Raw genomic sequence first — 55,229 nt, forward strand, 5'->3', positions numbered from 1 at the left:
CGACGTGGCCATCGCCCAGGTGGTCGTGGGGCTGAAGGCCGAGGTGGAGAAGATGCGGGAACAGGTCCAGAATGTGGAGTGACCGATGAAGCTGATCAACATTGGATTTGGGAACCTGGTTTCCGAGGAACGGCTGGTGGCCGTCGTCAGTCCGGATTCCGCGCCTATCAAGCGCATGGTCCAGGAGAGCCGGGAACGGGGAATGCTGATCGACGCCACCTATGGCCGTAAGACCGCGTCCATTTTCATTATGGACAGCGACCATGTGATCTTATCCGCCCTGCCGCCGGAGAAGTTTGGGACGCGGGCGGAAGCAGCGGAGGAGCATATATGAAAAAGGGAAAGACATTCATTATCTCCGGACCCTCCGGCGTAGGGAAGAGCACGGTGCTGAACGCCCTGCTGGAAAAGCGGAAGAACCTGTATTTCTCCGTGTCCGCCACCACGCGGGAGCCGCGGCCGGGGGAGCTGGATGGGATCCACTACCACTTCATGGATGTGGATTCCTTCCGCAAATGGATCTCCATGGAGCAGTTTTTGGAGTATGCCGAATATGTCGGCAACTTTTATGGGACCCCCAAGCGCTACGTGGACGAGGCCATGGAACGGGGGATGGACGTGATTCTGGACATCGAGGTCCAGGGTGCCATCCAGGTGACCAGCAAGCGGCCGGAGACCGTGCGGATCTTTATCGCGCCCCCCAGCTGGGCGGAGTTGGAGCACCGGCTGACAGAGCGCGGCACCGACAGCAAGGATAAGATCCAAAAGCGGCTGCTGCGGGCCAAGGTGGAATTCCAGACGGCCCATACCTATGATTATTTCGTCATCAACGACACCGTGGAAAACGCGGTGAACGAGCTGGACGCCATCATGACGGCCGAGCACTGCAAGCCCAAGGAGCGTATGGAGATCATCAACGGAAAATAATACACGCACCGACTTGGTACGACAAAAAATTTAGCCGATTTCAGGCAGAATGGAAGTAATAACGATGTCAATGTTATATCCCGCTATGAGCAAGCTGAACGCGCATGTTCCCAACCGCTATATGCTGGTGAATGTGGTGGCCCGCCGGGCACGCCAGATCGCGGAGAACGCTGAAGAGACCGGGGAGCATCTGGATGAAAAACCGGTGACCCTTGCCATCCACGAGGTGGCGGACGGCAAGCTGGACACCGTGGGGACCACATTCGGTACAGAGGCTCTTTGAGCGGCCGAATACAGACACAGGGGAGGGGCGAGGCATGGAGACCGCTGAGATCGTAAAAGTCGCGGTCAGCGCCGCGCCCTATTCCATTGACAAGCCCTATGACTATCTGGTCCCGGGGCCGCTGCTGGAGACGGCTGTTCCCGGCGTTCGGGTCACCGTGCCGTTTGGGCGGGGGAACCGGGATTCCGAGGGGATCGTCCTTGCCCGGTCCAGCGGCGAAAAAACGCCCGGCCTGAAGCCGCTGAAAGCAGTACTGGACCGGGAGCCTGTCCTGGACCGGGCAGGCATCGAATTGGCTCTCTGGATGCGGCAGCGGTATTTCTGCACGCTGTTCGAGGCCGTGAAGGCCATTTTACCCGTAGGCCTGTGGTATCAGCTTCGGGAGGTCTGGCGGCTGGCGGAGGGTATGGACCGCGTCAATGCGGACGCTGCGTCCGCCAAGCTCAAAAAGGCCCCGGCAGTGCTGGAGGCGCTGTTTGCAAACGGCGGCAGCGCGGGACTGGATGTGCTGCGGGACACATGCGGCGAAGAGGTATCCGCAACCCTGCGGGCCTTGCAGAAGGCGGGCGTGGTGGTCTGCGAGACCTCCGCCAAGCGGAAGATCGGCGACAAAACCCGCCGGATGGCGGAGCTGGTCATCAGCGCGGAGGACGCGCTGGCCGCCGCCGAGGCCAAGCGGCGCTCCGCCCCTCTGCGATATGAGGTGGTGCGGCTGCTGGCTGCCACCGGACGGGCATCCTGTCAGGATGTGTGCTATTTCACCGGCGCTTCCATGCGGACCCTGCGGGGAATGGAGAAGGCTGGGCTGTTGCTTCTGCGTGAGGAGGAGGAGCTGCGGGTCCCTCCGCCAACGCAGATAGAGCCGGGACCGCCGATCATATTAAATCAGGAGCAGCAGACTGCCTTTGATGAGATCTTGGACCTGATGGGGACAGGCTGTGCGGAAGCGGCTCTGCTCCACGGCGTGACGGGCAGCGGCAAGACGCAGATCTATCTGCGGCTGGTGCAGGAAGTCCTGCGGCAGGGAAAAACTGCCATGGTACTGGTGCCGGAGATCGTGCTGACACCCCAGATGATGCGGAAATTTTCCTCCTATTTTGGCCAGCAGGTGGCTATGCTCCACAGCTCGCTCCATATGACGGAGCGCTATGACCAATGGAAGCGCATCCGCAGGGGCGAGGTGCAGGTGGTGCTGGGAACACGTTCCGCCATCTTCGCACCTTTGAAAAACCTGGGCCTTGTGATTTTGGATGAGGAGCAGGAGGGCAGCTACCGCTCAGAAAATCCGCCCCGGTATCACACCCAGGAAATCGGTAAATATCTCTGCGCCCGGGACAAGGCGGTGCTGGTACTGGGGTCTGCAACACCAGCAGTGGAGACCACCTGGGCAGCCCAACAGGGCGCCTATCACTATCTGCAGCTGCGGAGACGCTATAATGCACAAAGCCTGCCAGAGGTTACCGTGGCCGATCTGCGGCAGGAGATACAGGCGGGCAATCCTGGCCTTATCGGCACCGTGCTGCGACAAGAACTGGCTCAAAACCTGGAGCGGGAAGAACAGAGCATCCTGTTTCTGAACCGCAGAGGCAATAGCAGAATGTTGCTGTGCGGCGAGTGCGGCTATGTGCCGGAGTGTCCCCGATGCAGCGTTCCCATGACTTACCACTCTGCCAACGGACGGCTCATGTGCCATTACTGCGGCCACTCTGAACCAGCGAGAGAGCAGTGCCCTCAATGCGGCGGCTTCATGAAGCACATCGGCAGCGGAACCCAAAAGGTGGAGGAGGAATTGCGGGAGCTGTTTCCTGAGGTTGGTATCCTGCGTATGGACGCCGACACGGCGGCGGGAGGCCACGAAAAGATCCTGCGGCAGTTTGAGCGGGAGCGGGTCCCCATCCTGTTGGGGACACAAATGGTGGCCAAGGGCCTGGATTTTGAAAATGTGACATTGGTGGGCGTGTTGTCCGCCGATATTTCACTGTATGTGGACCATTACCTGGCCGCCGAGCGGACCTTCAACCTGCTGACCCAGGTGGTGGGCCGGGCGGGCCGGGGCTTTAAAACGGGCCGGGCGGTCATTCAGACCTATACCCCGGGCAACGATGTGATCCAGTGCGCCGCCCGTCAGGACTATGACGGTTTTTATCAGAGCGAGATCCGCATGCGGAAGCTGCGGCGGTATCCCCCTTTTGCGGATCTGTTCACCTTTACGGTCTCCGGTATGGACGAGAGCGCGGTACTGCGGGCGGCGGCAGCCCTGCGGGAGCAGCTGCGGCAGATATGCGCCGTCCCGGAGATCGCGGCCAGCCAGCCGGAAGTGCTGGGGCCGGCTCCCGCGCCGGTACTGAAGCTGAATAACCGTTACCGGTATCGCTGTCTGCTGGTGGGGAAGAATGACAAGTGGACCCGGCAGCAGATCCAGCGGCTGCTGAAATGCTTTGCAAATGACCGCGCAAACCGCGGAACGAATATTTTTGTGGACTGCAACGCCCCGGAGTGAGGCAGTCAAGGAGGTCAAACACAATGGCTTTACGAAAGATCGTGGAAGTAGGAGACGAATGTTTGAATAAGGTCTGCCGCCCTGTGACAGAATTCAACCCCCATCTCCATCAGCTGCTGGACGACATGGCGGAAACTCTGACAGAGGCCCGCGGAGCCGGTCTGGCGGCGCCGCAGGTGGGGGTCCTGCGCCGGGCCTGTCTGGTGATGGACGAGGAGACTGAGGAGTATCTGGAGCTGATCAATCCGGAGATCATCGACCAGCGGGGAGAGCAGACTGGCCTAGAGGGCTGCCTCAGTGTGCCCAACAAGTGGGGGATCGTCACGCGGCCTGCCTGGGTGCGGGTCCGTGCCCAAGACCGGGACGGCGCATGGTTCGAGGTAGAGGGTACAGGCATGAACGCCCGCTGCTTCTGCCATGAGATCGAGCACCTGGACGGCCACCTGTATACCGAGCATATCGACCACTTCCTCTCGGAGGATGAGCTGCGGGAGTATCTGGAAGCGGAAGAAGAGGAGTAAGCCCATGCGTATCCTGTTTATGGGGACCCCGGAATTCGCGGTGGCCTCTTTGAAGCAGCTGGTGGAGGACGGCCACGATGTCTGCGGCGTGTTCACCCAGCCGGATAAGCCGAAAAACCGTGGGCACAAGCTTGCTTTCTCACCTGTAAAGGAATATGCGTTGTCACAGAGATTGGCAGTCTATCAGCCCTTGAAAATGCGGGACGGCGAAGCCCTGGGCATCGTGCAGTCCTTGGAACCGGAGCTGATCGTGGTGGCCGCTTACGGCAAAATATTGCCAGAGGAGATTTTGGATGCCCCGAAGCACGGCTCCATCAACGTTCATTCATCCCTGCTGCCCCTGTACCGGGGCGCGGCCCCCATCAACTGGGCCATCCTGGATGGACAGATGGAGACCGGCGTGACTATCATGTATATGGCCAAGGAGCTGGACGCGGGAGATATCATCCTCCAGCGCTCCACCGACATCGGCCCGGAGGAAAACGCCCAGGAGCTGACGGCCCGTTTGGCGGAGCTGGGAGCGGAGGCGCTGTCCGATACCGTGACGGCGCTGGAAAACGGCACTGCCGCCCGAATCCCTCAGGACGAGAGCCGGCAGACCTATGCATCCATGCTTTCCAAGGAGATGTCGCCCGTTGACTGGACCCGTTCCGCCCATGCGATCTCCTGTCAGGTGCGGGGACTGATTCCTTGGCCTTGCGCCACCACCGGCGTCATCAGCGGCGAGACCATGAAGCTGTACGCAGTCAAGGAGACGGAGGAGGACACCTCCGCCCGGCCGGGGAGCATCGTGGCGGCGGGAAAGGCGGGCATCGATGTCGCCTGCGGCGATGGGAAGGTACTGCGGATCACCGAATTGCAGGCCCAGGGCAGCAAGCGCATGAGCGCCGCCGCCTATCTGCTGGGTCATCCCATAAAATGTTGAATCGAGGAGTTTTATGCCCTATTATTACAACTACGGCGATTTTCTGGCCAACAATATTTACTGCATCCTGCTGATCCCGGTGCTTGTGCTGTCCGCCTGGGCGCAGCTTCAGGTCAGCGGAAATTTCCGGCGGTACAGCGGCGTACAGAACCGCCGCCGTCTCACCGGCGCCCAGGCGGCGGAGGCGGTGCTGCGGGCCCACGGCGTGTTCGACGTGCCTGTCCGGCGCTGTTCCGGCAGTCTGACGGACCACTATGACCCGCGGGACAACACCATTTACCTGTCAGATCCTGTGTTTGGAGCGGCCACCATCGCGGCGGTGGGCGTGGCCTGCCATGAGGCGGGCCATGCGGTGCAGTACGCGGAAAACTACGCGCTTATTCGCCTGCGGAGCGCCATCATCCCCGTCACACAGATTGGCTCCAAGTTCTCCTTCATCCTGCTGCTGGCGGGTATGCTTCTGTACAGCCAGCCCCTGTTTCTGGTGGGTATCGTGTTGTTTTCCTTGACCACTGTGTTCCAGCTGGTGACGCTGCCGGTGGAATTCAACGCCTCCCACCGGGCCATTGAGACCATCGAGGGCCAGTATCTGCTGGATGAGGATGAGATCGCCGGCGCGAAAAAGGTGCTGCGGGCCGCAGCCATGACTTATGTGGCGGCGCTTCTGATGTCGGCACTGCAGCTTCTGCGGTTCGTACTGATCTTTATCGGACGAAACGGCGGCCGCCGGGGAGGAGGGCGCAGCCGATGAGGGAGCATCAGCCATCTGCCCGGGAGACGGCTCTGCGGGTACTGGTGAGCTGCCGGACCAACAACGCCTGGGCAGATGCAGCTCTGAAAGCACAGCTTTGCCGGGGCGGTCTGTCCGCCGCAGATGCCGCCCTTTGCAGCCGCATCGTCTATGGCGTGATACAGAACCAGCTGCTGCTGGATTTCTATATCGGCGCTTACTGCTCTCAGCGGCCTGACCATCTGCAGCCGCCTCTGCTGGAGATCCTGCGGATCGGCGCCTATCAGATCCTGTTTCTGGACAAGGTGCCGGACAGCGCGGCGGTGAACACCTCTGTGGAGCTGGCAAAGCTTTCTAAGCGGGGCCAGGCTGCCAGTCTGGTCAACGCCGTGCTCCGCAAGTTGGCCCAAAACAAAAACTGCCTGCCGCCTATCCCGGAGCGGGACGAGGCCCGGGCCTTATCCATTCGGTACAGCCATCCTAAATGGCTGACAAAGAGGCTGTTGGCGCTTTTGGGCCGGGAAGAGGCGGAAGCGTTCATGGCCGTGGGAAATGGCGTGGCGCCCATGACGATCCAAGTCAATCCCCTTAAAATCTCCGCGGAGGAGCTGGCAGAGGAGCTGACGGCCGCCGGCGTTACCGCCGTTCCCCACGCCTGGGTCCCCGGCTGCCTGGAGCTGTCCGGTACGGGGGACCTGACAGCCCTGCCGGCCTTTCAGGCTGGAAAATTTCTGGTGCAGGACCCCGCCGCACGGTTAGTTTCCCTGGCCGCCGGCATCCAGCCGGGCCAGCGGATCCTGGACGTTTGCGCCGCTCCTGGGGGAAAGTCCTTCAGCGCCGCCTTCGCCATGAGAGATGCAGGCTCCGTTCTGGCCTGCGATCTTCACGAAAACAAGCTGAAGCGCATCCAGGAGGGAGCCGCCCGCCTGGGACTGACCTGCATCCGGACCGCAGCCGCCGATGGACGGCGGCAGGTCCCGGACTGGGTTGAATCCTTTGACACGGTGCTGGTGGATGCGCCCTGCTCCGGTCTTGGCATCATTCGCAAGAAGCCCGACGCCCGGTATAAGCGGCTGGACGATCTGTTTGCGCTGCCGGTGATCCAGGCTGCCATTCTGGACAACGCCGCCGCATATGTACGGTCGGGCGGTGTCTTGGTGTACTCCACCTGTACGATCCTGCCAGAGGAGAACCAGCAGGTGACGGACGCCTTTCTGGCCGAGCATCCGGTGTTTTGCCGGGAGCCGTTCCGCCTGCCGGAGCCGGTGGGCGAGACCCAGGGGCAGCTGACCCTGTGGCCCCAGCGCCACGATACCGATGGCTTTTACATCTGCCGCATGCGACGGCGGCCGTAAGGGGATTTGTATGATCGATATCAAAACAGACGCTCCAGGAGATGACGGAGACGTTGAAGGAAATGGGGGAACCGGGATTCCGGGGCAAGCAGGTGTTTTCCTGGCTCCACAGGGGAGCCGTTTCCTTCGACGAGATGAGCGACCTGTCCAAGCCCCTGCGGGAGAAGCTGAAAACGCAGTGCGTCATTACAGTCCCCCGGGTCGCCAGAAAACAGGTGTCCCGGCTGGACGGCACGGTGAAATACCTGTGGGAGCTAGCTGACGGCAACTGCATCGAGACCGTGCTGATGCAGTATCACCATGGCAACACGGTGTGCATCTCCTCTCAGGTGGGGTGCCGGATGGGCTGCGCCTTCTGCGCGTCCACCATCGCCGGAAAGGTGCGGGATCTGACACCGGCGGAAATGCTGGACCAGGTGCTGTTTACCCAGCTGGATTCCGGGCAGGAGATCTCCAATATTGTGCTGATGGGCATTGGAGAGCCGATGGATAATCTGGACAATGTGCTGCGGTTTTTAGAGCTGGTGAACAGCCACGACGGCATGAATATCGGGATGCGGCACATCTCCCTGTCTACCTGCGGCGTGATCCCCGGCATCCGCCGGCTGGCGGAGCTGGAGCTGCAGCTGACCCTGTCGGTCTCCCTCCACGCGCCGGACAGTGAGACCCGCTCCAGGATCATGCCGGTGAACCGGGCCTTTGACGTAGATGACCTGTTCGACGCCTGCCACCGCTATTTCCAAAAGACTGGACGGCGCATCTCGTTTGAATACGCCATGATCGACGGCATCAACGACAGCGATTGGCAGGCGGACCTTATCGCCAAAAAGCTGCGAGGGATGCCCGGCCATGTGAATCTGATCCCGCTGAACGACGTGGTGGAAAGCCCTTTCAAGCCGTCCAAACGGGTAGCGGCGTTTCAGAAGAGGCTGGAATCCCACGGACTTACCGCCACTGTGCGGCGGAGCCTGGGCGGGGATATCGACGCCTCCTGCGGACAGCTCCGCCGGAAGGCCATGGAAGAAGCACGGAAAGGGGAGGATTCCCAATGATGAATGTATGGGGTATGACCGATGTGGGTCTGGTCCGCAAGGAGAATCAGGACGCCTATATGGTCAAAACGGAGACAGGCACTGGCCAGACCATCTGCGTGGTCTGCGACGGAATGGGCGGCACCGCCGGAGGTAAGCTGGCCAGCAGGATCGCTGTGGAGACCTTCACCTTGGAGCTGGAAAAGGTCCTGACGGCGGACATGGGGCCGCAGCAGCTGCGGGAGGCTTCCTCCTATGCCGTTTCCCTGGCCAATCAGGCGATCCGGGAGGCTGCCGCGCAGACGGAGGAATATCAAAATATGGGCACGACGCTGGTGTCTGCCGTCTCATATGACGGCGGCATGGTGGTGACCAACGTAGGAGACAGCCGGGCCTATCATATCACCGAGAGCGGCATCTCCCGGGTCACGAAGGATCACTCTTTGGTAGAGCGGATGGTGGACCGGGGCGACATCACTGCCGAGGAGGCCCGCCGCCACCCCAACCGCAACCTCATCACCCGGGCCTTGGGTCCGGATGCTGACGCCCAGTGCGACGGTTACATCTGCCCCATGGCGGCGGGGGATTATCTGCTGCTGTGCACTGACGGACTGGTGGACACTGTGTCGGATCAGGAGATGCTGTTTGAGGTGCTGCACGGCGGCGATCCGGCGGGATGCCTGGATCGTTTGCTGGAGATATCCAAGAGCCGCGGTGCGTCGGACAACGTTACCGCCGTGCTGCTGAAAAAACTGTAAGAAGGGGGGAGAGCTATGGATCAGTACATTGGAAAAATGCTGGATAACCGCTACGAGATCCTGGAACGTATCGGCACCGGGGGCATGGCGGTGGTCTATAAGGCGAAGTGCCACCGGCTGAACCGATTGGTGGCGATCAAAATATTAAAGAGCGACCTGGCCCAGGATGCGGATTTCCGCCGTCGCTTCAACGCGGAGTCCCAGGCTGTCGCCCAGCTGTCTCACCCCAATATCGTGTCTGTTTACGACGTGTCCAAGGGCGGCGATGTCGAGTATATCGTCATGGAGCTGATCGACGGCATCACGCTGAAGCAATACATGGAGAAGCGCGGGCAGCTCAACTGGCGGGAGTCTCTGCACTTCATAACCCAGATCATGCGGGGCCTCTCCCATGCCCACAGCCGGGGCATCGTTCACCGGGATATCAAGCCCCAGAACATCATGGTCCTGCGGGACGGCAGTGTGAAGGTGGCTGATTTCGGCATCGCCTGCCTGGAAAATTCCGCCCAGACCCTGACCCAGGAGGCCCTTGGCTCCGTCCATTATATTTCCCCGGAGCAGGCTCGGGGCGACCGGACCGACGCCCGCAGCGACATCTATTCCGCCGGCGTGGTGCTGTATGAGATGCTGGCGGGAAGGCTGCCCTTTGAGGGGGATTCCGCCGTGTCCGTGGCCATTCAGCACCTCAGCTCCATCCCCCTGCCTCCCCGGGAGATCAACCCAGATATCCCAGAGCAGCTGGAGCTGATCTGCATGAAGGCCATGGCGCCGGATCTGGAACGGCGCTACTTCTCGGCGGAGGAGATGATCGCCGACCTGGAGGCCTTCCGCAAAAATCCTGACGTGGAGCTGGAATTCCAGAAGGAGGACCTGCGGCCCACGGAGGAGGACGAGCCTACCCAGCTGCTGCACACCGCCGCTGTGACAGGCGGCACGACCTCCAGGACCTCCAGAGCCTCCCGCCCCGCTGTGGAGCGCCGCCGGGAGTATGAGGATGACGAACCGGAACAGCGGGGCGGCGGCAGGACGCGGGCGGTGCTGATCGGCATCGTGTGCGTGCTGGCAGTGGCCTTGGTGGCGGTCCTTTTCAAGACCATTTTCAGTTCCTTCGGTACGCCGGTGCCGGAGCAGTACACGGTCCCGAATATTTTAGGCTACACGCTGGAAGCTGCTAATCAACACGCGGATATCAAGGACATCTTTACCATCGAGGTCAACGAGGAGACCATCACCGACAGTGAGTATGACCCGGGAGAGATCGCTAAGCAGTCTCCTAAGGCTGGCGAGGTCCGTAAGGGTGAACAGCTGGTGATCGAGGTCTGGCTCAGCGCCGAGGCGGAGAGCGACACCATGCCGGACGTGACCGGCAAAAGCGTGGCGGAGGCCCGCAGCATCACGCTGAAAGACCTTATTGAGAAGTATGAGCTGATGCTGGAAGCCAAGGAAGAGGATAAAAAGTATGATGACGAAGTGCCGGAAGGCAGCATCATCTCCAGTATCCCTGCCGCGGGCGAGACGCTGGCAAAGGGCCAGACCATCCGTCTGATCGTCAGCAAAGGCCCCCAGCCCATCGCCTATATCCCCTTCAAGGGGCTGACGCTGCAGCAGGCGCTGGAACAGCTGAAGCGGCTGGGCCTGGAGGATGGAACCATCAATTATCAGGCCAGCCAGGAACCCGCCGAGACTGTCATCGGCCAGGACCCGGACCCGGAAACCGTGACGGAGGTGGCACCGGGCACGAAGGTGAATCTGGTGGTCAGCTCTGGCCCCAACTCCATGGCCGGCAGTGATATTCTGATGATCCCCCTGCCCACAGACCGGGAGACGGGCATCCTGAAGGTCTATCAGGATGGAGAAGTGATCGTAAACAAAGAAGAGGTGGATTGTACGCCGGGGACCTATTCCAAGGAGATCTTCGGCAGCGGCGAGGTCCACATCATCGCCTATCTGGATGACGAGCTGATCTTCGATCAGTGGATCACCATTGACCCTTACAATGGCTGAGGGGCGCATTCAAAAAGCCCTCAGCGGCTTCTATTATGTGGATACCGGCAGTGAGGTGCTGCGCTGCCGGGCCAGGGGAAAATTTCGCAGGGAGGGCATCTCTCCCCTGGTGGGGGATCGGGTGGAGGTCCGGGAACTGGGGCATGGCGAGGGCTTTGTGGAGAAGATCCTGCCCCGGAAAAACGCCTTTGCCCGGCCTGCCGTGGCTAACATCGATCAGATGGTGATCATCGCCTCCGGTGCGGTTCCCAAGACAGATCCCTATTTGATCGACCGGGTCTCTGCTATTGCGGAGCTGAAGGGCTGCCAGGTCATCGTTCTGCTGAACAAATGCGACCTGGACACGGCCGACAGCCTGTACCGCGTTTACCAGGCGTCAGGCTTCCCGACCCTGCGGGTCAGCGCCGAGACGGGGGAGGGCTTGGAGGAACTGAAGCCTCTGATATCTGATAAGTTATCAGCCTTTACAGGAAACTCCGGCGTTGGAAAATCCAGCATTTTGAACGCGCTGGATCCGGATTTTCATCTTCAGGTGGGGGAGGTCAGCGACGCCCTGGGCCGCGGCCGCCACACGACCCGGCATGTGGAGTTGTTCCGGCTGGCCTGCGGCGGCGAGATCGTGGATTCCCCCGGATTTTCCTCCTTTGAGACAGAGGAACTGAATCTGGAGCTGAAGCACCGTTTGCCAGAGACCTTTCCAGAGTTCGTACCCTATTTGCCGGACTGCCGCTTTGTGGGGTGCAGCCACACGAAAGAAAAGGGGTGTGCCGTGCTGGAGGCGCTGCGCAGGGGAGAGATCCAAAAGAGCCGCCATGACAGCTATCTGCGGCTCTACGAAGAGCTGAAGCCGCTGAAGGACTGGCAGGATCAGAAAAAATAATGTATCAAGACCGCCGGACGCTATGTCCGGCGGTTTTTCCTTTGAACACGGGACAAAGCCGGCGTATATACTGGACCAGAAGAGGAGGCGAGGCACACATGTTTGGCGGAAGCTGTCTGTTGGGGATCTGCGCTGTGGCGCTTGGCTCCGGCATTTTGATTGCGGCGATCTTTCCCGTTGGGGCGCTTCTTTTTTTGGTGGCTTTTTTGCTGATCGCCTGTGGCCTGGCCTGCTGCAAACGCTGAGGCATGGGAAAGGAGAGTATTTGGTATGAACATCGTGGTCTGGCGGTCCCCCAAGGCTCTGCGGGGCATTCTGCGGAAAATCTTCCATGTGAAGGCATAACCGTCTCCGGCGGTTCATAGAGTAGGACATGAACTGCCGGGAAAGGAAGGAACCCTTCATGGAACTGGAATTGAAAAAAGCAAGCCTGGATGCTTATGAAACAGGCGGGGAGCTGACGCTGACCCAGGAGGAGACGGCGGAGACCATCGTTCCGGATTACTGTCCCGATATCGCCCGGATCATCGAGACCGACGGAAAGATCTACATACACAGCCGGGAACTGCGGGATGGCAGAGCGGAGGTCACCGGTACTGTCCGAGTCACGGTGCTGTATACCCCTGACGGCGGAGAGGGTATCCGGACCCTGGAATTCGCCATGCCCTTTACGGCGGAGAGCGACAACCGGGGCCTGCCGGGCTGCGCGTATCTGACTGCCGAAGTGGAGCCGGAGTTTCTGGAGACCCGAATGCTGAACCCTCGCAAGGTCTTTACCCACTGCAAGCTGGTGACCCGGCTGACAGGCTACCAAAAGGCTCCGCTGCTGTTCTGTACCGACGTGGAGACCGAGGGCCTGGAAAAGCGGCAGGAACAGCAGCACGCTGTCCTTTTGACGGGAATTTCTGAAAAGGATTTTACCTTTACAGAAGAGATGAGCTTATCACCGGGACGGGACGGAGCGGCGGAGCTGCTGACCAGTCAGGTATCCAGCGCCGTGACAGAAACAAAGATGGTGGGCAGCAAGCTGATTTTCAAAGGCGTTTTCGTGGTGTCGCTGCTGTACCGCACCGTCGGCGGACAGTATTGCTCTACCGCCAGCGAGCTGCCGTTTTCTCAGATCATGGAGGTGGAGGGCACCGGGGAGGGAGCCGCTGCATCTGTGCAGCTGCAGCTGACAGGCGCGGACTTCCAGATCGACGGCGATGACGCCGAAGGCCGCCAGATCGCGGTGACGCTGTATCTCCACGCCACGGCGCTGCTGCGGGAAGAACGGGACCTGACACTGTTGAGCGACCTGTATTCCACGGCCTACGATATGACCTATGAAGCGTCGCCGCTTTCGCTGACGGCGTTTTACGAGACCATGTCCCGCCGTCAGACGGTGCGGGAAGTCCTGGAGATCGGCGTGGTGGCAGAGAGCATCCTGTCTCTTTCCGCCGTCTGCGGAGCGGTGTCCGTCAGCCGGGAAGGGGAAAACGCGGTACTGCGTGTCGGCGTGACGATACGAGCGCTGTATTTGGATGAGGGCGGCGTGCCGCTGGTGGCGGAGCGATGCGTGGACGCCAGCTGTACTTTGGAACTTCCAGCGGACTGCCGGGTCACTGCCCGGGCTGTCTGCGGCGAGGACGTCCAAGGCAGTCTGGGGGACCGGGGCATCGAGGTGCGGTTCCCGGTGGATTTCCGGATAGAAGCAGCCAGCCGGGCCAAGCGGGTCTGTATCACCGGCGCCAAGCTGGACACAGAGTCCGCCAAAGACTTGACGGGAGCGCCGTCGCTGGTGCTGCGGTGCCTTGGGAAGCAGGAGAGCGCCTGGGATCTGGCAAAGCGGTATAACACCACCATCGCTACTATCCTGGCGGCCAACCAGCTGGAGGACGAAGCAGAGCTGCCGCGGGAAAAGCTGCTGCTGATCCCGAGAAAGCGGGCGTGAGCGTCTCCATCAAAAACAAAAAAGGACCTGTCCCGGCTTTGGCCAGGATGGGTCCTGATTTTTTATGCGTGGCGGTAGGTGCCCAGAATGCTGCCCTGCTGAAGGATATGTCCCTTCATGGCTTTTACCAGCGTTTTCCGGTCAGACGCGGCATCCGCGCCCAGAAAACAGTCCAGTGCGTAAAAGCTGAAGCGATAACGGTGGGGCTTGTGGGCAAAAAAGGGCGGCTTTGGACCGCGGTAGCGGTTCCGGCCATAGGCGATCCCCTGGACTGCGCGGTCAAGGGTCCGTTTGCCGTGGGGGATGTGGGCCGGGATGTCCTCCACAGGTGTAATATCCCAGATCAGCCAATGGGGATAAGCGGAAAACAGGGGGACGTCCAGATCATCCAGGATAATGGCCAGCGAGACAGCGGCGGAGCTCAAACCGGAGATATGGAATGGGGGAGAAACGTCCTCGCCATAGCCGGTATACTGCTCAGGAATGGAGCCGCCATGGGAAAAAGCAGAGCTTGTGACCACCAAAGGCATCAGCATATCCATATCAATTCTCCGAATACCGGGCCAGGAACTGGCGGGTCCGTTCTTCCTTGGGATGATCGATGACCTCCCTGGGATCGCCCTGCTCTACGATGACGCCGCCATCCATAAAAATCACCTGGTCCGCTACGTCCCGGGCGAAGGCCATTTCGTGGGTCACGATGATCATGGTGGTTTTTTGTTCCGCAAGGCTCCGGATGACCCGCAGGACTTCGCCGGTCAGCTCCGGGTCAAGGGCGGAGGTAGGCTCGTCAAAGCAGAGAATATCCGGGTGCAGAGCCAGCGCCCGGGCAATGGCGACCCGCTGCTGCTGACCGCCGGAGAGCTGATGGGGATAGTGGTCCGCCCGGTCGGCCAGCCCCATCTGAGCCAGCAGCTCCCGTCCGGCCTTGACGATGGACTCCTTGCTCTCGCCGCCCCGCTCCTTGGCCAGCAGCTCCCGGGCCAGGGTGACGTTTTGCAGCACCGTGTACTGAGGAAAGAGGTTAAAGTTCTGAAATACCATGCCGAAGTGGAGCCGCTTGGCGCGGATCTCTTTTTCGTTCTGCGTGGCGGGATCGGCAGCGTCAAAGATCACGTTTCCCTGCACGGAAATGGTGCCGTTGTCGGGCTTTTCCAAGAAGTTCAGGCACCGCAGCAGGGTCGTCTTGCCGCTGCCGGAGGAACCGATGATGGACAGGGCCTGTCCCTGTTCCAGTGAGAAGCTGATGTCATTGAGGACCTTCGTGGCGCCGAAGTGCTTTTCGATATGGTTGACTTCCAGAATAGACATAAGGCGCCTCCTTATCTGAAGTAGCTGAGCTTGCGCTCGATGTAGTTGAAAATAATGGTCAGGATGCCGACAAAGAGCAGGTAATACACCGCTGTGTAGAACAGGGGCCAAGTGATGCCGTTGGATTTCATAAAGGCCTCACCGGCCTTGATCAGCTCCGTGATGGCGATGATGCGGGCCAGGGAAGTGTCTTTCACCAGGGTGATGATCTCATTGGACATGGGAGGGACGACCCGCTTGACCATTTGGAGCAGCGTCACCTTGAAGAAGATCTGCCGCTTTGTCATCCCCAGCACCTCTCCGGCCTCCCGCTGGCCCACGGGGACGCCTTCAATGCCTCCCCGGAAGATCACGGAGAAATAACAGGCGTAGTTGATGACAAAGGCCAGGGTACAGGCAGACATACGCCCAGCGGAGAAGGACCAGATATTGTTGTCGAACCAGAGGCCAGGGCCGTAAAAAATGATGATGAGCTGAAGCATCAGCGGCGTGCCACGGATGATCCAGACGATGATATTTGTCAGACCACTGATGGGCCGCAGCTCTGCCAGCCAGCGGGTCGCTGGGCCGGGAGTCTCCTGGCCATAGAGCAGAAAGCGGAAGGGCTGCCATTTGCTCATAGAGCCAAAGGCGACCACCAGTCCCAGGGGAAGGCCAAACAACAGCGTGAGGAAAAAGAGCTGCGTGGCGGCGCCTAGGCCTTTTATCAGGGACAGGGTTACAGTCCAAAACATATCGGGATTCTCCTTCGTTGTTGTGATCAAAAAAACTGCCCAAAGGCAGAGAGCTGTGAAAAGCTCTCTGCCTTTGGCATATCAAAGAGGGGAATTTATTTGGTAACGACCACCTGGGCGTTGTTACAGTAAGCGTTGGTGCACTCCATGGCCTCCATGACGGCATCGGTCAGGGTCATGCCGTTCCACACCACATCGATGTTGTTGGACTCCAGCTCCATGATCTTGCTGTCCCAGTCGATGACGATGAACTGAGGTTCCACACCCAGTTTCTCCGCCACCAGCTTGGCCATGTCGGCGTCGAAGCCGATCCACTCACCGGACGCGTCCTTGTAATCCATAGGCTCGAACTCGGTGATACCGATGACCAGCGTGCCCTTGTCCTGGATGTAGGCTACATCACTGTCGGTCTCAGAGGCGGTGAACGCAGAAGCAGCCTGCTCCACCAGAGCCTCCTGAACGCCGTAGGTCTCGGCAATCGTCTGCATAGTGCCGTCGGCATAAGCCTCGCCAAAGACGGAGTTGATGTAAGACGCCAGATCGCTGCCCTTGCGGCAGCCAACGCCGTACAGCTCCTCGGTCAGCTTCTGATCGGTGACTTTCAAATCGGGATAGCTGGTGCCTTCGCCCACCATGGCGCCAGCCATGAGGGAGTCGATGATAGCGGCGTCAGAGGTGCCGGCCTGGACTTCCATCAAAGCGTCGGCCTGAGAGCTGACAGAATTGACCTCAAATCCATTTTCCTGGGCGACAGCCTCGCCGGCGGAACCGGCTTCCACGGCATAGATCACAGACTCGGCAGGCTCCTGCGTGTCAGCAGGCTCTTTCGTATCGGTGGGAGCTTCCTCTTTACCGCCGCAGGCGGCCAGAGACAGGACCATCACCAGGGCCAGCAGCAAGGCCCAGATATTCTTCATATTTTTCATCTTTCGATCCTCCAAATTTCCGGGCGGTATCCCGTCCATTTAATTCATTAGCAGTTTACCATACTAAATTGCAGGTGTAAATACAGAAAACGCCGGAAGTGTGCAGAAGAAGCAAAAGCCTTTTTGTGCATATCGTCCAAAGAAAGACGGGCCGTCATACTTTTGCGGCAGCGGACATAAAGTTGGAACAAGACTATGGAGCGGAAAAAGGACGGGATGCTATGAATACGACCATCTATCAGAATATCGCAACCCGCACAGCGGGGGATATCTACATCGGTGTGGTGGGACCCGTGCGGACCGGCAAATCCACCTTCATCAAGCGGTTCATGGAGACCCAGGTGATCCCCAATATTGAAAATGTCTACCGTAAAGAGCGGGCCAGGGATGAACTGCCTCAGAGCGGCTCCGGCCGCACCATCATGACGGCGGAACCCAAATTTGTGCCGGAGGAGGCGGCTCAGATCCAACTGGAGGGCGGCGCGGCCTTTTCCGTGCGGCTCATCGACTGCGTGGGCTACATGGTGCGGGGCGCCATCGGTCAGTACGAGGACGACGCTCCCCGGATGGTCACTACGCCCTGGTATGACCATGAGATCCCCATGACGGAGGCGGCGGAGATCGGGACCAGAAAGGTCATCGCCGAGCACTCCACCATCGGTATCGTCATCACCACGGACGGCACGGTGGCCGATATTCCCCGGGAGGACTATCTGGAAGCGGAAGAACGGGTCATCCGGGAGCTGCAGGAACTGGGAAAGCCCTTCATCGTGCTGCTGAACTCCGCGGACCCCGAAGGAGACAGGGCCGCCGCCATCAGCCGGGATATCGCTTCTCGGTACGAAGTGAACTGTGTGCCGGTGAACTGCCTGGAGCTGAGCGAGGAGGACGTGGCGGATATTTTGAAGGCGGTCCTCTATGAGTTCCCCATGCAGGAGCTGGATCTGTTCCTGCCGCCCTGGTTTGACGCCCTTCCGGCGGATCACACATTGAAGGCGGGCCTTTATGACGCAGTGCGGCAGAATACGGAGCATCTCCATCACATCCGGGAGGTGGACGGCGTCATCGCCGCTCTGGGCGCCTGTGAGAATATCAGCGAGGCCAGGATCACCAACATCGACCTGGGCACCGGCGTGGCCGCCGCCAGCTTGTGCCTGCCCCGGGAGCTGTTCTATCGCACATTGTCGGAGCAGTCCGGCTTTGAGGTGTCGGATGACGGCGATCTGATGAGCCTGCTGACCAGGCTGGCGGCGGTAAAGGCGGAGTACGACAAGGTGTCTGGCGCGCTGCGGGACGTGCGGGAAACGGGCTACGGCATCGTGGTGCCGGGCATCGACGAGCTGAAGCTGGAGGAACCGGAGATCATGAAGCAGGGCGGCCGGTATGGCGTCCGGCTGAAGGCCAGCGCCCCCAGCATCCACATGATCCGGGCGGATATCGAGACCGCCGTCAGTCCCATCGTAGGCAACGAGAAGCAGTCCGAGGACATGGTGAACTACCTGCTTCAGGAGTTCGAGGGGGACACCAGCAAGATCTGGCAGTCCAACATTTTCGGCCGCAGCTTCCACGAGCTGGTGAACGACGATCTGCAGACCAAGCTGAAGCGGATGCCGGAAGACGCCCGGAAAAAGCTCCAGGAGACCCTGACCCGCATCATCAACGAGGGCAGCGGCGGATTGATCTGTATCATTCTGTAAATCCAAAAGCAGGCAGCGCTGGACTCCGGCGCCGCCTGCTTTTCATGATTTCTCTTTTCATCAGGATTTTCCATCCAGCTCTTCCAGCAGCGGTTTCCGGGCATACCGTGCCAGCCGGATATCGCAGACACCGAAGGTCTTGTAGTTTTCCCGGCCCTGTTCCAGCGTCATCCCGTGATTTTCGTCGCTGGGCTCGTCGGGGGAGGCAGTGAACACATCGTTTTCCCACATGCAGACCGGACAGATGTAAGCCACGGCGTCGGCGGCGGGTACTGGAAAAGTCTTGCAGCCGCAGCAGGGGCAGGGATAACGGCCCGGAACAGGCGTTTCCGACATCTCGCCGGAAGCCCGCACACCCGGTCCGGACAGGACCTTTGGCAGGTATGGGAATTCTTTGCGACGTTCATGCATCGGGGTGTTTTTAGGCATGAAAAGCCCCGTCATGTCCACGCCCTCCAATTTCAGCAGATACCGCTTGACGCTTACGCCCCCAGCGTAGCCCGTCAGGCTGCCACCGCTTCCCACACAGCGGTGGCAGGGGATCAGGATGGAGATGGGATTGTGGCCCACAGCGCCGCCTACCGCCTGGGGCGCGGCAGAGATGCCCTGTTCCCGCAGCTTTTTCGCCAGAGCGCCGTATGTGACAGTTTGGCCCCGAGGGGTCTCCAGCAGCAGCTTCCACACCGCCTGCCGGAAGGCACTGCCTTTGGGAGCCAGGGGCGGCAGGAAGGAGGGGATCTCCCCGGCGAAATACGCCTTCAGCCAGGCGGATGTCTGCCGAAACACCGGCAGATCAGGGGCGTCCTGGGTCTCGCCCTCCAGCGTGGCGGCAAAATACTTCTGGCCCTCCAGCCAGAGGCCCGTGATCCGCGTACCGTCCGAGGCCAGACACAGCGGGCCGACAGGGGAGGGCAGTGTCGTCAGATAGTTCATGGCGTTCGGCTCCTTTTCCAAAATTCGTTTTCCCCATTATATCGGAGCGGACTGAAAGTTTCAACCGACATTTTCCAGCCGGACAGGCAGGGAGAAAAACCGGATACTTGCAAGCGGCGCTAAGTCGTGATACCATAGAGAAAATAAACAACGGGAAAGGGGCCTTGAACATATGCTGCTGGCGATCGATGTGGGAAACTCCAATACCTCTGTGGGCCTGTTCGACAAAGACAAGCATCTGCAATTTCTGGCGTCTCTGGATACGGACAGCCGCAAGACGGCAGATCAGATCAGTGTGGACCTGATGAACCTGTTTGCGCTGTATCACTTTGATTACACCGACGTCACAGGCGCGATCCTGTGCAGTGTGGTGCCGCCGCTGAATTTTATGATGGAAAAAGCCTTGACCCGTCTGCTGGGCAAGCCTCCCATGGTGGTGGGACCCGGCGTCAAAACAGGGCTGAATATCCGGCTGACGGTCCAGACCCAGGTGGGCGCGGATATCGTGGCCGACGCGGTGGCAGCTCTGGAAAAATTCACCCCGCCGATCATTACCATTGACATGGGCACCGCCACCACCATCGGCGTGATCTCTAAGGGGCGGACCTATGAAGGAGGATTGCTGCTGCCGGGCGTCAATGTGTCCCTGGAGGCGCTGAGCCGCCGGGCGGCCCAGCTTCCGGACATCTCTCTTCAGCATCCAAAGAGCCTGATCGGCAAAAATACGGAGGACTGTATGCGCTCCGGCATCGTTTATGGCACCGCCGGGATGCTGGACGGCATTATCGACCGGATCAAAAACGAGTTTCCCGGCCAGGAGGTCAGCGTGGTGGCCACCGGCGGCAACGCTCCGGTAATCGTGAGATATACCCGTAATCCTATCATCTATGATAAGTACCTGCTGATGGAAGGGCTTTGGACCATCTACCAGAAGAACCGCTGAGCATACACACAGAAATAAAGCAGGCGGCTCTATGCAACAGGTCATCCTTTATCCGGCGGTATCGTTCCAGATGATGGCGGTCACACTGCCTCAGCAGCTGCTGGATGTGTACGATACTTGGAGCCGTATAGATGAATACTTTGAAAAGTGGTGGATTTTGTAACCCTTTTGAGATGCTTTGACGCTATTTTTCATCTATACTGAACCCATCAAGTACGAAAAGGAGACTGCCTATGAGCCATTTTTTGAAGAACCTGTTCCTCCCACTGCTGGCGGCGCTCCTGCTGTGTGCCTCTGCGGGCTGTGCCTCCGGCGGACCTGCGCCGGCACGGGAGGACCCTGCCGTGCCGGAGACGACGGCCTTTGACTGCGGCGGTCTGCAGGCCGGTATCCCAACCCAATATCTGGACTTGCTTCTGGTCGAAACAGACTTCCCCGAAGCTGCCGCAAACAGCGGCTGGGTCCCGCTGCTGCACGTCTGCGAAAAGGCCTCTGTGGATGCGGCGGAGGCTGACTGGGGAGACAGCGATGGTATCGGTTTCCTGTTCGGCATTTCCGCTCTGGACCAGGCGGCCCTTGAACGCCATCTCTGCTCTGACGGCAGCGGCGTCAATATCTTTGCAAAAGGCGCGGACCGGTATTACGCCAAGACCTATCCCACAGACGTGCAGTTCTACCGCAGCCAAGGCACCATCGACACAGAGAGCGAGGACTGGAAGCAGTGGGAGACCCTGTGTGCCCTGAGCAGTCAGGTCTGCGACGACTTCATAACCCGCAACGGTCTGATGCCCTATGGCGAGTCGGAGTTCTGGGACGGGGAATTCACCTACGACGGGAACCATGCCTATGTAAACTACTACCCCTATTTCACCTTCGACGGCGACAGGCGCATCTGGGACACGCTGGTCCTTTCCCAACCCGTCCGCCAGGGGGAGGGCGGCATCTGGTGCGTGGAGCGGTACTATGACACCAACGGCAATATCTATCCCTGGTTCCCAGACAGTGGCATGGCCGCGGCGGACTACTATGCGGAGATACAGGCCGCCTGCGACGCGGGCCAGCAGCCGGAACTGCTGACGCCCCAGGGCGCATCCAAGCACTTTGTGGAACAGGAATATGGCCACCGCGAGACCCAGCCGGGGAGTTTCTCCCTGACGGACGGCGTGGACTTCGCCTATATCGAAACCAACCTTCACGCCAGCGACCTGGTCATGGCCCTGTACTTTGACCGGGAGGTGGACGATCTGGAGCTTTTGGACTGCATGGGCGGCTTCACGCCGGACAACTGGGGTGTGCTGGGACGGTTCCACTATGGTTCCGACTGGTGGACGCCCCTCCGGACTGCCCTGGAGCAGGCCGCCGTCGGCCAGGAGCAGGAGACCCGGGACCGGGACATGATGCGGCTGTACCTGTCCTCCCATGGGCAGTTCCAGGAGGCCATCGCCGGATTCCTCCAGGCCCAGCGAAACGACGCCCCGGAGGGCTTTGACACGGTCCTCTCCGAATTTCCCGAGGCGGATCGGGCGCTTCTGGAAGCAGCCCTCTCCCGAAACCCATGACTGCGAAACAAACGGCTCCCCAACATGGGAGCCGTTTGTTTTTTTGCGGCGGGTTTGAAAAAATTTGAAGCTATCGGGAACCTTTCGACAGTTTTTCTGACTAGATCAGTGAAAAGAACAGAAAGGAGCTGGTTCCATGGAGGACAGCCGCATCGTGGACCTGTACTGGCAGCGCAGCGGCGACGCCATCACAGAGACCCACGCTAAATACGGCAATTACTGCTATGCCATCGCACACAACATCCTGGCCAACGGCCAGGATGCGGAGGAGTGCGTCAACGACACCTGGCTGGGGGCGTGGAACGCCATGCCCATTCACCGGCCGGAGAAACTGAAGTTGTTCCTGGGCAAGATCGCCCGGCGGACAGCCCTCGGCCGTTTTCAGGCGGCCCGGGCGGAAAAGCGGGGCGGGGGAGAGCTGCCCCTGGTGCTGGAAGAGCTGGGAGACTGCGTCCCATCCGTTCCCAGCGCCGCCCAGGCGGCGGAGGACCGGGAGCTGGAGCGGGCCCTGAATCGCTTCCTGCACACCCTGCCGGAGCAGGCCTGCGATCTTTTCCTGCGCCGGTACTGGTTCGCGGAGCCGCTGGCGGACATTGCGGCCCGGTATCGCCTGAATCCGAACACCGTCAAAACCAGCCTGTTCCGCAGCCGGGAAAAGCTGAGGAGATACTTGGAAAAGGAGGGGATCACCCTATGAAACAGGAAGAGCGTCTGTTTGCCGCCCTGAACAATGTGGATGACCAGCTGTTGGAGCGCAGCGAGCGGCCCTGGAAGCGCCGGAGCTGGCCTGCTGTCATTGGCGTTCTGGCTGCCTGCGCGGCGGTCTTGGCAGCGGTCTGTCTGCCTCAGCCGGGACGGCAGGATGGCAATAAACCCATTCAAACGCTGTCCTTCACCGGCGGGGAAGTGGGAGACCTGCACCTGTGCAGCATCCAGTACGGTCCCAAGCCCAACGCGAGCTTTGCCATCTATGTGAATGAGAACATTTACACGACCACAGAGAAAGACGGTATTTACACCATCCGTCCCATCGAAGCACTGCCAGAGGGATTTCCCCCCATCGACCTGACCATCTCTCACATGGAGGGCCGCTGGAACAAAGCCGCGGCTATGGAGCAGGTCACGCGGGAGCTGTCAGAGATCTACGCTCAGGTATCGGAGGTAGAGGAAACAGAGTCCACCATCTCCCGCTCTGCCTCTGACGGCACGGATTGGAACGATGCCCAAGTGGACGTTCTCTGTGTGGATGACGGCTACGGCGGCAGCTTTGTCCTCATTGCCCGATATTTCACCGAGGCCGCCGAGGGCCATGGCGTTCGCTTCCGGGACATGATGAACACCTTCACTGTGGTCTATGAGGGCTTCACTACCTCGCCGGCCTGGGTGGGCGAGCTGCAGGCTGCCGTGGAGCGGCTGACAGAGGCCATCTTCTCTGACCGGATGGACAGCGTCTCCGACCTGCTGGCGGAGGACGCGGAGGTGGACGGTTACGGCAGAGACGTCTCAGGAGACATCAGCGTCACCGCTATTGATTACACGCCGGACGATAGCCAGGCTCCTGCTTCCGCTATCGTCTCCGTCAAGCACACCATCAACCTGGAGGACTCCTGCAACTATCTGACCATGGAGCTGACCTACGATGGCAGCCGGTGGCTGCTGGCCTGGGCGGGATTGGAGAAATAAAGGAAAGCGCGCCCGGCACCACCGGGCGCGTTCCTTTTTCTTTCAGCCTCGATATCCATATCGCCGCAGGACCTTGAGCACGCTTCCATTCAAAAAGTCCATGCCGATGCGGTCCATCAGGTGGAGGGACGACGGGTCCCCCTGGCGGACTTCCGCCACGCCATCCTTGGTGGTCACGGTGACCTTGCAGTCCAGGCTGGAAACCATAGCCTCTGCCAGTTGGTTCCATTTGCCCATGGGATAGGTATAGGCAATGGGACGGGTCCCCGTTTTAGTCTCCAGCATGTCCAGCGCTTTGACAGTATCCGCCCCCAAAGCCTCTGTATACGCCTGCCAGCTCTCATTTTTGGCTTTCAGAACGCCGAGACGGCCACCCTCGGCGGTATAGTTGCCATGCATAAAGAAGGTGTGACACTGGAAGGAGACCAGGCCGCTGGCGGCCATCTCCTGGATCTCGTCCCACTTCAGGCCCCAGGAGGAATATTGGATCGCTGCGCCGATAAGGGAGATCTCCGCCTTCATGTCCAGCTTTTTCAGGATCGGAAAGGCGTATGTGTAGTTGGTCCGATAGCCGTCGTCAATGGAGATGACGATGGGCTTTCCCGGAAGGGCCGTGCCCCGCTCCACGTAGTCTACCAGCTGGCTGTAAGACACGGTGTGGAAGCCCGCATCCTTCAACTCCTGCATCTGCCGCTCAAAGATCTCCGGGGTCTTGGAATAGCCCTGGCCCAGGTAGGAGATATCGTGGTACATCAGCACCGGCACCTGGAGAGACGCACCGGCGGCGGGATGGTCCGCTTCCAGCCTTGCCAGCGCCCGGCTGAGGAGTGCCGCAGCCGCCGCCCGGGTCAGACTGCTCTGCGGCCGGAAGCAGTCGTTGTCATAGCCGTTCAGCAGGTCCAGTGCGGCGGCAGTCTCCACATATGGACGGCGGTCCTGGCTGATCTGACCCGCGTCCCTGAAGGAGGGAGGCGCATAGCGGCCCAGCTCCTGGTGGAAGAGGGCGTTGATCAGCAGCTTAGCCGCCAGCTCACGGGAAATGGGCTTGGCGCGGCTGCTGCGGTTGATCTCATCCTCTTCACACCAGCCCTGGTAAAAGGCATAGGCCATGGCCGGATCTGCCCAGTTGTCGCCGCTTTGCAGATTTCGGTCGTCCAGACCCGCCGCCCGGCAGACCATGGACAAAAATGCCTGCTGGCTCACCGGCTCGTTGGGATGGAAATTTCCGCCGCTGCCTTGGATCAATCCACGGGCGGACATATGGCTGATGCTCTCATAGGCCCAGTGGGAGGCAGGTACGTCTCGGAACCCTGCGGCCGCAGCTTTGGGCGTTAAAACAGCATACACCAACAGGCATGTCAGCAGGCTTCCCAGCAGCAGGGCTGTTTTTCTGCTGAGCCGGATTATTGGAATATTCATAAGTGTCTCCTTTTTTACTTTGGTATACAATTGTATACCAATACAATATAACAGGAACTGCGAGTATTTTCAACCCTAAAATGGTTACAGAGTGAAAACAGGATGTAACAGGAACCATCAAACCATGCAGAAACACGTAAAAAAAGAGCGGCTTCTGCCGCTCTTTTTCTGGGATCGCTGTAAATTATTTCACCAAAATCCTTTTCAGCTTGGCGAAGCGGGGGAGAGAATCCACCTTCGGCAGCTTGGGCTCGCCCTGAATCAGGGGCAGGGCATAGTCGATGAAGGGCTTCTCCACGCCGTTGTGGGCGGCGTTGATCCACTCCACAGGAACTTTCTTCTCGGTGTTAGCAACCTCAGTCAGGCCCAGCAGCTTGGTCTTGCAGACGTACTTACCGTCCTCATAGGCCCGCTCAAAGCCCACCATCTTGTCGGTAAGACCGGCCACGGCATTCTCCACGGCGGCCTTGCCGGACATATAGGACTCCTCGATGTCCGTCTCGGAGGCCAGATGCGCACCGCAGCGCTGCAGCAGGCTCAGCTCGATGCCCCGGACCTTGGCGCCGGTCTTCTCCTTGACCACATTGGCCAGCATGGCGGCCAGACCACCCAGTTGGGCGTGGCCGAAGCCATCAGTGGCAGAGGTCTTGGCCTCGGAGACGAAGGAGCCGTCGGCATAGTGGATGCCCTCGGACACGGCCACCATGCAGTTGCCTTTTTCCTTGTAGATGCGCTCCACATCAGCCAGGAAAGCGTCCATGTCAAAGTCCACCTCGGGGAGGTACACCAGATCGGGACCGGCACCGTAAGCGGTGGCCAGGGCGGCGGAAGCGGCCAGCCAGCCGGCGTGGCGGCCCATGATCTCAATGATGCAGACCATGCCGGTGTCATACACACGGGCGTCCTGATAGACCTCCATGCAGCTGGTGGCGATATATTTGGCGGCAGAGGCAAAACCGGGGCAGTGGTCAGTGCCGAACAGGTCGTTGTCGATGGTCTTAGGCACGCCCATCACGCGGCACTCATAGCCCACCTTCTGCATATACTTGGAAATCTTATTGCAGGTATCCATGGAGTCGTTGCCGCCGTTATAGAAGAAGTAGCGGACGTCGTACTTCTTGAAGATCTCCAGGATACGCTTGTAATCGGTGTCGTCCACATCGGGATCCGCCATCTTATAGCGGCAGGAACCCAGCGCGGAAGAGGGGGTGTACTTCAGCAGCTCCAGCTCGGCGGGGTCCTCCTGGCCCATGTCGAACAGGCGGTCGTTCAGAACGCCCTTGATGCCATGCTCCGCGCCTAAAACGCGGGTGATATTCGGGTCCTTCAGCGCGGTGTCGATCACGCCGTACACGCTGGCGTTGATGACGGAAGTGGGGCCGCCGGACTGGCCGACGATGCATGCGCCTTTCAGCTCACTCATAGGAAACATCCTCCTCAAAAATCGGTTTATCTTACGTAGGAAAATCAGTATCCCTATCATATCATTGAAAAAAAGAATTGTAAATACTTGCAATTTATTTTTTCTGTGATATTATCATAGAAGAAAATCGTTTTCGTCCGCTTGTTCTCGCCAATTTGCCAATTTGTTAACGAGCCCTCTGCATGTGGGCGGGGCGGCTGGAGGAAACAAATAAAATTATAGGAGATGATCGTTATGCCACTGGTTACCACTACCGAAATGTTCAAGAAGGCTTATAACGGCGGTTATGCCATCGGCGCCTTCAACGTCAACAACATGGAGATCGTGCAGGGCATCACTGAGGCCGCCAAGGACCTGGAAGCTCCCCTGATCCTGCAGGTGTCCAAGGGCGCCCGCGCCTATGCGAACCACACTTATCTGATGAAGCTGGTGGAGGCCGCCGTTATTGAGACCGGCCTGCCCATCTGCCTGCACCTGGACCACGGCGACAGCTTTGAGACTTGCAAGAGCTGCATCGACGGCGGCTTCACCTCCGTCATGATCGACGCTTCCAGCAAGCCCTTTGCCGAGAACATTGAAATCACCAAGAAGGTTGTGGAGTATGCCCATGACCGCGGCGTGGTGGTCGAGGCTGAGCTGGGTACCCTGGCCGGCGTGGAGGACGAGGTGAAGGTCAAGGCCGAGGATTCCTCCTATACCCGGCCCGAAGAGGTCGAGGAGTTTGTCACCAAGACCGGCTGTGACTCTCTGGCCATCGCCATCGGCACCAGCCACGGCGCCTACAAGTTCACCCCCGCTCAGTGCACCCGCAATGAGAAGGGCATCCTGGTTCCGCCTCCGCTGCGCTTTGACGTGCTGGAGGAGGTCTCTAAGCGCCTTCCTGGCTTCCCCATCGTGCTCCATGGCTCTTCCTCCGTGCCTCAGGAGTTCGTAAAGATCATCAACGAGAACGGCGGCAACATGCCAGATGCGGTAGGCATTCCCGAGGAACAGCTGCGCAAGGCGGCCACCATGTCCGTCTGCAAGATCAACATCGACTCCGACCTGCGTCTGGCCATGACCGCCAGCATCCGCAAGTATATGGCCGAGCATCCCGACCACTTCGATCCCCGCCAGTACCTGAAGCCTGCCCGTCAGGCCATCAAGGACATGGTGGCCCACAAGATCGTGGACGTTCTGGGCTGTGACCACAAGGCTTGATATCCGGCGTTTTCAAACAGGGAGCGTTATCAACGCTCCCTGTTTTCATCTCTCCGGCCCCGCACCGTTTCCGCGAAAAACAGCGGCAAAGGGTGTGGTATCCGAATCAAAGTAAAAAGTGAAGATGACCAGACCTGATGGGCGGTCATCTTCACTTTTTATACGCTCCTCTTCGCTCTTTTCCCATCTCAACCGCCAGTCGGTTGCGTTTTTTCCTGGCCGGCGGTACACTGAAGGCGAGGTGAGAACATGAACAAGGAACAGTTGGGCCGGTTCATCGGCGATGAGCGGAAGGCCCTGGGGCTGACCCAGCGGGAGCTGGCGGAGCGGCTGCACGTCACGGACAAGGCTGTTTCCAAGTGGGAGCGTGCCCTGAGCTACCCGGACGTAACGCTGCTGGAGCCTCTGGCGGCGGCCCTGGATCTGAGGGTGGAGGAATTGATGGCCTGCCGGAGAGATCCGGCGGAGCGAGAGGAGGAGCCTGTGAAGAATTTGCTGACCATTTCCAACGAGAGCCTGCAGGCGGAGCGGCGCCGGGGCTGGGGCCGTCTCGCTGCGGTGCTGTTGCTGCTGCTGGCAGCGGGACTGACCATCCTATACGCGGCTACGTTTCAGACGGTGACGGACACGACAGCGTTCCAGCTAAAGGAAACAGAGGCGGGGAAGACCTATCTCTATCTGGAGGAGCGGGGCAACAAGGACCGCCTGCTGAAGCTGCGGTGCGGCGATGGGGTGGAGCCTGAGGTCATTCCCCTGACCGATGAGGGGGGAGACCAGTACGTCTACCGGCTGACTTACCGCTGGAACCGCTGGACCCGGGAGGGGATGGTGACGTCCTGCGAGCCCTTTGGCATCTCCCTGGGCAGCATGATGAACGCGACCTACGAGGCAGAGTGCGCGCCGCTGTTCGGCCATCCGCAGGTGTTTTACGCCCAGGAGAACTTCTACCCAGACCCCTATGCGGAGGAGTGGGGCAGGGTCTTTCTATGCGATGCCCGGTTTTGGATCGTAAGGAATGGAAATGGTCCAGATACGAGTGCGCCGAACGAGGTGGCGGACGGCGGCACCCCTGCGGAGGCAGTTATGGAGACGATCTTGCTGGTGAAGGACTGCCTCAGCGCCGCCGTCGCAGACGTGGACGGCGACGGGGAGAACGAGGCCGTCATCCGCACCCGCTGGACGGAGAAGCCCTACACCATCTATGATCTGGTAGACGGGGAGATTACGGAGTCCTGGCCGGACACAGTGCCGGAGGAGGTCCGGCAGCTTCTTCGCTGTGAGTGGGAGTAAGCAAAAACCATTGACAATCCGGCGGAGGTCCTGTACAATGAATCCGCGAGGAAAACAGACGGTCGCGTGGACAGGCCGAAAGGCCGTCCATGAGGAAAGTCCGGGCTCCACAGGGCAAGGATAACGGGTAACGCCCGCCGAAGGCGACTTCAGGACAAGTGCAACAGAGAAATACCGCTGGTAAATGGCCGGCTGAGGCCGGTGCCTGCCAGTAAGGGTGGAAAAGTGCGGTAAGAGCGCACTCGATGGCTGGGAACTGTTCATCGCTGTAAACTCTATCCGGAGCAACACCGGTATGGGAGCAGGGGACCTCCCCAAGGCTGGCCCGGCCGCTCCCGGGGTGGCTTGAGCGTACCGGCAACGGTACGCCTAGATAGATGACCGTCCAATACAGAACCCGGCTTATAGTTTTGCTCGCATTTTAGGATACGGCCCCGGTCTCGGAATACGAGACCGGGGCTTTTCTCTTATGCGGGGCAGTGCCTCCAATCGAGGGCTGTTCCTGCGCTTATCCAGAGATGGGCGGCTTTGTCCCGCTGGGCACGCCGTGGGAAAATACTGCCGGCCGTCTTTGGCATAGCCGTCTCCCAGGATCGTGAAGTCCCGGACATTGGTTTTCAGCAGCTGATTTCGCCAGAAGACGTGCCGGTCATCCCGGGCGTATCCATCCTTTAGCACGGCAAAGGAATCGGGAAGCGCCTGTTTGACGATCGCCTGGGAATAGTAGACATGTGCGTCATCCTTTGCGTATCCGCTGGGCAGAAGGGAAAACGCAGAGGGATTCTTGCATCCTCGCAGCCGGACGGCGTAGCAGGTGTCTGTGGAGCAAGTGAAGAAATACACAAATTCCGCATCTCTGCCATAGCCTTCCGGGCCAAATTTCCCGAGCCCGTCATCCAGCACCTCAAAGGTCTCCGGATGTGCGACCTTGGCATCTCCGTAGGGGGTGTAAATGACTTGATGGTTCCCGATGTAGGCCGGATTGAAGCAATGAAAGCCCTCAGGCGAGATCCCGCGCAGCAGCACGCCCCTTCGGTATACGCGCCGGTGATCCTTGATGAAATCGTGGCTCAGCACTTCCATTGTCTTGGGGTCAATGTTTACCTTTCGAAAGATCTTTTCATATGACTGCTGCTGCGGCATGTAGGCGATCTCGCCGTCGCACATGCGGTAGCCTGATGGCTTCCCTGTGCCGTCCTTCAGAATACTGGCAAAGCCCATGACTGCGCCTCCCTGTGTTGACCTGTAATGACTTTACTATATCATCTTTGCCAGCCCGTTTCAACACAGGAAAACCGCCGGCGGACAAGTGCGGAAAAGAAGCCGTATGGGTAAGCGGTTGCCTTTTGTCCACAGATAGTATATGATATTATAGTTAATTCAGCGAAATCGTTTGCGACTTTTTCAACTGGGCTGTGCCCGCTGTTTGAAAAGCATATCGTTATTGACTATGAAATCCAAATCAATGCACAGATCACAAGTATCACAGAGAGAAAATCAGCAGGAGGAACGGGTATGATTCGGAGAGCGCAGGCCGGGGACGTGGGCCAGATCAGCCAGATCTATGATGAACTCCACACGGAAGAGGAAGCTGGACGGGCCGTCATCGGCTGGATCCGCGGCGTGTATCCAACCCAAAAGACGGCAGAGGATGCCATCCGCCTGGGCCATATGTTCGTAGCAGAGGAGAATGGACGGATCGTAGCCGCCGCCAAGCTGAACCAGATCCAGGAGCCAGCCTATGCCCTGGTATCGTGGCACTATGACGCACCAGCGGATCAGGTGATGGTGCTTCATACTTTAGTAGTTTCGCCCGGGGCAGGGAGCAGGGGATATGGCACAAAATTCGTATCCTTTTATGAACAGTATGCTCTGGCCCATGGCTGCCGGTATCTCAGAATGGACACCAACGCCAAAAATCTCCGGGCACGGACACTGTACAAGCGTCTGGGCTACATGGAGGCAGGCATCGTACCCACGGTGTTCAATGGTATTCAGGACGTCCGGCTGGTGTGCCTGGAGAAGAGATTAAAGGGTGAAGAGTGAAGATAAAAGTTCTTCTGAACGCAGTATCTCCGATCTTCAATCTCTCACAGCTGTGTTGTTTTTTTTCCGCCTCTGCGGTATAATGACTTTGTACGAGACCATCCGTCTTGGGGCGGAGGACGAAGGAGCGAGGACCCATGACATTTGAGGAATATCTGACTTCTCTACAGGGGAAGACTGTGGCTGTTATCGGCATCGGCGTCAGCAATCAGCCGCTGATCCAGCTGCTGCTGTCCCGTGGTATAGCTGTCACCGCCTGCGACAGGAAGAGCCGGGAGGCATTGGGGATCGTTGGCGATCAACTGGAAGCTGCGGGGTGCCGCCTTCAGTTAGGACAAAACTATTTACAGGGTTTGAACCAAGATGTGATCTTCCGTACTCCTGGAATGCGCCCAGATCTGCCGGAACTGCGAGATGCCGTGGAGCGGGGCAGTGTTTTGACTTCTGAGATGGAGGTGTTCTTTGCCGTCTGTCCCTGCATGAAGATCGGCGTTACCGGCAGCGACGGTAAGACCACTACCACCACCATCATTGCAGAGCTTTTGAAGCGGGCGGGACGGACCGTCCACCTGGGCGGCAACATCGGGCATCCGCTGCTGGCAGAAACCGGAGATATGCGGCCAGATGATATTGCTGTGCTGGAACTGTCCAGTTTCCAGCTGATGACAATGACCCATAGTCCTCATATCGCCGTTTTGACCAATCTGGCTCCCAACCATTTGGACGTCCACAAGGATTTTGCGGAGTATATTTCCGCAAAGGAAAATATCTTTACACATCAAGCAGCAGAGGATATTGCCGTATTTAACGCCGATAATATTTACACGGCTGAAGAAGCGGAGCGGGCCGTCGGCCGCACCCGATTATTCTCTCGTAAACAGGAACTGGAGGATGGCGTGTTCCTGCGGGGAGATGCTGTGATCGCCCGCCGGGACAGCCTGGAGCGGGAGATCATGAAAACCACCGATATCAAACTTCCCGGCGTTCACAATATTGAGAACTATATGGCGGCCATCGCCGCTGTGGATGGTCTGGTGCCTGATGCTATCATTCGGGAGTTTGCCCGGGAATTCGGCGGTGTGGAGCACCGCATTGAGCTGATCCGGACCCGGCGGGGCGTTCGGTGGTACAATGACTCTATCGCCTCCAGCCCCAGCCGTACCATCGCGGGACTGAATTCCTTTGACCGGAAGGTGATCCTGATCGCCGGCGGCAAGGATAAGGGCATTTCATACGAGGCGCTTGGCCCGGTGGTCAACGAGCATGTAAAGCTGCTGATCCTCTGCGGCGCTACCGCCGGCGTGATCCGCCGGTCCACAGAGCAGGCCTCTAATTATAATGGTCTTGAAATTGTGGATGTCGCGGATTATCACCAGGCTGTGGCTTTGGCTGACAGCCGCGCGGAGGATGGGGATGTGGTGATTCTGTCTCCCGCCAGCACCTCCTTTGACCGCTTCGCCAACTTCATGGAGCGGGGACGCGTGTTCAAGGAGATCGTCAACGCTCTTCCAGACGGATAAAACAAATGTAATGATCCTCTATTTCCGCATGGTCCATCCCTATTTCCGCATAGGATACCGGCAGGAGGGATGCGCTGTGTGGAGAGGCTTTTACTATTACCGCCGCTCGCTGGACCGCCGGGCCGTTCTGCGGATGCTGATCCTGGCGCTGCTCACACTTCTGCTGGCCCTGGCGCTGACCGCCACTGCCCGTATGAAACCGCTGCTGGAAAGTCTGGCGACTACCCGAGTCAGCAATGCCGTCACCCGCATCGTCACAGAAGCGGTGGATGAGACGATACAGTCCGGCGGCTTTCGTTATCAGGACCTGACTACGCTGGAAAAGGACAGCGAGGGCCGGGTCACCGCTCTGTACAGCAATATGGCGGCTTTCAACCGCCTGCAATCCGATATCCTGGATGTGGTCCTGCTTCGCATCGACCAAGTTTCTGCCAGGGAGCTGGGGATCCCGATCGGGACTCTTACCGGCTCGGCGCTGCTGGCTGGCCGTGGACCCCGGATCTCCGTGCGGATGGAGTCGGTGGGTTCTTCTACCGCTTGGTTTGAAAATCAGTTCGTCTCTGCCGGCATCAATCAGACCCGGCACAACATTGTGCTGAATATTGATGTGTACGTCAGCATCCTGCTTCCGGGCTTCACCACCGCCACCAAGGTCTCCAACAGCTTCACCGTGGCGGAAACAGTGATCGTAGGCAGCGTGCCGGACACCTATACCTATTTCAGCACCACACCGGATGTTCTGGATGAGGATGCCAGGGACTATATCTTAAATAAATAAGGATTAGGAATGTGGAATTATGTGTCCGGTAAAGCCGGACACATGAAATCATTCCGCCTTTGGCGGAATACAGCAATTCCTAATTTCTCATTCCTAATTTTCAGGGAGGCATAAAATGGATTACCGCGAGAGGATACAGGAGCTTCGCAGCATCCTGAATGAAAATGGCTACCGCTACTATGTGCTGGACGCCCCTACTATGAGCGACCGGGAATATGACCTGCTGAACCGGGAGCTGGAGGAGCTGGAGGCTCAGCATCCGGAGGAGGTCACGCCGGATTCACCGACCCAGCGTATCGGAGGCAAGATACTGGATGGCTTTGCCACCTATACCCACGAGGTCCCGCTGGAGAGTCTGCAGGATGTGTTCAACGCCAACGAGGTGGCGGAGTTCTGCGAGCGGATGAACGGAACATTGGGCAGTCCAGTGGAATACTCTGTGGAGCCGAAGGTAGACGGCCTGTCTGTAGCGTTGGAATATCGAAACGGCGTGTTCGTCCGGGGCGCGACCCGGGGCGACGGCCGGGTCGGGGAGGACGTGACAGAGAACCTCAAGACCATTCGCTCCATTCCTATGACGCTGCCGGATAAGCTGCCGCGGCTCATTGTGCGGGGAGAGGTCTATATGGCCCGGGATGTGTTCGAAGAGATCAACGCCATGCGGGAATTACAGGGAAAACCGCTGATGGCCAATCCCCGTAACGCCGCTGCCGGATCTCTGCGGCAGCTGGATCCCAAGATCTGTGCGGAACGGAAACTGGATATTCAGGTGTTCAATCTGCAATCAGCGGAGGGACGGGAATTCCTCTCCCATTCTGAGACGCTGGATTATCTCGCCTCTCAGCGGTTCAAGGTGATCCCCCACAAGACGCTGGCTGGTACCACCGCGGTACAGGCGGAGATCGACCGCATCAATGATGAACGAATGGAATATCCTTTTGATATTGATGGCGCTGTTGTAAAAGTAAACTCCTTGTCAGACCGTGAAATTCTTGGCTCTACCGCAAAATTTCCCAAATGGGCGGTGGCGTTCAAGTATCCGCCGGAGAAGAAGCCCGCAACCGTGCTGGACATTGTGGTCCAGGTGGGCCGCACCGGTGTGCTGACCCCTAAAGCGGTGCTGACCCCCGTGCGGCTGGCAGGCACCACTGTTACAAATGCTACGCTTCACAACCAGGATTTTATCGTGGAAAAGGACATCCGGATCGGCGATACCGTCATCGTCCAGAAGGCGGGGGAGATCATTCCGGAGATCGTGGAGGTGGTCCTGGACAAACGGCCCGACACTGCAAAGCCATATACTCTGCCGGAGGTCTGTCCCGTCTGCGGCGCGCCTGTCCGGCGGGATGAGGATGGTGCGGCCCTGCGCTGCACCGGTGCGGAATGTCCCGCCCAGCTCTTGCGGAACATCACCCACTTTGCCAGCCGGGACGCCATGGATATTGAGGGCCTTGGTCCCGCTGTGGTGCAGCAGCTGGTGGAAAACAAATTGATCGGCAACGCGGCGGATCTTTACAGCATCCACGCCAAAAATGTTGCCGCCCTGGACCGCATGGGCGCCAAGTCGGCGGAAAACCTGATCCGTGCCATCGAGAAGTCCAAGGCCAACGACCTCTCCAAGCTGATCTATGGTCTGGGCATCCGCCAGGTAGGGGAGAAGGCCGCCAAGGTCCTCGCGGCCCATTTCGGAACCTTTGACGCGCTGGCCGCCGCCACAGTGGACGAGCTGACCGCGATCAACGACGTAGGGGCTGTTACCGCCCAGTGCATCGTGGACTACCTGTCCGCCTCCCAGTCACAGGACCTGATCCGCCGCCTGAAGGAGGCCGGGGTGAATATGGAGAGCACCGCCGTGCCGGTGGACCAGCGTTTTGCTGGGATGACCTTTGTTCTCACCGGCGAGTTGACCGCCTATTCCCGCAAGGAAGCAGGCGCCAAACTGGAGTCTCTGGGCGCCAAGGTCTCCGGTTCCGTATCGAAAAAGACCAGCTGTGTAGTGGCGGGCGAGGCTGCCGGGTCCAAGCTGCGGAAGGCCCAGGAGCTGGGCGTGCCGGTCATCGACGAGACGCAGTTCCTGGTGCTGATCGGCGAGGCTGAGGGAGATGCCGGAGCTGTGGAGACACTGTTCAAAAAACCAACTGCTTAAACGCCAAAACGCCTGAAAAAGGAGAAAGATGTATGGACCAGAAGTGGATCGAGACATTCCGCTCTGAGATTGGAGCATTCCAAGAGACCATCAGCGCTTTCCAGCAGGGAGAGATCAGCAAAAAAGACTATAAGGGAACCTCAGGCGGCATGGGCAGCTACGCCCAGCGGGACCAGTCCCGCCATATGCTGCGGCTTCGCCTTCCTGCCGGGCGGTTGACAGTGGAACGGCTGGGCTTTTTGGCGGCGACTGTGGAGAAGTACGGCATTCAAAAGCTGAAGCTGACCACCTGTGAGACGGTGCAGCTCCACGACCTGTCAGAAGAACAGGTACCCGCCATCATGGAGGAGGCCATCAGCTGCGGTATCTTCACCAGGGGCGGAGGCGGAGACAACCCCCGCAATGTCATGTGCAGCCCCCTGTCTGGCGTACAGCCCGGTGAGGCTTTTGATGTAATTCCCTATGCTCAAGCAGCCACGGAATACTTGCTGTCCATCTGCCGGGATATCAAAATGCCCCGCAAGCTGAAGGTCGCGTTCTGCAACGGCGTAGATGACTGCGTTCACACTGCTTTCCGGGATATGGGCTTCCTGGCCCAGCCGGACGGCACCTTCGCTCTGCGGATCGCCGGCGGGTTGGGCAATAACCACCGCATGGGCGTTTTGGTAGACGAGGCCGTGGCCCCCAGGGAGATTTTATACTACATCCGAGCCATGATCGATACCTTCTGCGCCCACGGCAACTATGAGAACCGGGCCAAGGCCCGCACTCGCTACATGCAGGAAACACTGGGGTCGGACGGCTTGAAAGAGGCATTCCTGTCCAACGTAGCCGCCCGAAAGGCCGAGGGAGGGCTGGAGCTTCCCGATTTGGAGACTCCTGCCGACCAGGCGCGGGGCACGGGGGAGACGCTCTCCGGCCCTCGGGTCATCCGACAGAAGCAGACTGAGCTGTACGCTGTGGAGTACCACCCCATCGGCGGCCTGCTCCCGGCGGACAAGCCCGCCGCACTGTATGCCATTTTGAAGGACATTCCTGGTGCAGAGTGCCGGGTAGGCCCTGACGAGACCGTCTATATCATCAACCTCACCGCCAGCGAAGCCCGGAAGCTACTGGACGCTACGGCAGACAGCGCAAAGACCGTCTTTGATCACAGCGTGGCCTGTATTGGCGCCACCATCTGCCAGCAGGGTGTGCGTGACAGCCAGGGCCTGCTGCAGACCGCCGTGGCCGCTGTGCGGGAGGCGGAACTGCCGGACGGCGCGCTGCCCAGGATCTGTGTCTCTGGCTGTCCTTCCAGCTGCGCGGCCCACCAGGCAGGGGCTATGGGCTTCCAGGGCTGCGTGAAGCCGGTGGACGGCAAGCCTCAGCCAGCCTTCAAGCTGTTCCTGGGGGGCAGCGACACATTGGGTAAGGCCCGATTCGGTGAGCCGGTCGCTACCATTCTGGAAAATGATATCCCCACGCTGCTGGTGGAGCTGGGCCAAGCCGCTTCGGCAGAGGGCTGGGAGGCATGGTCCGCCGGACACGGCGAAGAACTGCAAGCCATCATCGCGAAATACGCCTGATAGGAAACACCAAGGGCAGGCACATGTTCAGTGTGCCTGCCTTTTTTGAGAAAGCGGGGAGCGAATGAAACGAATCTGCACACTGCTCTGTCTCTTGCTTCTAGCGGGCTGTTCCGCTCCTGCAAAGCAGGAGAAGCCAATGACTAGCAAAGAGATATCCTTTACAGATGATCTGGACCGGACCGTCACGGTCCCCCAAACGTCCCGGCGGACGGCGGCGCTGATCGGCAGCTTTGCCGACGTATGGTGTCTGGCGGGAGGAGAGAACACCTTGGTCGCCGCGGCCCATGATGCCTGGACCTCTTTTGACCTGGGGCTGAGGGAGGAGGTTGCGGATCTGGGAGCTATCAAGGAGCCAAATTTAGAGGTGCTGCTGGCGTCGGAACCAGACCTGGTGCTGGCCAGCTGCAACACCGCCACTGACCTGGAGCTGTGCGGTACCCTGGAGCAGGCAGGCATCCCTGCGGCCTACTTTGACGTGCAGCGCTTTGACGACTATCTGCGGATGCTGAAGATCTGCACAGACCTGACGGGCTGCCCGGAGCGCTACCGGCTTTACGGTGAAGAGGTGGCGGAACAGGTGGAAGCCGCCATGGCGAGACAGGATGGCTCTGCCCCCACGGTGCTGTGCATCCGGGCCACCGGGGCCAGCTGCAAGGTAAAGGGCAGCACGGATAACCTGCTGGGAGAGATGCTGGCGGAGCTGGGCTGTGTCAATATCGCCGACAGCAGCGGCTCCCTTCTGGAGGACCTGAGCCTGGAGGCCATCATCCAGGGGGATCCAGACTACATCTTCGCCGTGCTCCAGGGAGCAGACCCTACCGATGCCCAGGCCACTTTAGAAGCGGCGCTGCTGTCCAACCCCGCATGGGGAAATCTTCGGGCCGTGCGGGAGGGGCGTTTTTACACCCTGGACCATCGGCTTTACAATTTGAAACCGAACGCGCGTTGGGGAGAAGCCTATGAGAAGCTGGCGGACATCCTCTATGGGGAGACAACCGAATAAGGCGCTGGCGGTCCTGGCCGTCCTGACGCCGATGCTGGCGCTGCTGAGCCTATGCCTCGGTCCAGTGGCCCTGGCGCCGGGGGAGGTGCTGGGGGCCCTGCTTGGCCGGGAGACCGGCACGGCGGGACAGATCGTGCTATACGCCCGTCTGCCTCGGGCCTGTGGGTGCCTGCTGGCAGGGGCATCGTTGGCGGTCTCCGGTGCGGTAATCCAGGGAGTGCTGGACAATCCTCTGGCGGCGCCCAACATTATCGGTGTCAATGCCGGCGCGGGACTGGCGGTGGCTATCTGCTGCTCCGTGGCCCCCACCGCGGCGGCCATGGTGCCTTTCGCCGCCTTTTTAGGGGCCTTGGCAGGCGTGCTGCTGGTACTGTTCATTGCCCAGCGGACCGGCGCGGCCCGTATCACGCTGGTGCTGGCAGGTGTCGCAGTGTCCAGTATGTGCAGTGCCTGTATCGACGCTGTGGTGACCTTCGTGCCGGAGGCGCTGAACGGCTACTCCGACTTTCGTGTCGGCGGACTTGGCAGCCTGTCCATGGACCGGATAGTCCCCGCCTTTTGGCTGGCGCTGCCGGCGCTGGCGCTGCTGGTCGCCCTGGCAGGAGAGCTGGATGTTCTGCTGCTGGGGCAGGAGACCGCCAGGAGCCTGGGCCTTCGCGTGCAGCCTCTGCGGCTGCTTCTGCTGGCCCTGGCAGCGGCGCTGGCGGGAGCCGCTGTCAGCTTCGCAGGGCTGCTGGGTTTTGTGGGATTGATCGTGCCTCACATCATGCGCCGTCTGACAGTCAGCGGAAGCCTTCCCTTGCTGCTCTCCTCCGCGCTTGGCGGCGCGGCGCTGTTAACGGCCTGTGACCTGCTGGGGAGGCTACTGTTCGCTCCTTATGAGCTGCCTGTGGGTGTGGTGCTGGCACTGACAGGCGGTCCCTTCTTCATCTGGCTGCTGCTGCGGCAGAGGGGAGGGCGGACTGGATGATCGAATTGCAAAATCTCTCCGCCGGATATCCCGGCCGGGAGGTGCTCCATGGCGTCACGCTCACGTTCCACCCCGGGCGGGTATTGGCCCTAGTGGGGCCCAATGGATGCGGCAAAAGTACTTTGCTGCGGGCGGCGGCAGGACTGCTTTCTGTGTCTGGCGGCCAGATCCTGCTGGACAGCGCGCCTCTGGAAACTTATACCCCTAAGGAGATCGCCCGGCGGGTCGCCTTCCTTCCCCAGTCCCGGCCTGTCCCCAGCATCACAGCGTCCCGCATGGTGCTTCATGGCCGATTTCCTCATTTGGGCTATCCCCGGCGCTGCCGGGCAAAGGATCACCGGGCGGCGGAGCAGGCCCTGGCACAAGTGGGAGGGACGGACTTGTCGCACCGCATGGTTCCGGAGCTTAGCGGCGGCCAGAGGCAAAAGGTGTATCTGGCCATGGCCTTGGCACAGGACACAGCGACCATACTGATGGATGAACCTACCACCTATCTGGACGTAGGCTGCCAGTTAGAGGTGATGACCCTTGCCCGCCGCCTGGCAGGGCAGGGAAGGGCGGTCATCCTTGTGCTCCACGATCTCTGTCTAGCCATGCAGGCCGTCGATGAGATCGCTCTGCTGGCGGAGGGCAGACTGGTATCCCTGGGTGAGCCGGAAGAGCTGTTTGCCGCCGGTATCCTGGACCGTGTATTCGGCGTCGCCCTGGGGCGGGTGAATACGCCGGACGGCTGGCGGTATTATTACCAGTAAGGAGGCAAGCCATGGCCTATTTTCCCTTTTTTGTTGATTTGGAGGGCCGGAACGGCCTGATCGTGGGCGGCGGCACCGTAGCCTTGCGAAAGGCGGAAAAGCTGCTGTCCTTTGGCCCCCGGCTGACCGTGGCGGCGCCGGATATTCTCCCGGCGCTGGAGGCTCTGCCTGGACTGACCTTTCTGCGGCAGCCCTTTTCCCCGGAAATGCTGGAGGGCATAGCCTTTGTGATCGCGGCCACCGATGACCGGGCGCTGAACCGTGAGATCGCCGCCCAGTGTCAAGCGCGACGGGTCCCAGCAAACGCTGTGGATGATCAGGACTCCTGTACCTTTTTGTTTCCAGCGCTTGTAAAGCAGGATAGCTTAACGATTGGCATCTCCACCGGTGGTGCCAGTCCCATGGCAGCGGCGTACCTGAAGGATCAAATATCCGCCCTGCTGCCAGAGGATTTTGGTGCTCTGCTGACGGAATTGAAAGCCCTGCGGCCCCGGGTGAAGGCTGCTTTGCCGGAATCGGAGCGGCCTGCTGCCTTCTCCCGGCTGTTCCACACCCGTCTGGCTGCACGGCGGTCCCTGACAGAGCCTGAGATCGACATGCTGCTGTCGGGAGCGGATATGAAACGAGGGTGTGTCTATTTGGTGGGCGCCGGCTGCGGCGCTGCAGACCTGATCACCGTTCGGGGCGCCCGGCTGCTGGCCAATTGCGACACAGTTATATATGACGATTTGATCGACCCGGCCCTGCTGGACCTGACTCCGTCAAAAGCGGAGCGGCTGTATATGGGCAAGCGGCAGAGCCGCCGCTCTGCGGCGCAGGATGAGATCTGCGCACTGTTGATCAAAAAGGCCAGAGCGGGGCAGACCGTGGTGCGGCTGAAGGGCGGAGATCCCTTCGTCTTTGGACGAGGCGGGGAAGAGGCCCGGGCGCTGTCTGCCGCCAGCGTTCCATGGGAGGTGGTGCCGGGCATCACCTCCGCCATTGCCATTCCCGGCGAAGCGGGCATCCCGGTGACCCATCGGGGCGTGAGCCGGAGCGTCCATATCGTTACTGCCCACACAGCAAAGGGAAGCCTGCCGCCGGATCTGAATCTGCTGGCTCAATTGGAGGGAACGCTGGTATTTCTCATGGGACTGCGCCGGCTCCCACAGTTGGCGGCCGCCCTGATGAAAGCTGGAAAGGTGCCGGATACGCCGGCGGCGGTGGTCTCCGGCGGCAATGCGCCCCATCCCATGATCGTCCGGGGAACACTGGCGGACATTGCTGAAAAAGCTCGGGACGTACATCCCCCTGCTGTGATCGTGGTAGGTCCAACTGCGGCGATGGACTTGATGGCGGACCGCCCCCTGTCCGGCGTTACTGTGGCTCTGACCGGAACAGCGGCAGTGACTGACAAGCTGTTTCCAGCCCTGGAAGTCTTAGGCGCCAGCGTTTTTCTCGCGGAGCGTTCTCTGGTAACGCCATTCCCGCCGCCTCAGGGACTAAAGGAATTGGCAGACAGTCGTCATTGGCTGGTATTCACCAGTGCGAATGGCGTCCGTTGCTTTTTTGATGATCTGGCGGAGCTGGGGATGGACCTTCGCTGCCTTCACGCCTGTCGGTTTGCTGTCATCGGTCCCGCCACTGCCGCCGCTCTGGAAGAGCACGGCATCCAAGCGGATCTGTGTCCAGAGGTCCATACCACCGCCGCATTGGCGCAGGCTCTGCTGGACGCCGTCCCGGCAGGGGAGACCGTCTGCCTCCTTCGCTCCACCCACGGCAGTCCTGATCTGGCGTCAGTGCTGACGGAAAAATTTCAGGTCCGGGATGTCCCGCTCTACCGTCTTGTTGCTGACTCCCAGACGGCTCAGTCGGCGACAGATCGACGGGCAGATATTCTGGTATTTTCCAGCGGCAGTGGTGTAGAGCTGTACTTTGCCGCTCACGGTGCAGTGCCGGAGGGCACTGTCTGCATCTGTATCGGAAACGTCACTGCCGCTGTCCTGCGCCTCTGGTATGACGGTCCCTGCCTGACAGCGGAGGATGCCTCCGCCGAGGGACTGGTGACTGCGATCCAGCGGGCTGTGCAATTGTTCCAAAAGTCATAAAAAATGTCCCGGAGCAGATGCTCCGGGACATTTTTTACTTGTCGAAGGCAGGATTCATATAGTAGACGTTTTTCTCGTTCATCTTGTCCTTGGCCAGACGCAAGCCCTCGCCGAAGCGCTGGAAATGGACGATCTCCCGCTCCCGCAGGAACCTGATGACGTCATTGACGTCTGGGTCGTCGGAGAGACGAAGGATGTTGTCATAAGTCAGCCGGGCTTTCTGCTCCGCAGCCAGATCCTCGCTCAAGTCGGCGATGACATCGCCAGTGACCTGCATGGTGGAGGCGGACCAGGGGTATCCGGAGGCAAATTGTGGATATACGCCGGTGGTGTGGTCCACGAAATAGGTGTCAAAGCCGGCGGTCCTGATCTGTTCCTCTGTCAGGTTGCGGGTCAGCTGGTGGACGATGGTGCCTACCATTTCCAGGTGTCCCAATTCTTTAGAACCATGAAAATAGATATAATGAGCAAATTAAAATGGGAGGCGGGGGTGGATGGTGATGGACATATTGCTGGCCTGATAGCGGCCGCCGGTGGTTTTGGTATAGACAACGTCCTTTAATACGCTGTGCAGGAGGGCGTTTTTTTCTTCCGGCGTTTCGGCCAGCGCATAGCTGTCCAGCACACGGCGGACGGCGGGGGCAATGAGGCTCTTGGCTTGGAGCTGCTGCTCCAGGGCGGTCATGGCCGCACCGGCGGCCTGGATGCGCTGCTCCAGATCGAGGCGGCGGCGGGACAGCTCCTGACAGCGGGCAGTGAAGAGCTCCACCGTGTAAACGCCCTGCTCCACCAGGTCATAGGCCCGCTGCTCCTGCTGCGCGACCTGTTCCATTTCCCGCTGCAGCGCGGAAATGGAACGCTCCAGAGACGCCTGCTCGGCAGCCTCTGCCTCGGTGGTGTCGTCAGGCGGCGCCTGGTCGAAGTCCGCAAGCCAACTCCGAAGGGCTTGGAGAATGGCGGCCTCTACAATATCCAGGTCGGAACTCATGGTGGGACAGGATGGGTGGGGGCAGATCAGGCCGTCCTTGTGGCCGCTCCGGTAAGGGCGGCGGACCATCTTCCGGCCGCAGCAGCCGCAGGTCACCAGCCCGGCCAGAGAACTTTTAATGCCCAACTGTTTTGGCCCGGGGCGGCTGGGATTGTTTTTCAGCAGCTTTGCGGCCTGGTCGAAGATCTCTTGTGAGATGATCGGTTCATGGAGGCCGCGGCTCACGGTCTCGCTGCCAGCTTCGGCGCGGGGGCGGGTCTTGACGACCGCGCCGTCCCGCAGCACCTTGACCTGGGGGCGGTTTCCCCAGCGGACCCAGCCGGCATAAGCGGGATTCCGCAGGATGTCCTTGACGCTGTTCTGGGTCCAGTCATGGCCGCCGGGGGAGGGGATCCCCGCCGCGTTCAATCGGGAGGCGATCTTAGCGGGGCCGAGGCGGCGCAAAGCGCCGCTGGCGGCGGGCGGTCCTTCCGTATACCAGCGGAAGATATCCGCCACCACTTGCGCGTTTTTATTTGGCCGCAGCGTCCAGCCCTTCTGGCCCTCCAGCTTGATCCGGTCATATCCGTAGGGGGCGCGGTTGGAGGGCCATTTTCCCTCATTCACGGAGGCCAGACGGCCCAGCTGCTGGCGGCGGTTGATGGTCTTGTACTCCCGGCGGCTCATGAACAGTCCGAACTCGAAATACTCCTGGTCAAATTCGCTTTGGGGATCGTAAGTCTTGACCGGCGTGATGATGCGGGTGCCGCTGAACTGGAAGGCCCGGGAGACCAGGCCCTGGTCAATCGTGTCGCCGCGGGCAAGACGCTCCACCTCCATCACCAGGACACCGGCCCACATGCCGGCCTCCACATCGTGGAGCAGCTCCTGCATGATCGGGCGGGAGGTGATGGTCTCGCCGGACTTGACGCCCTCTTCATAAATGCGGCCAATGTTCAGGCGCATGGCCTTGGCGAGAGACAGCAGCTTTGTCCGGTGGCGGAGCAGGGTATCCCCCTGGCCGTGGGCCTCTGCCTCCAGATCACTGCGGGATTTGCGGAGGTAGATGCAGTAATCCCGCCCGAAGGGGACAATTTTAGAAGTTTCAGAGAGCATGGGATTACCTGCCTTTTGAAAGAATAAATTATAATAAGTGATAATAAATGCGAAAAAATTATAAAAAGTTGTTGATTTTTTCTGACGGGTGCGTATAATGGAAAGTACAGAAACAACATTTTGTTGTATTCTGCATTGACAAGAATTGCCCTCGGCCCATTCTTGTCCGCCTGTCCCCAAAGAGGAAAGCCCCTGCCTGATAAGTGGGGAGCCAAAAAAGAGGAGAGCCTCTGCCTTGAGTGAGGAGCTAAAAAAGAGGAGAACCCCTGCCTTGAGTGGGGAGCTAAAAAGCGGGGTAACGCAAGTTGCCCCGCTTTTTCACAGCGGGAGGGAATCGCTTGGAAAAATTAAAGATATACAGGATACGAGAGGGATACATAGAGTACCTGCATAACATTGATGAACGCGTACAGTACAACAAGGGCGAACATCGGCCCTATCTGGGCGTTGTCCTGGAAGTTGGGCAGCACAAGTATTTCGTTCCGATGGAATCTCCAAAGCCGAACCATAAAAACATCAAAAACAATGTCCATATTATGCGGATCGACGGCGGGAAGTACGGCCTGCTGGGATTCAACAATATGGTTCCCGCCAAGGATTTCTTCCTGGTTCCCTTTGATATCGCCAAAGATCCGGATGAGCGTTACAGAAATCTGCTGTGGAATCAACTGAAATTCTGCAATGCCCACAGGAAGGAGATACGGGAACACGCCAGAAAGACCTATGAGGGCGTTACAGTGAAGAAGACTCCATTTTTGGTGAAGAATTGCTGCGATTTTAAGCTACTGGAGCAAGAATACGTAAAATATTATTTCAAAACAACAAAATCATGACCGTGAGCCGCTGGGGAGACCCGGCGGCTTTTATTTTGCCCTTACTGCTCGTAAACGCGCAGGAGAGCGCGGAGGGGGGAAAGGAACTCCGTGCAGATCTTCCGGGCGATGCCGACGGCGGTGGCCTCGTCATAGACGTGGGAGGTCAGATTCCGGGCGGTCAGGATGTCGTTCCACTGCTGGGCGTCATCCAGGACGCCGGCGGAAAAGGCCTCCTTCAAGATCCCTCTGGGGGACGCAATGGAGAGGACCATGCCCTGATCCTCCAGATATTCCTTGATGGACTTCCAGGCAAGCTCCACGGTGAATTCAAAGCGCTGGATCAGGCCGTCCCGATACAGGGCGTCCTCCGGCGTTTTTTGATAGCGCTCCACGGCCTCTTCCAACTGGGCCAGGGCGTGTTTATAGTTTTCCATCTTCTGAAGCATACAGGGTCACACCATCCTTTTCGATATTGCGCAGAAAAACAGGGTCCATATTGGGTGTGATATGGACGATATCCAGTTTCAGCAGAGTGGGAAGCTCCTCCGTCTCCAGCCAGAAGGCGCTCCGTTCCTTTTCGGGCATACCGTACACCGCCAGGTCAATGTCGCTGCGGGCGGTGTTGTCGCCCCGGGCGCGGGAGCCGAACAGCACCAGGCGGCGGGCGCCGTGGGCCGCGGCGGAGGCCCGGAGCTGGGCAAGCAGGGGAGAGGGGATAGACAGGGGGGATCGACAATCCATAAAATCACCAAATCTTTTGGCACCGTCAATTTGGCGGTGCTTTTATTTTTTGAAGTTTGCCGTGCCAGCGATAGGCCCGGCGGAAACCTGCGGCTTCTGCTTCTTCTATCGTATAGGCGTAAAACTCGCCGGGAGAGTCGATTTTAACATTATCATACTGTTGATCCATGGGAAGGTGATATATTTTTTGAATCTCACCAGAAGGTCCCTTTCCGATATTGCACTTGATTCTGGGATAATCTTGGAAGGAAACAAGAGGGAAAAGACGGAGGCCCAGCAATTCGGCACAATGGACCGCCACAGAAGAGAAATCTACTGTTGTAACAAAAACACCAATTACCTGACGTTCGGGATGCTCATGCTGGTATTCATACGTACTGCCTGCCAGCTGAAAAACATGATTTTCATGGATCGTTTTTTCTTTTGCCCAGCGCTTGCACTGAATAAGGACCGTTTGATTTTCTTTTTCGAGGATAAGATCGCGCCCCATGTCCTTTAGTTTTTCTGTGGCACCGGAATAATGAACAGAATAGCCCTTTGCTTCACAGAGATATCCAATATAACGTTCGTATTCAATTCCGACTTCCCAGGAGGACTTTTTGCGCTCAATATATCGATCAAGGGCGAGCTGATACTTATCACAAGTAGAAAGGTTTGCGTATTCTTCCGGGGAGAGATATTTTTTCAATAGCGCCTGATCTTCCGTGGGAGCAGCTTGGCTTGCTGTTGCATATTCAAACGCTTCTATAGGGGGGACTTCCTTAAAGGTCAGGAGCCAGGGAAAAAGCGATTCATAAAAATGAAGCTGATATTCAGTTTGTTTGGCTTCCGCTTTCCATTTTGAACGCTCACGTTTAAGACTCCGCTCTATCCTATCAGCAGTTTGATGCGCAGCATGAGATTTATTTCGAAGAAGCTGAATGATTTCCTCATCGTATTTCTCATAAAGATCAGAAAACATTTTTGCGAGCCAGGGATAAGTTTGTTTTGTTTCTTTTAAAAGGTTGTTGAAATTTTTCTTTTCTTGTGAAAGTATTTCGGCTTCTTTGGAAATTCTGGCTGATTCAGATAAAAGAGTATCTCGTTTATTCAGAAGTTCCGCGATATCCTTTTCAATAGCATCCTTTGCAGTGCCATTCAGAAGCAGTCCACATTCAACGGCGAGCCGGAGCATATGCTTGCAGGGAGATTTTCGAAATTGGAAATCGGGGCAGTTGCAGGAATGGAGCGTTGTATGGTATATATTTCCGCTTTCAGAGATAATATCGGCAGTGATATCGAATGGAGAAACGATTCGCATAGAAGTGTTCAGGACAGAGCGGAGACGGCTATAATAGGCACTGCTTTGCACTTCACTGTCGCTGAAACTCAGCGCTGCAAAAGCAGGGGTGGTTTGCAGATAATCGCGACTGGCAACTTTACGCGCCATATCTATGGTGCGGTTGCGCACCAGATCATTTATATGCTGCCGCTGGTGTTCAAAAATGATCCTTTCTTTGGATAGGGCTTCTCTTTGACGCTGCAATTCTTCTTTTTGGCCGACAAGCGTTTTTTCCCACTGCGTGAGAGCGCGTGCTTCGGCTTCGCGTTTTGGCCTACCAGACAGGGTATCTTTTATCCGATAAAGAAGCGGCGAAAGGAAGAAAAGGAGGATCAAAACGAGATACCAATAAGTTATTACAAATCGCAGAAGCTCTTTTCCAAACACGATATCACCAAACCTTTGTAGTGGCAGTTGGCCGCCGCTAGCGGAGAGCTGGCTTTCTATTTTTTGTCTTGGCGGAAGTCTACGTAAATGATCCGGCCTATTCGCCGGATGCGGAGAACTTGGGGTGTTCGGCTTGGGGGGATTTCTTGGGTAAGATTAAATTCTCGTCCCGAAGTGCATATTCGGCTTGTTTTAGAATTTGTTTCCTTCCATCAGCATTGACATGCATAAAAATATTAGCAAGCTTATTTATGCCGTACTTAATAGAAGCATCATTAGAGGTTTCGACAACCTCGATCCCAAGAAGTGTATCGACAGAAGTCTGTAGAGAAATGGCTATGCGGCAAAGTAACGGAATAGATGGGCATACAGAAGATTGTTCAATTTGATTATAGAGTTTTAAAGAAATTCCAAGCATTTCAGCTACATCGGCGCAGGAATAACCTCCTTGCTCACGCAAGGATTTTAAATTATTCCCGTCCCAATTCCATGTGTAATCAAATTCCTGATTACCTTGTCCACATAGAAGATCGTCAATAGTAGTTCCGAAAAATTGTGCGAGACGAATCACTGTATCAAAAGATGGTTCCCGCTTACCGGCTTCCCATCCGCCAACGGTAGATTGTACGGTGCCGAAGTCATCGGCAAAAGCCTGTTGAGATTTATATCCATTTTCTTCTCTTAATTCTCTGATTCTAAAACGAAAGCGATTTGCTTTATCCAATTTAATCACCCCTTGCGCTTATTTAACCTCGTTCTGTGGTTAAACGCAAGGGGTGATTAAATTTTTTTAAAAATAAACGCTAAAAGAGTTGACAAACGCAGATAGAGTTGATAATATAAGCGCAGATAGAGTTAATTGGAACAATCAGGAAAAATTATATGAAAGGAGCGATGACCATGCTGAATTGGCTGGTTGAAATTAGAGGAAAGCGGTCACAGTACGAGGTTGCAAAAGAAATCGGCATTGCGCAGAGCACCTACGCTTCTATTGAGGTAGGGAGCAGGAATCCATCAGTCCAGATGGCAAAGCGTATCGCTACGGAGCTGGGCTTTGAGTGGACGCGGTTCTTTGAAGAGAACAGCGAGAGCGCGTGAGGATGAGACTATGAAAGACGAAAGCAAGCTGAAAATGGAGTGCGCAATCGACGCGCTGTATTTGATTGGTAACGAACTTCGGCACTGTGACAGCGACTGCATGGAGGAGGCCGGAAACGCCCTTTACCTGCTTCAGGAGATCATGCGGGAATGCCTCGCCGCTGAACAGGGCGAGGCCGGGAAGCATACGGCAGTCTCCATGGACACCGGGCCGAGCTGGCTGGAAAAAATCAGGTTAGAGCGCGGCATCAGTCAAAAAGCGGTGGCGGACGCCGCAGGGATCTCACAGCCGACCTATTGCAACATCGAAAAAGGCAAACGGGGCGTATCGGTTGAGACGGCCAAGCGGATCGCGGCGGAGCTGGGCTTTGAATGGACACGGTTCTTTGATGAAAACAGCGAGAGCGCATGAGGAGGAAAATAAAAATGACAATCGGAGCATGGATCGTAGCAGGAATCATTGGATTTACGGGGCTGATTATTGCGGGTGTTTTGGCTTGGAGCGGTATCCGAGGAAGTGAGAAGAGTTTCGTTGTGTGTGGTATTGCCGCTGCGCTTATTACAGCATTGGTGTGTGCTGCATTTGTCTGGTGGCGAAGTAACTCAGAAAGCGGAAAGCGCGCATTAAAGGATCAGCAGAGTAATTTAAACGGAGGAATCGAAAGAACCGTTCGAGTGTTTGATATCAACGGCAATTTGATCGAACAGTATTGCGGGAAATTTGATATTGAAACTGATCGTGCCAGTTACATTTTGTTTGATGATGAGCAGGGAGACCGGCACATGATCTACTACACAACTGGAACTATCATTGTTGATGAAAATTAACCTGATACAAATGTGAGGAGGATCTTTACATGAGTGCAGTTTTATTAAGACCGTTGATCGAAAATCATCCAAAAGCAATGCCCCTCGCCAAGACGCTGGTTGCAGCAGCGGCAGAGCAAGGGGCAAACGCGGGAGAGCTTGAACTGGCCTGCCGGCTTGCGATAGAGGCATACCGGAAGGCAAGAGACAACTCAGGAATGGAGCTTTCGCATTTTGAGAGCGAGGCCAAAGCCGCCCTCGACAGCATCTAAGAAAACAGCGAGAGCGCGTGAGGAGGACGGAATGAACGTGGAAGGAATGATATTGTGCCTGCTCTGCGGGCTCTTGGCGGGGCTTCTGATGGGCTGGGGGTGGACGGAAAAGCGCAGAAGAAAGCGCCTTCCGGCGTGCGAGGTGCGGAAAGCGCCCAAGGTGCTCTATGTACCGGAAAAGGAAGTCAGGGGAGACGGTCCAGCGGTGCCGCCGGAACAGAAAGAGCCTGTGAGCAATAAAAAGCCCACCGGTGAGGGCGGGCGGAGCGCATATCGGGTCACTGTGACCCGCAGCCACGGGGTGGTTGAGGTGCGGAAGGCAAAAATCAGGCGGGGCAAGACGGTGCTGGCAAGAAGGCTGAACACCAATTTTCCCGACAGCGGGAAACGGGAAATCATGCTCGGGCTGACCCGAGCAGAACGGAAATAGGACAATCCGACAGCCGCATAGGCTGACTGGGGGAGGTGGATGCGTTGTATCAGGAAAAAGGGAATATCGTGGCGGAGTACAACTTCAACGGCGTCCGGGTCCTGGTCTCCGACTCCGCCTATGCCGGGAAATCAAAAGAGGAGCTGGATGAGGTCCGCAGGGAAGCACGGCGGATCGCCTGGGATATCGCCGTGCGCTATGAGATGCGCAAGCGGGCGGCGGAGGCGGGTACACCAGATCAGGAGGACAGGATATGACCAACAGAAAAAAGCCCGCCGGTAAGGGCGGGCAGAGCGTATACCGGACCATTACGATTTACAGTCACGGAATAGTCGAGGTGAAGAAACGAAAACCAAACGGGGCAAGACGGTGCTGACAAGAAGGCTGAACACCAATTTTCCCGACAGCGGGAAACGGGAAATCATGCTCGGGCTGACCCGAGCAGAACGGAAATAGGACAATCCGCAGGGCGCATATCTTGACGATAGGCTGATTGGGGGGTGGATGCTTTGGAAGAAAAGACAATTGTACAGATCGGCGGAAAGTCCTATCTCCGAAGCGAATACACTGTGGACTTCGGGGAGAAGAACGGCAGCTGCCGGGTGGAGGTGCTGGATCCCTGCATCACGCCGGAATCTCAGGAGAAGCGGCGGCAGGCCATTTTGAAGAAGTGCCAGGAGCTGATCCGCAGCGGACAGATGTGACGCAGGGGGTTTGCCCCCCAGGAAAAAGGGGCTCCCCGCGCGGCCTGCCGCGTGGGGAAAGGACGAATGACGGAACGTTGTGAGCTTTCGGCATGGCCGGAAGCGAATAGAGTGAAGTTTATGAGGACGTGAGGACAAGCTATGACGAAAACAAGCAAGAAAGCATTGAACGAGCTGTTCCGGCGGCTGCTGGAAGAGGCAAAAGAGGATATCCGGCATTTTGCGGAAAAAGACAGCGGCGCGGCCCTGATCTGTTACGGAAAGGTCTGCGGCTATGTGCGCGTGATGGAAAAGCTGGAGCTGATCGACTGGGAGCAGAGCCGCTTTATCCAGGACGAGGCTTTCGCGCTGGTCCAGGGGAGGGAGCCGGAATATGAGGGGTGCTGAGAGGGGGTATGCCCCGACGAGATACAGAGGCAGGAAGCCAAGAGGCGGGCCGTCGCCGGACGCCGTGATGCTGCTGATGATCCTGGCGCTGATAACGGTGATGTCCATGACCATGCGGCTCAGCGGACGGCTGACGGGCATGACCGCCCGGGAACAGCTCTATCACGCGATCTGCGTGGAAGAGGCATGAAGAGAGGAGGCAGACAATGGCGGACAAGGGGAAACGGGCCATGTTGTGGGAAGTGGGCTGCGAGGGCCACACAGACGCATGGGTGACTGCCGGCAACTGGGAGCTGGCCACCGTGGCGGCGGCGGAGTTCTGGGGCGTTCCCTGGCGGGAGGTGGCGGCCAAATGCGAGCTGAAGCAGAAGATCACCGGCGCGCCCCGCAATATCTGCTGCCGGTGCGGCCGGACCTATTATGGCGGTCCGCCCATGTGCGGCGCCTGCAAGCTGACGGCGCAGACGGAGGAGGCGCTGCTGCGGCGGAGGCTGAAGCGGGCGTATCAGACCGGGAAGGTCATGTGAAAACGCCCTGGCGGGGGGCGAAAGCAAAAGAGAGGTATAACGTATGGTTGAGGAAGCGATCAAAAAGTTGGAAAGCGAGTTTCAGGCTGGAAAGTATAACCGGTATGGGCAGGTCATGAAGCAGGGGGTCCTGGACGCTCTGCGGGAGTTCTGCGGGCAGGACGAGGAGTTTGCCCAGGCGGTGGTGCAGGGCGGGACTTTTTCGGACTGCATGAAGGCCGTGGCAAAGAACTGCGGCAGCGGGATCTCAGACCTGACGGCCTATGAACGGGCAGTGCAGTTCTATTTCCCTACAGCAGCGGTCCGCTTTCAGATGCGGATCGACCTGGCGCCCCACGCGGCAGAGGATACCCGGGCGGTGGTGCTGAATCTGGCGGATTTTCTGTGAGGGAGGCGCGGACAATGGCTGATAAAGACCGTGCGGCACGGCTTGCCAAGGCCGCGCCGCCGCTGAACGAGGCGGAAAAAGCTGCTGTGAACGCACTGTTTCCGGCGTATGCGTTCCGCCGCTCCCGAACCAGGGAGCTGTGGATGAGCTGCTGCCGGAAGCACCGGACCCTGCCGGAATGGAACCGGCAGAGCGCGGCGGAGCAGGCAATGATGCGGGAGCTTCACCAGCGGGAGCCGAAGCACTATTACGGCGGTGAAGCGGAGCCGGCGGCGGTGTGCCCATACTGCGGGACACCGGTGATCGTGAAGGAGCTGGGCCGGACAGGGAAGCGGAGGAACCTCTCCCGCTGGCGGCGGGCGGTAGTGCTGCGGTGGAGCGGCGGCAGCCTTTGGGCCAGGGCCTATGACTGCGGGAAGCACTACTCTGACGGATATTCCCTGACGGGCATCCCCAATATGAAGCTGGTGGGGGTCTACCGGTTCCGGCCAGGACTGGCGGAGGAGACCAGCAGGAGCTGGTACGGCAATGATGGATTCCGGTATTACGCGGCCCAGAACGGCCCGCTGACCGGCGGAAGATGGAATATCCACAGCCCCTTTTCCTGCAACACGGAGTATGGGATGGGATTTGATGTGATCGGGCTGGAGGAGATCGGGAAAAGCCCGTTTCGATACTGCATGGCGGCGGAGTATGAAAAGCATAGCTCCTATTTTTTGGAGTTTTTGACCGCCTGCTGCTTCTATCCCCGGCAGATCGAAATGCTGATGAAAGCGGGGATGCGGGATGTGGTCCGGGATCTGGCGGCCCGGGGCGTGAAAAACGCCATGGCCATCAACTGGACGCGGGAGGATCCCATGGAGGCCTTTGGACTGGACAAGCAGGAGCTGCGGGCCTTTCTGGCCACCAGCCGGGATATCGACATTCTGACCCTGTACAAGCGGCTGAAGGGCCGGGTCTCCATGGAGGAGGCGGCGGATTGGGTCGGAAGAGGCATCCATATGCGGGAGACGTTCCATCAGGCAAAGGTGTGGAACCTGCCGCCGGAGCAGCTGATCCGGTATCTGGCCAGGGAGACAGACGGATACCTGGACAGCGCCCTTCTCCACTGGAAGGACTATCTGACAGCGGCCCAGGCACTGGGCTATCCGCTGCACCGGGAGAATGTGCTGCTCCCAAAGGGGCTGGACGCCGCCCATGATTCGGCGGTCCAAAAGCACCGGGACAAGCTGGAGCGGGAGCGGAAGGCAGCGGACGCGGAGAAGAAGCGGCTGGCCGCGCTGGCGTATCAGGACCGGAAAAAGAAACTGGAGAAGCGGTATGGCTACGAGGCCATGGGCTATGTGATCCGGGTACCGGCCAACGAGGACGAGATCATTGCGGAGGGGCAGGCGCTGAAGCACTGTGTGGCCGGATATGCCAACCGGCACATGCAGGGGCAGGTCACCATTCTCTTCATGCGGAAGAAACGCAGCCTGGACAAGCCCTGGCTGACCATCGAGATGTCCGGGAAACGGCTGGTGCAGATCCATGGATACCGGAATGAGGGAATGTACTCCACGAGGGGCCGGTTTGCCCCGGACCCCAGAGAGACATACCGTGATTTTTTGGACCCGTGGCTGGATTGGGTGGCCGCTGGAAGCAAGCGGGACAAGGCTGGGGCGCCGGTCCTGCCTAAGAAAAAGAAGGAAACGGAGGTCAAAAGCGCATGAGCGATCTGGAGAGCGCCAGAACTATGGGGGTCCCCGCTGGAGCCCAGCGGAGCGGGTCCAGTGGGGAGGGGCCGAGCAGCGGAATGAGGGAGCCTGCGCCAGAAAGCGCAGGCGAGAGATATGGAGCTTGTGAGGACGAGATGGAGACGGCATACAAAATGACAGACAATTACTATCGGGAGCTGATGGCGAAGAGGGGGGAAGCGCTTACGCCGCCGGTGGGCGTTTCCAGGGGGATCGCGGTCATTACAGACGAGATCCTGTTTTATAAGAATGTGGGCGGCAGCGCCGTGATCGAGATCGGGCGGCGGCTGATGGAGGCCAAAGCCCAGCTTTCTCATGGGGAATGGCTGCCCTGGCTGCGGGACAAGGTGGACTTTTCAGAGCGGACGGCAACCAATTTCATGCGGCTGGCAAAGGCATATGGAAATCAGCAGACGATTGCCGATTTGGGAGCCTCCAAAGCCTTGGCACTGCTGGCTTTGCCGGAATCTGAGCGGGAGAGCTTCGCCGCGGAAAAACACACGGTAAACGGCGTGGAAAAGTCTGTTTCGGACATGAGCAGTCAGGAGCTGAAACAGGCCATCCGGGAGCGGGACGAGGCGAGACTGGCGGCGGAAAAAGCCAAGGCCGAGGCGGACGCGGCAGAGGCCAGCCGGGCCAAGATGGAGACGGATATGCGGCAGCTGAAGGAGCTGCAGGCCCGGGCACTGGAGGACCAGGCGGCCAAGGCGGCGGAGGTGAAGCGGCTGGAGGACGAGCTGGCAGCTATGAGAAACAGGCCGGTAGATATTGCTGTGGAGGTGAAGGACGCCTCCCCGGAGCAGATCGCCCAGGCCCGGGCGGAGGCTGCCAAAGAGGCCCATGCCTCCATGAAGCAGGCGCTCCAGAAAGAACTGGACAGCAAGGAGGAGCAGCTGCGGAAGGCCCGGGAGGACCTGAAAAAGGCCAGAGAGGAAGCCAGGACCGCCAATGTGGGACTGCGGGAGGCGGAGGAGGCGGCCAGGAAGGCCCGGGAGGCCGCGGAGAAGGCCGAAAGGGCGGCCAAGGTCAACAGCAGCCAGAATATGGTGCGCTTTACCATTCTGTTCAACCAGACCCAGGAGACGGTGAACCAGATGGCGGACGCTGTGAAGCGGGAGCCGCCGGAGAACCAGGAGAAGATGCGGGCGGCCATGCGGGCGCTGTCCGACGCCATTGGAAAGGCGGCAGGCACATGAGGATCGAAAAGGTCCGGTGCGGGAGCTGCATATACGGAGCGGGGCCGCTGAACATATTCCGCTGCAATTATGCCGGACTGACCGGAAGGACCCGGAAAGGGCAGCCGCCGGAGAACTGCACATACTTTCGGCCGGGGCGCAGGCTGGAGACGCCGGAGGAGGCGGCCCGCTGGCAGAAGGCGCGGCAGAAAGAGGCGAAGCGCCGGAGGAACAGCCCGGACTGGGAAAAGGGCGGGGACCTTTACCGGCAGGGACAGAACGACGGGGAGATCGCCCGGGCACTGGGGTGCAGCCGGGGCGCTGTGCTCCAGTGGCGGAGGCGGAACGGCCTGCGCGCCAACGCCGGGCCGGTAAACCGGGAGGGATGGCATGGGGATCAACATCAGGAATCCACGGCAGTACATGGAGAATTTTTTATACATCCGGGATAAGAAGCAGCGGCTTGTTCCGCTGAAGCTCAAGCCCGCCCAGGAGAACCTGTACCAGATCATCAAGGAGG

61 protein-coding genes, 1 other RNA gene and 1 pseudogene (1 of these 63 running past the window's edge) are annotated in these 55,229 nt (G+C 58.7%); 49 read left to right on the forward strand and 14 right to left on the reverse strand.

Annotated features, from left to right (window positions below; translation table 11 throughout):
* Positions 1-25: 25 nt before the first annotated feature.
* The 14 genes from Q0Z69_RS08400 (at position 26) to Q0Z69_RS08465 (ending at position 13,847) form a co-directional block, all read left to right on the forward strand.
* Positions 26-82 (forward strand): DUF1732 domain-containing protein, encoded by a 57-nt coding sequence (locus tag Q0Z69_RS08400; RefSeq protein ID WP_298032215.1) that lies wholly within the window; start codon positions 26-28, stop codon positions 80-82.
* A 3-nt stretch (positions 83-85) separates the two neighbouring features.
* Positions 86-334 carry a DUF370 domain-containing protein gene (locus Q0Z69_RS08405; RefSeq protein WP_298032025.1) on the forward strand — a complete coding sequence of 83 codons (249 nt, stop codon included), beginning with the start codon at positions 86-88 and terminating at the stop codon, positions 332-334.
* The gene (gmk, locus tag Q0Z69_RS08410) at positions 331-927 is read left to right on the forward strand and encodes a guanylate kinase (protein ID WP_298032026.1); all 597 of its coding nucleotides are present in this window, start codon (positions 331-333) and stop codon (positions 925-927) included. The genes Q0Z69_RS08405 and gmk overlap by 4 nt, the downstream gene beginning before the upstream one ends.
* Positions 928-991: 64 nt before the next feature.
* A complete protein-coding gene (gene rpoZ, locus Q0Z69_RS08415) occupies positions 992-1,210 on the forward strand; it encodes a DNA-directed RNA polymerase subunit omega (RefSeq protein ID WP_298032028.1) in 219 nt (72 codons plus the stop codon).
* A gap of 34 nt (positions 1,211-1,244) precedes the next feature.
* On the forward strand, positions 1,245-3,710 hold the full coding sequence (priA, locus tag Q0Z69_RS08420) for a primosomal protein N' (RefSeq protein ID WP_298032030.1): 2,466 nt from the start codon (positions 1,245-1,247) through the stop codon (positions 3,708-3,710).
* Between the two features lie 23 nt (positions 3,711-3,733).
* Positions 3,734-4,231: a peptide deformylase gene (def, locus tag Q0Z69_RS08425; RefSeq protein WP_298032032.1), complete on the forward strand. Its 498-nt coding sequence runs from the start codon at positions 3,734-3,736 to the stop codon at positions 4,229-4,231.
* A gap of 4 nt (positions 4,232-4,235) precedes the next feature.
* Complete coding sequence (gene fmt, locus Q0Z69_RS08430) at positions 4,236-5,156, forward strand: methionyl-tRNA formyltransferase (RefSeq protein WP_298032034.1); 921 nt, start codon at positions 4,236-4,238, stop codon at positions 5,154-5,156.
* 13 nt (positions 5,157-5,169) lie between these two features.
* Positions 5,170-5,907, forward strand: a complete 738-nt coding sequence (locus Q0Z69_RS08435) for a zinc metallopeptidase (protein ID WP_298032035.1) — start codon at positions 5,170-5,172, stop codon at positions 5,905-5,907.
* Positions 5,904-7,241 carry a 16S rRNA (cytosine(967)-C(5))-methyltransferase RsmB gene (gene rsmB, locus Q0Z69_RS08440; protein ID WP_298032037.1) on the forward strand — a complete coding sequence of 446 codons (1,338 nt, stop codon included), beginning with the start codon at positions 5,904-5,906 and terminating at the stop codon, positions 7,239-7,241. Before Q0Z69_RS08435 ends, rsmB begins: the two co-directional genes overlap by 4 nt.
* A gap of 17 nt (positions 7,242-7,258) precedes the next feature.
* The gene (gene rlmN / locus Q0Z69_RS08445) at positions 7,259-8,293 is read left to right on the forward strand and encodes a 23S rRNA (adenine(2503)-C(2))-methyltransferase RlmN (protein ID WP_298032218.1); all 1,035 of its coding nucleotides are present in this window, start codon (positions 7,259-7,261) and stop codon (positions 8,291-8,293) included.
* Entirely contained in the window at positions 8,290-9,030 is a 741-nt protein-coding gene (locus tag Q0Z69_RS08450) for a Stp1/IreP family PP2C-type Ser/Thr phosphatase (protein WP_298032039.1), read from the forward strand. The genes rlmN and Q0Z69_RS08450 overlap by 4 nt, the downstream gene beginning before the upstream one ends.
* 15 nt (positions 9,031-9,045) lie before the next feature.
* Entirely contained in the window at positions 9,046-11,034 is a 1,989-nt protein-coding gene (gene pknB, locus Q0Z69_RS08455; protein WP_298032042.1) for a Stk1 family PASTA domain-containing Ser/Thr kinase, read from the forward strand.
* Complete coding sequence (rsgA, locus tag Q0Z69_RS08460) at positions 11,027-11,914, forward strand: ribosome small subunit-dependent GTPase A (protein ID WP_298032221.1); 888 nt, start codon at positions 11,027-11,029, stop codon at positions 11,912-11,914. Before pknB ends, rsgA begins: the two co-directional genes overlap by 8 nt.
* A gap of 403 nt (positions 11,915-12,317) precedes the next feature.
* Entirely contained in the window at positions 12,318-13,847 is a 1,530-nt protein-coding gene (locus tag Q0Z69_RS08465; RefSeq protein ID WP_298032045.1) for a DUF3794 domain-containing protein, read from the forward strand.
* Positions 13,848-13,909: 62 nt separating this feature from the next.
* On the opposite strand, the gene Q0Z69_RS08470 is transcribed toward Q0Z69_RS08465, so the two are convergent.
* The 4 genes from Q0Z69_RS08470 to Q0Z69_RS08485 all read right to left on the reverse strand — a co-directional run bounded on the left by Q0Z69_RS08470 (position 13,910) and on the right by Q0Z69_RS08485 (position 16,818).
* Positions 13,910-14,389, reverse strand: coding sequence for a YbhB/YbcL family Raf kinase inhibitor-like protein (locus Q0Z69_RS08470; RefSeq protein ID WP_298032048.1), 480 nt, complete (start codon positions 14,387-14,389; stop codon positions 13,910-13,912).
* A 1-nt stretch (position 14,390) separates the two neighbouring features.
* A complete protein-coding gene (locus Q0Z69_RS08475) occupies positions 14,391-15,158 on the reverse strand; it encodes an amino acid ABC transporter ATP-binding protein (RefSeq protein ID WP_298032050.1) in 768 nt (255 codons plus the stop codon).
* An 11-nt stretch (positions 15,159-15,169) separates the two neighbouring features.
* A complete protein-coding gene (locus Q0Z69_RS08480; RefSeq protein WP_298032053.1) occupies positions 15,170-15,892 on the reverse strand; it encodes an amino acid ABC transporter permease in 723 nt (240 codons plus the stop codon).
* A 95-nt stretch (positions 15,893-15,987) separates the two neighbouring features.
* Complete coding sequence (locus Q0Z69_RS08485; protein WP_298032056.1) at positions 15,988-16,818, reverse strand: transporter substrate-binding domain-containing protein; 831 nt, start codon at positions 16,816-16,818, stop codon at positions 15,988-15,990.
* 221 nt (positions 16,819-17,039) lie between these two features.
* Between Q0Z69_RS08485 and spoIVA the strand changes: the two genes are divergently transcribed.
* Positions 17,040-18,515 (forward strand): stage IV sporulation protein A, encoded by a 1,476-nt coding sequence (spoIVA, locus tag Q0Z69_RS08490; RefSeq protein ID WP_298032059.1) that lies wholly within the window; start codon positions 17,040-17,042, stop codon positions 18,513-18,515.
* Positions 18,516-18,575: 60 nt separating this feature from the next.
* Here spoIVA and Q0Z69_RS16875 read toward each other — a convergent pair whose 3' ends face one another.
* Positions 18,576-19,448 carry a methylated-DNA--[protein]-cysteine S-methyltransferase gene (locus tag Q0Z69_RS16875; protein ID WP_367272273.1) on the reverse strand — a complete coding sequence of 291 codons (873 nt, stop codon included), beginning with the start codon at positions 19,446-19,448 and terminating at the stop codon, positions 18,576-18,578.
* 172 nt (positions 19,449-19,620) lie between these two features.
* Between Q0Z69_RS16875 and Q0Z69_RS08505 the strand changes: the two genes are divergently transcribed.
* From Q0Z69_RS08505 to Q0Z69_RS08525, 5 genes are all read left to right on the forward strand, one after another.
* A complete protein-coding gene (locus Q0Z69_RS08505; RefSeq protein ID WP_298032061.1) occupies positions 19,621-20,391 on the forward strand; it encodes a type III pantothenate kinase in 771 nt (256 codons plus the stop codon).
* 31 nt (positions 20,392-20,422) lie between these two features.
* Positions 20,423-20,554: a hypothetical protein gene (locus Q0Z69_RS08510; RefSeq protein ID WP_298032063.1), complete on the forward strand. Its 132-nt coding sequence runs from the start codon at positions 20,423-20,425 to the stop codon at positions 20,552-20,554.
* 70 nt (positions 20,555-20,624) lie between these two features.
* Positions 20,625-21,950 (forward strand): hypothetical protein, encoded by a 1,326-nt coding sequence (locus tag Q0Z69_RS08515; protein ID WP_298032065.1) that lies wholly within the window; start codon positions 20,625-20,627, stop codon positions 21,948-21,950.
* Between the two features lie 136 nt (positions 21,951-22,086).
* Positions 22,087-22,647: an RNA polymerase sigma factor gene (locus Q0Z69_RS08520; RefSeq protein WP_298032067.1), complete on the forward strand. Its 561-nt coding sequence runs from the start codon at positions 22,087-22,089 to the stop codon at positions 22,645-22,647.
* Positions 22,644-23,633: a hypothetical protein gene (locus tag Q0Z69_RS08525; protein ID WP_298032070.1), complete on the forward strand. Its 990-nt coding sequence runs from the start codon at positions 22,644-22,646 to the stop codon at positions 23,631-23,633. Before Q0Z69_RS08520 ends, Q0Z69_RS08525 begins: the two co-directional genes overlap by 4 nt.
* Before the next feature lie 42 nt (positions 23,634-23,675).
* Here Q0Z69_RS08525 and Q0Z69_RS08530 read toward each other — a convergent pair whose 3' ends face one another.
* Positions 23,676-25,052: an S-layer homology domain-containing protein gene (locus Q0Z69_RS08530; RefSeq protein ID WP_298032072.1), complete on the reverse strand. Its 1,377-nt coding sequence runs from the start codon at positions 25,050-25,052 to the stop codon at positions 23,676-23,678.
* Positions 25,053-25,236: 184 nt separating this feature from the next.
* On the reverse strand, positions 25,237-26,475 hold the full coding sequence (locus Q0Z69_RS08535) for a 6-phosphofructokinase (RefSeq protein WP_298032075.1): 1,239 nt from the start codon (positions 26,473-26,475) through the stop codon (positions 25,237-25,239).
* A gap of 234 nt (positions 26,476-26,709) precedes the next feature.
* Here Q0Z69_RS08535 and fba point away from each other — a divergent pair, with 234 nt between their 5' ends.
* The 3 genes from fba to rnpB all read left to right on the forward strand — a co-directional run bounded on the left by fba (position 26,710) and on the right by rnpB (position 29,386).
* On the forward strand, positions 26,710-27,675 hold the full coding sequence (gene fba / locus Q0Z69_RS08540; protein WP_298032078.1) for a class II fructose-1,6-bisphosphate aldolase: 966 nt from the start codon (positions 26,710-26,712) through the stop codon (positions 27,673-27,675).
* Positions 27,676-27,924: 249 nt separating this feature from the next.
* Complete coding sequence (locus Q0Z69_RS08545; protein WP_298032081.1) at positions 27,925-28,965, forward strand: helix-turn-helix domain-containing protein; 1,041 nt, start codon at positions 27,925-27,927, stop codon at positions 28,963-28,965.
* A 46-nt stretch (positions 28,966-29,011) separates the two neighbouring features.
* An RNA gene (gene rnpB, locus Q0Z69_RS08550) (RNase P RNA component class A) lies at positions 29,012-29,386 on the forward strand.
* 266 nt (positions 29,387-29,652) lie between these two features.
* On the opposite strand, the pseudogene Q0Z69_RS16880 reads toward rnpB, so the two are convergent.
* Positions 29,653-30,186, reverse strand: a pseudogene (locus Q0Z69_RS16880) (DKNYY domain-containing protein); the annotation flags it as partial.
* 294 nt (positions 30,187-30,480) lie between these two features.
* On the opposite strand from Q0Z69_RS16880, the gene Q0Z69_RS08560 reads away from it, so the two are divergent.
* From Q0Z69_RS08560 to cysG, 9 genes are all read left to right on the forward strand, one after another.
* Positions 30,481-31,011 carry a GNAT family N-acetyltransferase gene (locus Q0Z69_RS08560; RefSeq protein WP_298032083.1) on the forward strand — a complete coding sequence of 177 codons (531 nt, stop codon included), beginning with the start codon at positions 30,481-30,483 and terminating at the stop codon, positions 31,009-31,011.
* Positions 31,012-31,148: 137 nt separating this feature from the next.
* On the forward strand, positions 31,149-32,531 hold the full coding sequence (gene murD, locus Q0Z69_RS08565) for a UDP-N-acetylmuramoyl-L-alanine--D-glutamate ligase (protein WP_298032084.1): 1,383 nt from the start codon (positions 31,149-31,151) through the stop codon (positions 32,529-32,531).
* A 76-nt stretch (positions 32,532-32,607) separates the two neighbouring features.
* Entirely contained in the window at positions 32,608-33,309 is a 702-nt protein-coding gene (gene yunB, locus Q0Z69_RS08570; protein WP_298032087.1) for a sporulation protein YunB, read from the forward strand.
* 115 nt (positions 33,310-33,424) lie between these two features.
* Positions 33,425-35,455, forward strand: a complete 2,031-nt coding sequence (ligA, locus tag Q0Z69_RS08575; protein WP_298032089.1) for an NAD-dependent DNA ligase LigA — start codon at positions 33,425-33,427, stop codon at positions 35,453-35,455.
* Positions 35,456-35,487: 32 nt separating this feature from the next.
* Positions 35,488-37,023 carry a nitrite/sulfite reductase gene (locus Q0Z69_RS08580; protein ID WP_298032092.1) on the forward strand — a complete coding sequence of 512 codons (1,536 nt, stop codon included), beginning with the start codon at positions 35,488-35,490 and terminating at the stop codon, positions 37,021-37,023.
* 139 nt (positions 37,024-37,162) lie between these two features.
* Positions 37,163-38,029 carry an ABC transporter substrate-binding protein gene (locus tag Q0Z69_RS08585; protein ID WP_298032094.1) on the forward strand — a complete coding sequence of 289 codons (867 nt, stop codon included), beginning with the start codon at positions 37,163-37,165 and terminating at the stop codon, positions 38,027-38,029.
* Positions 38,010-38,999 carry an iron ABC transporter permease gene (locus tag Q0Z69_RS08590; RefSeq protein ID WP_298032096.1) on the forward strand — a complete coding sequence of 330 codons (990 nt, stop codon included), beginning with the start codon at positions 38,010-38,012 and terminating at the stop codon, positions 38,997-38,999. Before Q0Z69_RS08585 ends, Q0Z69_RS08590 begins: the two co-directional genes overlap by 20 nt.
* A complete protein-coding gene (locus tag Q0Z69_RS08595; protein WP_298032099.1) occupies positions 38,996-39,751 on the forward strand; it encodes an ABC transporter ATP-binding protein in 756 nt (251 codons plus the stop codon). Before Q0Z69_RS08590 ends, Q0Z69_RS08595 begins: the two co-directional genes overlap by 4 nt.
* 11 nt (positions 39,752-39,762) lie before the next feature.
* Positions 39,763-41,838: a siroheme synthase CysG gene (gene cysG / locus Q0Z69_RS08600; protein ID WP_298032102.1), complete on the forward strand. Its 2,076-nt coding sequence runs from the start codon at positions 39,763-39,765 to the stop codon at positions 41,836-41,838.
* Positions 41,839-41,872: 34 nt separating this feature from the next.
* Here the strand turns inward: cysG and Q0Z69_RS08605 are convergent, their stop codons facing one another.
* Both Q0Z69_RS08605 and Q0Z69_RS08610 read right to left on the reverse strand, forming a co-directional pair.
* Positions 41,873-42,298 carry a manganese catalase family protein gene (locus tag Q0Z69_RS08605; RefSeq protein ID WP_298032228.1) on the reverse strand — a complete coding sequence of 142 codons (426 nt, stop codon included), beginning with the start codon at positions 42,296-42,298 and terminating at the stop codon, positions 41,873-41,875.
* Positions 42,299-42,310: 12 nt separating this feature from the next.
* Complete coding sequence (locus Q0Z69_RS08610; RefSeq protein ID WP_298032104.1) at positions 42,311-43,921, reverse strand: recombinase family protein; 1,611 nt, start codon at positions 43,919-43,921, stop codon at positions 42,311-42,313.
* A 338-nt stretch (positions 43,922-44,259) separates the two neighbouring features.
* Between Q0Z69_RS08610 and Q0Z69_RS08615 the strand changes: the two genes are divergently transcribed.
* Positions 44,260-44,754, forward strand: coding sequence for a type III toxin-antitoxin system ToxN/AbiQ family toxin (locus tag Q0Z69_RS08615; RefSeq protein ID WP_298032107.1), 495 nt, complete (start codon positions 44,260-44,262; stop codon positions 44,752-44,754).
* Positions 44,755-44,795: 41 nt separating this feature from the next.
* Here Q0Z69_RS08615 and Q0Z69_RS08620 read toward each other — a convergent pair whose 3' ends face one another.
* The 4 genes from Q0Z69_RS08620 to Q0Z69_RS08635 all read right to left on the reverse strand — a co-directional run bounded on the left by Q0Z69_RS08620 (position 44,796) and on the right by Q0Z69_RS08635 (position 47,909).
* Positions 44,796-45,182, reverse strand: a complete 387-nt coding sequence (locus Q0Z69_RS08620) for a nucleotidyltransferase substrate binding protein (RefSeq protein ID WP_298032110.1) — start codon at positions 45,180-45,182, stop codon at positions 44,796-44,798.
* Positions 45,157-45,477 carry a nucleotidyltransferase family protein gene (locus Q0Z69_RS08625; RefSeq protein ID WP_298032113.1) on the reverse strand — a complete coding sequence of 107 codons (321 nt, stop codon included), beginning with the start codon at positions 45,475-45,477 and terminating at the stop codon, positions 45,157-45,159. Before Q0Z69_RS08625 ends, Q0Z69_RS08620 begins: the two co-directional genes overlap by 26 nt.
* Positions 45,478-45,502: 25 nt before the next feature.
* A complete protein-coding gene (locus tag Q0Z69_RS08630; protein WP_298032116.1) occupies positions 45,503-47,185 on the reverse strand; it encodes a restriction endonuclease in 1,683 nt (560 codons plus the stop codon).
* A 97-nt stretch (positions 47,186-47,282) separates the two neighbouring features.
* Positions 47,283-47,909 (reverse strand): helix-turn-helix transcriptional regulator, encoded by a 627-nt coding sequence (locus Q0Z69_RS08635; protein WP_298032119.1) that lies wholly within the window; start codon positions 47,907-47,909, stop codon positions 47,283-47,285.
* Between the two features lie 176 nt (positions 47,910-48,085).
* Here Q0Z69_RS08635 and Q0Z69_RS08640 point away from each other — a divergent pair, with 176 nt between their 5' ends.
* The 16 genes from Q0Z69_RS08640 to Q0Z69_RS08715 form a co-directional block, all read left to right on the forward strand.
* Positions 48,086-48,283 (forward strand): helix-turn-helix transcriptional regulator, encoded by a 198-nt coding sequence (locus Q0Z69_RS08640; RefSeq protein WP_298022275.1) that lies wholly within the window; start codon positions 48,086-48,088, stop codon positions 48,281-48,283.
* A gap of 10 nt (positions 48,284-48,293) precedes the next feature.
* Complete coding sequence (locus Q0Z69_RS08645) at positions 48,294-48,695, forward strand: helix-turn-helix transcriptional regulator (protein ID WP_298032122.1); 402 nt, start codon at positions 48,294-48,296, stop codon at positions 48,693-48,695.
* Between the two features lie 14 nt (positions 48,696-48,709).
* Positions 48,710-49,111 carry a hypothetical protein gene (locus tag Q0Z69_RS08650; RefSeq protein WP_298032125.1) on the forward strand — a complete coding sequence of 134 codons (402 nt, stop codon included), beginning with the start codon at positions 48,710-48,712 and terminating at the stop codon, positions 49,109-49,111.
* Positions 49,112-49,140: 29 nt separating this feature from the next.
* Positions 49,141-49,362: a hypothetical protein gene (locus Q0Z69_RS08655; RefSeq protein WP_298032128.1), complete on the forward strand. Its 222-nt coding sequence runs from the start codon at positions 49,141-49,143 to the stop codon at positions 49,360-49,362.
* Between the two features lie 31 nt (positions 49,363-49,393).
* Entirely contained in the window at positions 49,394-49,792 is a 399-nt protein-coding gene (locus Q0Z69_RS08660; RefSeq protein ID WP_298032131.1) for a hypothetical protein, read from the forward strand.
* A gap of 44 nt (positions 49,793-49,836) precedes the next feature.
* On the forward strand, positions 49,837-50,049 hold the full coding sequence (locus Q0Z69_RS08665; protein WP_298032136.1) for a hypothetical protein: 213 nt from the start codon (positions 49,837-49,839) through the stop codon (positions 50,047-50,049).
* Positions 50,046-50,168 carry a hypothetical protein gene (locus Q0Z69_RS08670; protein WP_298032140.1) on the forward strand — a complete coding sequence of 41 codons (123 nt, stop codon included), beginning with the start codon at positions 50,046-50,048 and terminating at the stop codon, positions 50,166-50,168. Before Q0Z69_RS08665 ends, Q0Z69_RS08670 begins: the two co-directional genes overlap by 4 nt.
* A gap of 133 nt (positions 50,169-50,301) precedes the next feature.
* Complete coding sequence (locus Q0Z69_RS08675; RefSeq protein WP_298032143.1) at positions 50,302-50,496, forward strand: hypothetical protein; 195 nt, start codon at positions 50,302-50,304, stop codon at positions 50,494-50,496.
* Between the two features lie 141 nt (positions 50,497-50,637).
* A complete protein-coding gene (locus tag Q0Z69_RS08680; RefSeq protein WP_298032145.1) occupies positions 50,638-50,883 on the forward strand; it encodes a hypothetical protein in 246 nt (81 codons plus the stop codon).
* On the forward strand, positions 50,870-51,073 hold the full coding sequence (locus Q0Z69_RS08685; RefSeq protein ID WP_298032148.1) for a hypothetical protein: 204 nt from the start codon (positions 50,870-50,872) through the stop codon (positions 51,071-51,073). The genes Q0Z69_RS08680 and Q0Z69_RS08685 overlap by 14 nt, the downstream gene beginning before the upstream one ends.
* 16 nt (positions 51,074-51,089) lie before the next feature.
* Positions 51,090-51,410, forward strand: coding sequence for a hypothetical protein (locus Q0Z69_RS08690; protein WP_298032152.1), 321 nt, complete (start codon positions 51,090-51,092; stop codon positions 51,408-51,410).
* 43 nt (positions 51,411-51,453) lie between these two features.
* Complete coding sequence (locus Q0Z69_RS08695; RefSeq protein ID WP_298032155.1) at positions 51,454-51,798, forward strand: hypothetical protein; 345 nt, start codon at positions 51,454-51,456, stop codon at positions 51,796-51,798.
* A 14-nt stretch (positions 51,799-51,812) separates the two neighbouring features.
* Positions 51,813-53,510 (forward strand): PcfJ domain-containing protein, encoded by a 1,698-nt coding sequence (locus Q0Z69_RS08700; protein ID WP_298032158.1) that lies wholly within the window; start codon positions 51,813-51,815, stop codon positions 53,508-53,510.
* Positions 53,507-54,730: a DUF3102 domain-containing protein gene (locus Q0Z69_RS08705; RefSeq protein ID WP_298032161.1), complete on the forward strand. Its 1,224-nt coding sequence runs from the start codon at positions 53,507-53,509 to the stop codon at positions 54,728-54,730. The genes Q0Z69_RS08700 and Q0Z69_RS08705 overlap by 4 nt, the downstream gene beginning before the upstream one ends.
* Positions 54,727-55,161, forward strand: a complete 435-nt coding sequence (locus Q0Z69_RS08710; RefSeq protein WP_298032164.1) for a helix-turn-helix domain-containing protein — start codon at positions 54,727-54,729, stop codon at positions 55,159-55,161. The genes Q0Z69_RS08705 and Q0Z69_RS08710 overlap by 4 nt, the downstream gene beginning before the upstream one ends.
* Positions 55,100-55,229 carry the start of a hypothetical protein gene (locus Q0Z69_RS08715; RefSeq protein ID WP_298032167.1) on the forward strand. The gene runs 1,700 nt beyond the window's last position, so 130 of the gene's 1,830 nt are visible here — the first part of the coding sequence; it begins with the start codon at positions 55,100-55,102; its stop codon lies beyond the right edge, outside the window. Before Q0Z69_RS08710 ends, Q0Z69_RS08715 begins: the two co-directional genes overlap by 62 nt.

The organism is uncultured Dysosmobacter sp. (assembly GCF_947631165.1).
In the GTDB taxonomy this organism is placed as follows: domain Bacteria; phylum Bacillota; class Clostridia; order Oscillospirales; family Oscillospiraceae; genus Oscillibacter.

Bases quoted from the DNA above. Each gene is read 5' to 3' on its own strand.
- Q0Z69_RS08520 (WP_298032067.1), top strand. From the start codon at position 22,087: ATGGAGGACAGCCGCATCGTGGACCTGTACTGGCAGCGCAGCGGCGAC.
- Q0Z69_RS08560 (WP_298032083.1), top strand. From the start codon at position 30,481: ATGATTCGGAGAGCGCAGGCCGGGGACGTGGGCCAGATCAGCCAGATC.
- Q0Z69_RS08610 (WP_298032104.1), bottom strand. From the start codon at position 43,921: ATGCTCTCTGAAACTTCTAAAATTGTCCCCTTCGGGCGGGATTACTGC.
- Q0Z69_RS08485 (WP_298032056.1), bottom strand. From the start codon at position 16,818: ATGAAAAATATGAAGAATATCTGGGCCTTGCTGCTGGCCCTGGTGATG.
- Q0Z69_RS08505 (WP_298032061.1), top strand. From the start codon at position 19,621: ATGCTGCTGGCGATCGATGTGGGAAACTCCAATACCTCTGTGGGCCTG.
- Q0Z69_RS08590 (WP_298032096.1), top strand. From the start codon at position 38,010: ATGGGGAGACAACCGAATAAGGCGCTGGCGGTCCTGGCCGTCCTGACG.
- Q0Z69_RS08435 (WP_298032035.1), top strand. From the start codon at position 5,170: ATGCCCTATTATTACAACTACGGCGATTTTCTGGCCAACAATATTTAC.
- Q0Z69_RS08625 (WP_298032113.1), bottom strand. From the start codon at position 45,477: ATGGATTGTCGATCCCCCCTGTCTATCCCCTCTCCCCTGCTTGCCCAG.
- Q0Z69_RS08470 (WP_298032048.1), bottom strand. From the start codon at position 14,389: ATGGATATGCTGATGCCTTTGGTGGTCACAAGCTCTGCTTTTTCCCAT.
- Q0Z69_RS08510 (WP_298032063.1), top strand. From the start codon at position 20,423: ATGCAACAGGTCATCCTTTATCCGGCGGTATCGTTCCAGATGATGGCG.
- ligA (WP_298032089.1), top strand. From the start codon at position 33,425: ATGGATTACCGCGAGAGGATACAGGAGCTTCGCAGCATCCTGAATGAA.
- Q0Z69_RS08685 (WP_298032148.1), top strand. From the start codon at position 50,870: ATGAGGGGTGCTGAGAGGGGGTATGCCCCGACGAGATACAGAGGCAGG.
- Q0Z69_RS16875 (WP_367272273.1), bottom strand. From the start codon at position 19,448: ATGAACTATCTGACGACACTGCCCTCCCCTGTCGGCCCGCTGTGTCTG.
- Q0Z69_RS08465 (WP_298032045.1), top strand. From the start codon at position 12,318: ATGGAACTGGAATTGAAAAAAGCAAGCCTGGATGCTTATGAAACAGGC.
- rpoZ (WP_298032028.1), top strand. From the start codon at position 992: ATGTCAATGTTATATCCCGCTATGAGCAAGCTGAACGCGCATGTTCCC.
- spoIVA (WP_298032059.1), top strand. From the start codon at position 17,040: ATGAATACGACCATCTATCAGAATATCGCAACCCGCACAGCGGGGGAT.
- fmt (WP_298032034.1), top strand. From the start codon at position 4,236: ATGCGTATCCTGTTTATGGGGACCCCGGAATTCGCGGTGGCCTCTTTG.
- Q0Z69_RS08405 (WP_298032025.1), top strand. From the start codon at position 86: ATGAAGCTGATCAACATTGGATTTGGGAACCTGGTTTCCGAGGAACGG.
- Q0Z69_RS08620 (WP_298032110.1), bottom strand. From the start codon at position 45,182: ATGCTTCAGAAGATGGAAAACTATAAACACGCCCTGGCCCAGTTGGAA.
- Q0Z69_RS08640 (WP_298022275.1), top strand. From the start codon at position 48,086: ATGCTGAATTGGCTGGTTGAAATTAGAGGAAAGCGGTCACAGTACGAG.
- Q0Z69_RS08705 (WP_298032161.1), top strand. From the start codon at position 53,507: ATGAGCGATCTGGAGAGCGCCAGAACTATGGGGGTCCCCGCTGGAGCC.
- Q0Z69_RS08525 (WP_298032070.1), top strand. From the start codon at position 22,644: ATGAAACAGGAAGAGCGTCTGTTTGCCGCCCTGAACAATGTGGATGAC.
- Q0Z69_RS08545 (WP_298032081.1), top strand. From the start codon at position 27,925: ATGAACAAGGAACAGTTGGGCCGGTTCATCGGCGATGAGCGGAAGGCC.
- murD (WP_298032084.1), top strand. From the start codon at position 31,149: ATGACATTTGAGGAATATCTGACTTCTCTACAGGGGAAGACTGTGGCT.
- rsmB (WP_298032037.1), top strand. From the start codon at position 5,904: ATGAGGGAGCATCAGCCATCTGCCCGGGAGACGGCTCTGCGGGTACTG.
- Q0Z69_RS08580 (WP_298032092.1), top strand. From the start codon at position 35,488: ATGGACCAGAAGTGGATCGAGACATTCCGCTCTGAGATTGGAGCATTC.
- Q0Z69_RS08700 (WP_298032158.1), top strand. From the start codon at position 51,813: ATGGCTGATAAAGACCGTGCGGCACGGCTTGCCAAGGCCGCGCCGCCG.
- def (WP_298032032.1), top strand. From the start codon at position 3,734: ATGGCTTTACGAAAGATCGTGGAAGTAGGAGACGAATGTTTGAATAAG.
- Q0Z69_RS08660 (WP_298032131.1), top strand. From the start codon at position 49,394: ATGAACGTGGAAGGAATGATATTGTGCCTGCTCTGCGGGCTCTTGGCG.
- priA (WP_298032030.1), top strand. From the start codon at position 1,245: ATGGAGACCGCTGAGATCGTAAAAGTCGCGGTCAGCGCCGCGCCCTAT.
- fba (WP_298032078.1), top strand. From the start codon at position 26,710: ATGCCACTGGTTACCACTACCGAAATGTTCAAGAAGGCTTATAACGGC.
- Q0Z69_RS08650 (WP_298032125.1), top strand. From the start codon at position 48,710: ATGACAATCGGAGCATGGATCGTAGCAGGAATCATTGGATTTACGGGG.
- Q0Z69_RS08645 (WP_298032122.1), top strand. From the start codon at position 48,294: ATGAAAGACGAAAGCAAGCTGAAAATGGAGTGCGCAATCGACGCGCTG.
- Q0Z69_RS08585 (WP_298032094.1), top strand. From the start codon at position 37,163: ATGACTAGCAAAGAGATATCCTTTACAGATGATCTGGACCGGACCGTC.
- cysG (WP_298032102.1), top strand. From the start codon at position 39,763: ATGGCCTATTTTCCCTTTTTTGTTGATTTGGAGGGCCGGAACGGCCTG.
- Q0Z69_RS08695 (WP_298032155.1), top strand. From the start codon at position 51,454: ATGGTTGAGGAAGCGATCAAAAAGTTGGAAAGCGAGTTTCAGGCTGGA.
- Q0Z69_RS08710 (WP_298032164.1), top strand. From the start codon at position 54,727: ATGAGGATCGAAAAGGTCCGGTGCGGGAGCTGCATATACGGAGCGGGG.
- Q0Z69_RS08680 (WP_298032145.1), top strand. From the start codon at position 50,638: ATGACGAAAACAAGCAAGAAAGCATTGAACGAGCTGTTCCGGCGGCTG.
- Q0Z69_RS08655 (WP_298032128.1), top strand. From the start codon at position 49,141: ATGAGTGCAGTTTTATTAAGACCGTTGATCGAAAATCATCCAAAAGCA.
- pknB (WP_298032042.1), top strand. From the start codon at position 9,046: ATGGATCAGTACATTGGAAAAATGCTGGATAACCGCTACGAGATCCTG.
- Q0Z69_RS08690 (WP_298032152.1), top strand. From the start codon at position 51,090: ATGGCGGACAAGGGGAAACGGGCCATGTTGTGGGAAGTGGGCTGCGAG.
- Q0Z69_RS08475 (WP_298032050.1), bottom strand. From the start codon at position 15,158: ATGTCTATTCTGGAAGTCAACCATATCGAAAAGCACTTCGGCGCCACG.
- Q0Z69_RS08530 (WP_298032072.1), bottom strand. From the start codon at position 25,052: ATGAATATTCCAATAATCCGGCTCAGCAGAAAAACAGCCCTGCTGCTG.
- rsgA (WP_298032221.1), top strand. From the start codon at position 11,027: ATGGCTGAGGGGCGCATTCAAAAAGCCCTCAGCGGCTTCTATTATGTG.
- Q0Z69_RS08450 (WP_298032039.1), top strand. From the start codon at position 8,290: ATGATGAATGTATGGGGTATGACCGATGTGGGTCTGGTCCGCAAGGAG.
- Q0Z69_RS08480 (WP_298032053.1), bottom strand. From the start codon at position 15,892: ATGTTTTGGACTGTAACCCTGTCCCTGATAAAAGGCCTAGGCGCCGCC.
- Q0Z69_RS08535 (WP_298032075.1), bottom strand. From the start codon at position 26,475: ATGAGTGAGCTGAAAGGCGCATGCATCGTCGGCCAGTCCGGCGGCCCC.
- gmk (WP_298032026.1), top strand. From the start codon at position 331: ATGAAAAAGGGAAAGACATTCATTATCTCCGGACCCTCCGGCGTAGGG.
- Q0Z69_RS08595 (WP_298032099.1), top strand. From the start codon at position 38,996: ATGATCGAATTGCAAAATCTCTCCGCCGGATATCCCGGCCGGGAGGTG.
- Q0Z69_RS08515 (WP_298032065.1), top strand. From the start codon at position 20,625: ATGAGCCATTTTTTGAAGAACCTGTTCCTCCCACTGCTGGCGGCGCTC.
- Q0Z69_RS08670 (WP_298032140.1), top strand. From the start codon at position 50,046: ATGACCAACAGAAAAAAGCCCGCCGGTAAGGGCGGGCAGAGCGTATAC.